This is a genomic window from Thalassotalea mangrovi (assembly GCF_005116735.1).
Taxonomy (GTDB): domain Bacteria; phylum Pseudomonadota; class Gammaproteobacteria; order Enterobacterales; family Alteromonadaceae; genus Thalassotalea_A; species Thalassotalea_A mangrovi.
The window spans coordinates 1-57,671 of sequence record NZ_SWDB01000010.1 but is presented as its reverse complement, the minus strand read 5'-3'; the positions used below and the strand labels follow the sequence as shown (position 1 = coordinate 57,671).

The 57,671-nt window shown below is 46.7% G+C and carries 53 protein-coding genes (1 of these 53 running past the window's edge); 19 read left to right on the top strand and 34 right to left on the bottom strand.

Features of this window, described 5'->3' with window-relative positions; translation table 11 throughout:
• From E8M12_RS05405 to E8M12_RS05390, 4 genes are all read left to right on the top strand, one after another.
• Positions 1-443, top strand: the 3' portion of a protein-coding gene (locus E8M12_RS05405; RefSeq protein ID WP_136735075.1) for a maleate cis-trans isomerase family protein. The gene continues 346 nt to the left of window position 1, outside the view; 443 of the gene's 789 nt are visible here — the last part of the coding sequence; its start codon lies off the left edge, out of view; the stop codon is at positions 441-443.
• Between the two features lie 53 nt (positions 444-496).
• The gene (locus E8M12_RS05400) at positions 497-1,501 is read left to right on the top strand and encodes a hypothetical protein (protein WP_136735074.1); all 1,005 of its coding nucleotides are present in this window, start codon (positions 497-499) and stop codon (positions 1,499-1,501) included.
• Between the two features lie 604 nt (positions 1,502-2,105).
• Positions 2,106-3,305 (top strand): CaiB/BaiF CoA transferase family protein, encoded by a 1,200-nt coding sequence (locus E8M12_RS05395; RefSeq protein ID WP_136735073.1) that lies wholly within the window; start codon positions 2,106-2,108, stop codon positions 3,303-3,305.
• The gene (locus E8M12_RS05390; RefSeq protein WP_136735072.1) at positions 3,305-4,243 is read left to right on the top strand and encodes a hydroxymethylglutaryl-CoA lyase; all 939 of its coding nucleotides are present in this window, start codon (positions 3,305-3,307) and stop codon (positions 4,241-4,243) included. The genes E8M12_RS05395 and E8M12_RS05390 overlap by 1 nt, the downstream gene beginning before the upstream one ends.
• On the opposite strand, the gene E8M12_RS05385 is transcribed toward E8M12_RS05390, so the two are convergent.
• The 3 genes from E8M12_RS05385 to E8M12_RS05375 all read right to left on the bottom strand — a co-directional run bounded on the left by E8M12_RS05385 (position 4,240) and on the right by E8M12_RS05375 (position 6,725).
• The gene (locus E8M12_RS05385) at positions 4,240-4,944 is read right to left on the bottom strand and encodes a hypothetical protein (RefSeq protein WP_136735071.1); all 705 of its coding nucleotides are present in this window, start codon (positions 4,942-4,944) and stop codon (positions 4,240-4,242) included. The two genes, E8M12_RS05390 and E8M12_RS05385, sit on opposite strands and share 4 nt — an antisense overlap.
• Positions 4,945-4,987: 43 nt before the next feature.
• Positions 4,988-5,842, bottom strand: coding sequence for an isocitrate lyase/PEP mutase family protein (locus E8M12_RS05380; protein WP_136735070.1), 855 nt, complete (start codon positions 5,840-5,842; stop codon positions 4,988-4,990).
• Between the two features lie 106 nt (positions 5,843-5,948).
• Positions 5,949-6,725 (bottom strand): maleate cis-trans isomerase family protein, encoded by a 777-nt coding sequence (locus tag E8M12_RS05375; protein WP_136735069.1) that lies wholly within the window; start codon positions 6,723-6,725, stop codon positions 5,949-5,951.
• A 112-nt stretch (positions 6,726-6,837) separates the two neighbouring features.
• Here E8M12_RS05375 and E8M12_RS05370 point away from each other — a divergent pair, with 112 nt between their 5' ends.
• Together E8M12_RS05370 and cspE are read left to right on the top strand one after the other, a co-directional pair.
• Complete coding sequence (locus E8M12_RS05370; RefSeq protein WP_136735068.1) at positions 6,838-7,548, top strand: SDR family oxidoreductase; 711 nt, start codon at positions 6,838-6,840, stop codon at positions 7,546-7,548.
• Positions 7,549-7,912: 364 nt separating this feature from the next.
• Positions 7,913-8,122 (top strand): transcription antiterminator/RNA stability regulator CspE, encoded by a 210-nt coding sequence (gene cspE, locus E8M12_RS05365; protein ID WP_136735067.1) that lies wholly within the window; start codon positions 7,913-7,915, stop codon positions 8,120-8,122.
• A gap of 836 nt (positions 8,123-8,958) precedes the next feature.
• On the opposite strand, the gene E8M12_RS05360 is transcribed toward cspE, so the two are convergent.
• Genes E8M12_RS05360 through E8M12_RS05350 form a run of 3 tightly spaced genes read right to left on the bottom strand, consistent with a single transcriptional unit; the run spans position 8,959 to position 11,405 of the window.
• Positions 8,959-10,158, bottom strand: coding sequence for an MFS transporter (locus E8M12_RS05360; RefSeq protein WP_136735066.1), 1,200 nt, complete (start codon positions 10,156-10,158; stop codon positions 8,959-8,961).
• Positions 10,159-10,171: 13 nt separating this feature from the next.
• Positions 10,172-10,882, bottom strand: coding sequence for a hypothetical protein (locus E8M12_RS05355; protein ID WP_136735065.1), 711 nt, complete (start codon positions 10,880-10,882; stop codon positions 10,172-10,174).
• Positions 10,875-11,405 (bottom strand): VOC family protein, encoded by a 531-nt coding sequence (locus E8M12_RS05350; protein ID WP_136735064.1) that lies wholly within the window; start codon positions 11,403-11,405, stop codon positions 10,875-10,877. The genes E8M12_RS05355 and E8M12_RS05350 overlap by 8 nt, the downstream gene beginning before the upstream one ends.
• 110 nt (positions 11,406-11,515) lie before the next feature.
• Here E8M12_RS05350 and E8M12_RS05345 point away from each other — a divergent pair, with 110 nt between their 5' ends.
• Genes E8M12_RS05345 through E8M12_RS05315 form a run of 7 tightly spaced genes read left to right on the top strand, consistent with a single transcriptional unit; the run spans position 11,516 to position 17,923 of the window.
• On the top strand, positions 11,516-12,367 hold the full coding sequence (locus tag E8M12_RS05345) for an NAD-dependent epimerase/dehydratase family protein (protein ID WP_136735063.1): 852 nt from the start codon (positions 11,516-11,518) through the stop codon (positions 12,365-12,367).
• Positions 12,368-12,398: 31 nt separating this feature from the next.
• Positions 12,399-13,190 carry an SDR family oxidoreductase gene (locus E8M12_RS05340; protein WP_136735062.1) on the top strand — a complete coding sequence of 264 codons (792 nt, stop codon included), beginning with the start codon at positions 12,399-12,401 and terminating at the stop codon, positions 13,188-13,190.
• Positions 13,191-13,203: 13 nt separating this feature from the next.
• Entirely contained in the window at positions 13,204-14,031 is an 828-nt protein-coding gene (locus E8M12_RS05335; protein WP_136735061.1) for a hypothetical protein, read from the top strand.
• A 3-nt stretch (positions 14,032-14,034) separates the two neighbouring features.
• The gene (locus E8M12_RS05330) at positions 14,035-15,336 is read left to right on the top strand and encodes an MFS transporter (protein ID WP_136735060.1); all 1,302 of its coding nucleotides are present in this window, start codon (positions 14,035-14,037) and stop codon (positions 15,334-15,336) included.
• 1 nt (position 15,337) lies between these two features.
• Positions 15,338-16,168, top strand: coding sequence for a hypothetical protein (locus E8M12_RS05325; protein WP_136735059.1), 831 nt, complete (start codon positions 15,338-15,340; stop codon positions 16,166-16,168).
• Positions 16,169-16,222: 54 nt separating this feature from the next.
• Complete coding sequence (locus tag E8M12_RS05320; protein WP_136735058.1) at positions 16,223-16,954, top strand: alpha/beta hydrolase; 732 nt, start codon at positions 16,223-16,225, stop codon at positions 16,952-16,954.
• Positions 16,955-17,923 (top strand): NAD(P)H-quinone oxidoreductase, encoded by a 969-nt coding sequence (locus E8M12_RS05315; RefSeq protein WP_136735057.1) that lies wholly within the window; start codon positions 16,955-16,957, stop codon positions 17,921-17,923. It abuts the gene before it with no gap.
• Between the two features lie 17 nt (positions 17,924-17,940).
• Here E8M12_RS05315 and E8M12_RS05310 read toward each other — a convergent pair whose 3' ends face one another.
• The gene (locus tag E8M12_RS05310) at positions 17,941-18,744 is read right to left on the bottom strand and encodes an SDR family NAD(P)-dependent oxidoreductase (RefSeq protein ID WP_136735056.1); all 804 of its coding nucleotides are present in this window, start codon (positions 18,742-18,744) and stop codon (positions 17,941-17,943) included.
• An 86-nt stretch (positions 18,745-18,830) separates the two neighbouring features.
• Here E8M12_RS05310 and E8M12_RS05305 point away from each other — a divergent pair, with 86 nt between their 5' ends.
• Positions 18,831-19,427, top strand: coding sequence for a hypothetical protein (locus E8M12_RS05305; RefSeq protein ID WP_136735055.1), 597 nt, complete (start codon positions 18,831-18,833; stop codon positions 19,425-19,427).
• A 390-nt stretch (positions 19,428-19,817) separates the two neighbouring features.
• Here E8M12_RS05305 and E8M12_RS05300 read toward each other — a convergent pair whose 3' ends face one another.
• Complete coding sequence (locus E8M12_RS05300; protein WP_136735054.1) at positions 19,818-21,038, bottom strand: aromatic ring-hydroxylating dioxygenase subunit alpha; 1,221 nt, start codon at positions 21,036-21,038, stop codon at positions 19,818-19,820.
• Positions 21,039-21,307: 269 nt separating this feature from the next.
• On the opposite strand from E8M12_RS05300, the gene E8M12_RS16365 reads away from it, so the two are divergent.
• A complete protein-coding gene (locus tag E8M12_RS16365; RefSeq protein WP_136735053.1) occupies positions 21,308-23,017 on the top strand; it encodes an FAD-dependent oxidoreductase in 1,710 nt (569 codons plus the stop codon).
• Positions 23,018-23,382: 365 nt separating this feature from the next.
• Positions 23,383-24,228, top strand: a complete 846-nt coding sequence (locus E8M12_RS05290) for an REP-associated tyrosine transposase (RefSeq protein WP_136735052.1) — start codon at positions 23,383-23,385, stop codon at positions 24,226-24,228.
• Positions 24,229-24,265: 37 nt separating this feature from the next.
• Here E8M12_RS05290 and E8M12_RS05285 read toward each other — a convergent pair whose 3' ends face one another.
• From E8M12_RS05285 to E8M12_RS05220, 14 genes are all read right to left on the bottom strand, one after another.
• Complete coding sequence (locus E8M12_RS05285) at positions 24,266-25,288, bottom strand: alpha/beta hydrolase family protein (protein ID WP_136735051.1); 1,023 nt, start codon at positions 25,286-25,288, stop codon at positions 24,266-24,268.
• The gene (locus E8M12_RS05280; RefSeq protein WP_136735050.1) at positions 25,285-26,262 is read right to left on the bottom strand and encodes an alpha/beta fold hydrolase; all 978 of its coding nucleotides are present in this window, start codon (positions 26,260-26,262) and stop codon (positions 25,285-25,287) included. The genes E8M12_RS05285 and E8M12_RS05280 overlap by 4 nt, the downstream gene beginning before the upstream one ends.
• A 193-nt stretch (positions 26,263-26,455) precedes the next feature.
• Positions 26,456-26,743: a DUF3718 domain-containing protein gene (locus tag E8M12_RS05275; RefSeq protein WP_136735049.1), complete on the bottom strand. Its 288-nt coding sequence runs from the start codon at positions 26,741-26,743 to the stop codon at positions 26,456-26,458.
• A 252-nt stretch (positions 26,744-26,995) separates the two neighbouring features.
• Complete coding sequence (locus tag E8M12_RS05270) at positions 26,996-27,916, bottom strand: hypothetical protein (RefSeq protein WP_136735048.1); 921 nt, start codon at positions 27,914-27,916, stop codon at positions 26,996-26,998.
• Between the two features lie 139 nt (positions 27,917-28,055).
• The gene (locus tag E8M12_RS05265; protein WP_136735047.1) at positions 28,056-30,731 is read right to left on the bottom strand and encodes a TonB-dependent receptor; all 2,676 of its coding nucleotides are present in this window, start codon (positions 30,729-30,731) and stop codon (positions 28,056-28,058) included.
• A gap of 306 nt (positions 30,732-31,037) precedes the next feature.
• Positions 31,038-31,697, bottom strand: coding sequence for a glutathione S-transferase family protein (locus E8M12_RS05260; protein ID WP_136735046.1), 660 nt, complete (start codon positions 31,695-31,697; stop codon positions 31,038-31,040).
• Positions 31,698-31,734: 37 nt separating this feature from the next.
• A complete protein-coding gene (locus E8M12_RS05255; protein ID WP_136735045.1) occupies positions 31,735-32,403 on the bottom strand; it encodes a hypothetical protein in 669 nt (222 codons plus the stop codon).
• A gap of 19 nt (positions 32,404-32,422) precedes the next feature.
• On the bottom strand, positions 32,423-32,959 hold the full coding sequence (locus tag E8M12_RS05250; protein ID WP_211244986.1) for a flavin reductase family protein: 537 nt from the start codon (positions 32,957-32,959) through the stop codon (positions 32,423-32,425).
• Positions 32,949-33,920, bottom strand: coding sequence for a hypothetical protein (locus E8M12_RS05245; protein ID WP_136735044.1), 972 nt, complete (start codon positions 33,918-33,920; stop codon positions 32,949-32,951). The genes E8M12_RS05250 and E8M12_RS05245 overlap by 11 nt, the downstream gene beginning before the upstream one ends.
• Before the next feature lie 309 nt (positions 33,921-34,229).
• Positions 34,230-34,988 carry an SDR family NAD(P)-dependent oxidoreductase gene (locus tag E8M12_RS05240; RefSeq protein WP_246034023.1) on the bottom strand — a complete coding sequence of 253 codons (759 nt, stop codon included), beginning with the start codon at positions 34,986-34,988 and terminating at the stop codon, positions 34,230-34,232.
• A 27-nt stretch (positions 34,989-35,015) separates the two neighbouring features.
• The gene (locus tag E8M12_RS05235) at positions 35,016-35,417 is read right to left on the bottom strand and encodes a thiol-disulfide oxidoreductase DCC family protein (protein ID WP_136735043.1); all 402 of its coding nucleotides are present in this window, start codon (positions 35,415-35,417) and stop codon (positions 35,016-35,018) included.
• Between the two features lies 1 nt (position 35,418).
• Entirely contained in the window at positions 35,419-35,931 is a 513-nt protein-coding gene (locus E8M12_RS05230) for a DUF3429 domain-containing protein (protein WP_136735042.1), read from the bottom strand.
• Between the two features lie 536 nt (positions 35,932-36,467).
• Positions 36,468-37,817, bottom strand: a complete 1,350-nt coding sequence (locus E8M12_RS05225; protein WP_136735041.1) for a glycosyltransferase family 2 protein — start codon at positions 37,815-37,817, stop codon at positions 36,468-36,470.
• A gap of 417 nt (positions 37,818-38,234) precedes the next feature.
• Positions 38,235-38,690, bottom strand: a complete 456-nt coding sequence (locus tag E8M12_RS05220) for an Hsp20 family protein (RefSeq protein WP_136735040.1) — start codon at positions 38,688-38,690, stop codon at positions 38,235-38,237.
• Between the two features lie 351 nt (positions 38,691-39,041).
• On the opposite strand from E8M12_RS05220, the gene E8M12_RS05215 reads away from it, so the two are divergent.
• Positions 39,042-39,647, top strand: coding sequence for a DUF924 family protein (locus E8M12_RS05215; protein ID WP_136735039.1), 606 nt, complete (start codon positions 39,042-39,044; stop codon positions 39,645-39,647).
• A gap of 466 nt (positions 39,648-40,113) precedes the next feature.
• Here the strand turns inward: E8M12_RS05215 and tpx are convergent, their stop codons facing one another.
• From tpx to E8M12_RS05185, 6 genes are all read right to left on the bottom strand, one after another.
• A complete protein-coding gene (tpx, locus tag E8M12_RS05210; RefSeq protein WP_136735038.1) occupies positions 40,114-40,686 on the bottom strand; it encodes a thiol peroxidase in 573 nt (190 codons plus the stop codon).
• Positions 40,687-40,754: 68 nt separating this feature from the next.
• Positions 40,755-42,413, bottom strand: a complete 1,659-nt coding sequence (locus tag E8M12_RS05205; protein WP_136735037.1) for an amidohydrolase — start codon at positions 42,411-42,413, stop codon at positions 40,755-40,757.
• 130 nt (positions 42,414-42,543) lie between these two features.
• Positions 42,544-43,758: an ABC transporter permease gene (locus tag E8M12_RS05200; RefSeq protein ID WP_136735036.1), complete on the bottom strand. Its 1,215-nt coding sequence runs from the start codon at positions 43,756-43,758 to the stop codon at positions 42,544-42,546.
• A gap of 11 nt (positions 43,759-43,769) precedes the next feature.
• A complete protein-coding gene (locus tag E8M12_RS05195) occupies positions 43,770-45,080 on the bottom strand; it encodes an ABC transporter permease (protein WP_136735035.1) in 1,311 nt (436 codons plus the stop codon).
• Positions 45,081-45,099: 19 nt separating this feature from the next.
• Positions 45,100-45,813 carry an ABC transporter ATP-binding protein gene (locus tag E8M12_RS05190; protein ID WP_136735034.1) on the bottom strand — a complete coding sequence of 238 codons (714 nt, stop codon included), beginning with the start codon at positions 45,811-45,813 and terminating at the stop codon, positions 45,100-45,102.
• Between the two features lie 50 nt (positions 45,814-45,863).
• Positions 45,864-47,141, bottom strand: coding sequence for an efflux RND transporter periplasmic adaptor subunit (locus E8M12_RS05185; protein WP_136735033.1), 1,278 nt, complete (start codon positions 47,139-47,141; stop codon positions 45,864-45,866).
• A gap of 583 nt (positions 47,142-47,724) precedes the next feature.
• On the opposite strand from E8M12_RS05185, the gene E8M12_RS05180 reads away from it, so the two are divergent.
• Positions 47,725-49,242 carry an N-acyl-D-amino-acid deacylase family protein gene (locus tag E8M12_RS05180; RefSeq protein WP_136735032.1) on the top strand — a complete coding sequence of 506 codons (1,518 nt, stop codon included), beginning with the start codon at positions 47,725-47,727 and terminating at the stop codon, positions 49,240-49,242.
• Positions 49,243-49,308: 66 nt separating this feature from the next.
• Here E8M12_RS05180 and lnt read toward each other — a convergent pair whose 3' ends face one another.
• From lnt to E8M12_RS05150, 6 genes are all read right to left on the bottom strand, one after another.
• Complete coding sequence (gene lnt, locus E8M12_RS05175; RefSeq protein WP_246034021.1) at positions 49,309-50,874, bottom strand: apolipoprotein N-acyltransferase; 1,566 nt, start codon at positions 50,872-50,874, stop codon at positions 49,309-49,311.
• A gap of 72 nt (positions 50,875-50,946) precedes the next feature.
• The gene (locus E8M12_RS05170; protein ID WP_136735031.1) at positions 50,947-51,828 is read right to left on the bottom strand and encodes a CorC family transporter; all 882 of its coding nucleotides are present in this window, start codon (positions 51,826-51,828) and stop codon (positions 50,947-50,949) included.
• A 53-nt stretch (positions 51,829-51,881) separates the two neighbouring features.
• Complete coding sequence (ybeY, locus tag E8M12_RS05165; RefSeq protein WP_136735030.1) at positions 51,882-52,349, bottom strand: rRNA maturation RNase YbeY; 468 nt, start codon at positions 52,347-52,349, stop codon at positions 51,882-51,884.
• Positions 52,350-52,507: 158 nt separating this feature from the next.
• Positions 52,508-53,533 (bottom strand): PhoH family protein, encoded by a 1,026-nt coding sequence (locus E8M12_RS05160; protein WP_136735029.1) that lies wholly within the window; start codon positions 53,531-53,533, stop codon positions 52,508-52,510.
• A gap of 86 nt (positions 53,534-53,619) precedes the next feature.
• Positions 53,620-55,071 carry a tRNA (N6-isopentenyl adenosine(37)-C2)-methylthiotransferase MiaB gene (miaB, locus tag E8M12_RS05155; protein ID WP_136735028.1) on the bottom strand — a complete coding sequence of 484 codons (1,452 nt, stop codon included), beginning with the start codon at positions 55,069-55,071 and terminating at the stop codon, positions 53,620-53,622.
• Between the two features lie 323 nt (positions 55,072-55,394).
• Positions 55,395-55,709 carry a hypothetical protein gene (locus E8M12_RS05150; protein ID WP_136735027.1) on the bottom strand — a complete coding sequence of 105 codons (315 nt, stop codon included), beginning with the start codon at positions 55,707-55,709 and terminating at the stop codon, positions 55,395-55,397.
• A gap of 615 nt (positions 55,710-56,324) precedes the next feature.
• Between E8M12_RS05150 and E8M12_RS05145 the strand changes: the two genes are divergently transcribed.
• Positions 56,325-57,515 (top strand): FAD-dependent monooxygenase, encoded by a 1,191-nt coding sequence (locus E8M12_RS05145; protein WP_136735026.1) that lies wholly within the window; start codon positions 56,325-56,327, stop codon positions 57,513-57,515.
• Positions 57,516-57,671: the final 156 nt, after the last annotated feature.

Genomic DNA, 57,671 nt, shown 5'->3' with positions numbered 1-57,671 from the left:
AAATTGCCCAGTTTAATCCTGATGTTGGCCTTACCACAGGGGCTGGCGCAACCAAGGACGCGTTAAATTGTTTTGGTGCAAAGCGCATATCCGTGATCACCCCGTATCCGCAGGTTGGCGATGATAATGTGATTCGCTTTTTTGAAGATATTGGTTTTTCGGTGCACAAAGTCAAAGGCCTGAATCGTCCATCAGCGACGGCGATTGCCGAAACCCTGATCGAGGATGTGATTGAAGCGATTTATGACGTTGATGATGACAGTGTTGATGCCATTGTCCAGTGCGGAACCAACTTATCGACCCTGGATATTTTTCCGGTGTTTGAACATATTCTCAAAAAACCGTTAATTCCGATCAATGTCGCGACCGTCTGGCATGCGCTGCGGGCAATGGGTATTGACGATAAGGTCACCGGTTATGGTCGTCTGATGGAAGAGTTTTAACTAAACCGGCAGCAAAAAACAAACTTACAGATCTGCTTTAAGGAAGTGAACGTATGGCAAAAGAAAACCCAGGGTATCCGATGTTTAAACTTTCTTATGCGGTCGTTATCTGTTGCCTGATCATGCTGCTAATCTGGCTGATTGGTCCATACAGTGCACACCTTACCTTTGCCGAAGATCAGGGGCCAGCCTGGTACTACTGGAAACTTACCGAGCCAACGGTGTGGACACGATTGTCTGCCTGGTCTTTATATATCGGTCATCAGGTTGCCATCTGGTATCTCATTTATATCAGCCAGAAACGCAAGCTTTCCTACCAGGGCAGTTTTCGCTGGGGCTTGCACAAAGAAAATATACAGGCGCTGGCCGTTAATTTCTTCTTCGTCATGGCTCATATTGTGCAGACCAAGGTCTATTACGATGGCCTGGCGCAGGATACCAGTAATATGGCGGCAATGATGTCGGTGGTGCTGGTACTGGCGTTTACTTTGGTGCTGGAACAAAAGCGTCGCGGATTTATCTTTGGTAAATCGCTGGGGTGGTTAGAGCAGGTCAGGGCAACCTTCGTCCGTTACCATGGTTATTATTTTTCCTGGGCAATGATTTACACCTTCTGGTTTCACCCGATAGAGGTGACCCTGGGACATATGCTTGGCACCGCCTATATCCTGTTTTTTCTGGTCCAGGGTAGCTTGTTTTTCACCCGTTTTCATACTAATCGGGTTTGGAAGACGTTTTTGGAAAGTTTCGTAATATTCCACGCCGTAGTGGTCGCTTACTTTTCCATTCATAATGAATCGGTAAGCATGTTTGGTTTTGGCTTCGCGGCGATGTTTTTTGCGACCTACATCTACGGACTAGGCTTTTCAAAGAAAGTAATTGGTTTATTAAGCCTTGGTTTTATCCTGGTGTGTTTCCTTTTCTATTTCGACGATTTAAGTCAAATGAGTGAAGTCGTCCGCATCCCGATTATCCTATACTTGGTAGCATTGCTGTTTGCTGGCCTGGTTTATCTGGGCGTCATGGTTCGTAATCGACTTGCTCAGAGGCAAGCCTGATTACTTTCTCAGATGTGAGCCTGAGAAAGTCGGATTCAGGTTTCAGGTCTCAGGTTTCGGATGGCGAAGGGCCTAACTACTAGCTACTAGCACGCTGGCAAGCCAGCTCCTGGCACACGACTATAAATCGTTCCTAGCATGCAATCGTAGATTGCGCCGAGAATAAAGCAGGAGTTATGGTGGAAGTGGAAGGTGGAAGAGATAAGCTTTAACAAAGTCTGTTTCTTGCTGGTTTCACGGCTGCCAGCTGGGCGAGTTAACCAAGCTAAGGCTTACGTGACACCTTTAGTCACCCTTAGACACCTCATGCTCCAAACTTTCTTCGACACCCAATGAACCAAACCTTAGACCAGATAACTTCGTCATTTCCTGCTACGACAGGAAATCTGAGTCATTCAGCTAAGTTTGAGATCTCCATTTACATGGAGATGACGGGGAGGGGGTGAGGTTGCAGGCTTCCACTCCACCAGCGCAGCTTACCTCTTAAACAATGAATCGGGTGTATAGCCCGGTTCATTAAACATTCTCCTTTACTTAAATGTTATATAGATATAACATTGTGGCAAATAGTCCCCAGATTTGCGTATCTTATGGCAGGTATCCGATGAACAAACCGTTAAAAGGCCTTACCATTTTAGATCTGACCCATATGCTTTCGGGTCCGTATGGTGCGATGATTTTATCGGATCTTGGCGCCAATACCATAAAAGTTGAACCGCTGGCCGGAGAAGGAACCCGTAAGCTGCTTGCTAATGATCCGGAAAATTCGGTTGATGGGTTTGGGGCGTATTTCATTACCCTGAACCGCAATAAGCGCTCGGTTGCCATTGACTTAAAAAGCGAGGAAGGTAAGCAGGTTTTTTATCAACTGGTACAACAGGCGGATGTGGTGATCAGCAATTTTGGTCCTGGTGTCCCAGAGCGCCTGGGCATCGACTACCAGACCTTATCCCAATTCAACGAGCGAATTATTACCTGCACGGTGACGGGCTTTGGTTCTGAAGGGCCAGGATCTAAACGTCCGGCTTTCGATCAGGTAGCCCAGGCATTCGGTGGCGGTATGTCAATTACCGGTCATGATATCAATGATCCAATGCGCGCTGGTATTCCCATCGGCGATTTGGGCGGCGGAATGTTTGCGGTGATGGGCATCCTGTCTGCTGTTGTCGAGCGTGCTCAAAGTGGCAAAGGCCAGCATGTGGATATATCGATGCTGGATTGCCAGGTGTCGATGTTAAATTACATGGCGACCATGCATTTACTATCAGGTAAAGACCCATATCCGATTGGCAACTCGCATTTCGTCCACGTTCCGTATAACAGCTATCAGACCCAGGACGGTCATATTATTCTTGCCGTTATTACCGATAACTTCTGGCAAAACCTGAAAACCGTGGTCAAGATAAAAGAGTTTGAAGACAGTAAATATGACACCCAGCCCGGTCGTTTTGCCGATAAAGCGTTAATTGATGGCAAGCTTAATGAGCTGTTTGCCACCAATACCAATCATCACTGGATTGGCTTGCTGGAAGCGGCACGAATTCCCTGTGCGCCAGTAAATAAATTCAGCGATGCCCTGAACGACCCGCAAATCCTGCACCGCAACATGGTGGTAGATATGTTGCACCCTAATGGCAAAACCGCGAAAGGTCCGGGGAATCCAATCAAGTTATCCCGCACCAATGAAGACAGCTTTTCCGCGGCTCCATTTATCGGTCAACATACCGATGAAGTGTTAACGGATTTATTAAAGATGCAGGCTTCGGATATCGCAGCATTAAAAGACAAAGGAGTCATTGGCTAATGGCCAGGGGCAAAGAATGGGTGCATATCACCGATGTTGGCCCGCGCGATGGATTGCAGAACCAGGCGCAAATTTTAACCATTGAGCAACGCTTGCAGCTTATTCATGGCTTGACAAAGGCTGGCGTTAAATCGATTGAAGTTGGCAGTTTTGTTTCACCAAAAGCGGTTCCTGCGATGGCTGGTACTGACCAGGTTATACAGCAACTTAGTCATTTTGATGATGGCGTGCAATACCAGGCGCTGATCCCTAACCTGAAAGGTTATCAGCTGGCACAACAGGCGGGCGCTAAATCTTTGCTACTTGTCGTTTGTGCATCGCAAACCATGAACCAGAAAAATATCCGTATGTCAGTCGAGGAAAGTATCGTTCAGGCCCAGGATATTATCGCTTTGGCAAAAAAAGATGGCATTGAGGTACTGGTCTGTATTGCCGTTGCCTGGGAATGCCCATTTGAGGGCAAAACGGATATCGATACGGTATTAACGCTTGCCCATCAACTGCGTATGGCAGGTGCTGATAAACTGGTATTCGCCGATACCATAGGTGCCGCAAACCCCTTACAGGTAAAGGCATTGATGCAACCGGTCATTGAAGAATATGGTAGCGATATCATTGGTTGTCATTTTCATGATACCCGGGCCATGGGAATGGCAAATGTATATGCGGCAATAGAGGCTGGGGTGCGACAGTTTGATGCATCGGTCGGCGGCCTTGGCGGCTGTCCATTCGCGCCCGGGACGACGGGGAATGTTGCTACCGAAGATGTGGTGATGATGTTAGCGCAAATGGGCTTTGAAACCGGTATTGATTTACTCAGGTTGATGGAAGTCGGGCAACTTGCCGGCGACCTGTGCCAGGTATCTTCCGGTGGCCGAGCCAGCGCCTGGCGACACCTTCAGCTTAAACGCAACTTTAATTTTTCCTCTGAATTTTAGACAACTTCAGCAACATCTCCAGCGGCTGCAATTCCAACGTTCTGCACAAATCGCTCAGTGGCAATTAAACTGGCGATAAATAGCACTTCCATAATGTTACCCAACATAAAACCATAATCGCTACCTGCTGCGGCCCCATTAACCAGGAAAATACTGATTGCTCCTAAGGAGAACCAAGGCCATTTGCCTTTAATCCATACATATATTGAACATAGGATGGCGACAACATTCATTCCTATCGTCGCCCAGGGCGGTGACGAATATTCGGCTACGAATCGTTCAAATGGCGCAATCATTTGATTTGGGTCGCTAAAGGTCGCAGGCACCAGTTGTTGATGAATATACTCACCCCAGAGACCGTAGCCAATGCCAGCAAGTACCAGGCCGCTAAACATAAAGTAAAAACCATTGCGCCATTTTAGATTGGGGTTGACCTGGGTGATTATGGATAGGGAGAAAAGCCCTAATACCGGTAGGATCATGGCGTGAAATAACCAGCGAAGTTCGCTGTAAAACTCAAGCCCTGGCGTAGCACCTGTAAGACTGGAGCAAAGCAAAATGGCGTTATCATATATGACACCAAATAGTAAGATTCGAAGCCACCACAATCGCCACGTAGCGTCTTCAATTTTGAACGTAGTTGCCAACAGAAATAACTGGCATAGTAAAATGGCAAAAAAGAAATAACTTAGTGAAATCATATTCCTATCCAATCCTGATGTGTGGCCGGTTGTTATTCTGTGTTTAGGTGATATTTAGGTATTGTTCTACCTTAACCAATTTATTCATTGTGTTTAAATCAATAAGCTCATTTGTATATGAGGTGGTTTCTCCTTTGGTCGCAATATGGCGAAGCAACTGTTGTGCCTGAGGTACAAAAGCGTGGAGTAGAGCCACAGGGTACAGGGCTATCTTGTAACCCAATTGCTGCAATTGCTGGCTGCTATCGACCGGGCTGTTACCACCTTCTACCAGGTTGTGCACCAGTGGAACTTTGTCTTTGAATTCATCGGCAATGATCTGCATTTGCTTTAAGTTTGTTGGCGCTTCGATAAACAATAAATCGGCGCCCGCTTCAAGATACTGCCGTGCCCGCTGCATTGCATCGTCAAAGCCATTGATCGCAAGGGCATCGGTGCGGGCAATCAGTAAAGTATCACTGCTGTTTCTGGCATCGGTAAATGCCTTGATTTTACCGACCATTTCACCGCTGCTAATCACTTGTTTACCAAGCATATGACCACAGCGCTTTGGCATTACTTGATCTTCCATTTGCATGGCGCTGGCGCCACTTTGCTCGAACAGCTTTACGGTGCGCTGAACATTGATGGCATTACCAAAGCCAGTATCCATATCGACAATAAGGGGGAGGGCAGAGATTTCTCTTAAGGTTCTTATTTGTTGCGCCATTTCGGTCATGGAGATTAAACCAACATCAGGCACGCCATATTGACAAAAGGCGATTCCGGCACCGGATACAAAGCCGACTTCAAATCCGGCTTGTTCAATAAGGCGAAGAGAAAGGCCGTTGGCCACCCCAGGCGCTTTTAGTACCGAATCTCTTGCTAACGCCTGTTTAAGCCGAGTGTTATGTTTCATATCTTAACCTTGCTGAGATTCCGTATCGGAGTACGGAATGACGGGTTTTGTGGCTGTTAGTTCCCGCCAGTTGAGATCGTCATACCGGCGTATGCCGGTATCTAATCTACGCGGGCAATTCGATATGCTCTTCAAGCAATGAACCAAAGCCACGAATTTTGTCATGGATGCCATTCGCTCTCAGTGCATGCCAAAAGGTAATGGCATTGATCGCCAGCACCGGTTTACCCAGCTCTTTCTCCAGTTGTGCTGCCAGCTCCACGAAGTACATATTGGTGCCTGCCTGGAGAATTAAATCCACATCATCACCATCTACCTCTTTTACCAGTTGCCGGGTAGCGCCTGATGTCTCATAGGCAATGTCCACCGGACCTGGTGAGCAGTGTCCTTTAACCCGCACCACTTCATAGCCGATATCTGCCATAAACTTAACCACTTGCGCGTCGCCCACCGGCATATAAGGTGATACCACGCCAATGCGCTTAACGCCTGCGTAGCATTTTAATGCGTCCATAATGGCCTGGGCACCAAAGGTGATCTCACAATTGGCCTCGGATTTGGCGATATCGTTGTATTTCTGAAACTCCCGATCGGAGCGGCCTTTACCATCCCAAAAGGTTTCTGCGGAATAGCCGAAAATGACGTGATCAGGAAGGCAGGTGAAACAATCTCTCAGGCCTTGCTCGGTGGCATCACCAATAGCTTTCACCATAGCGACAAATTCATCCTCATTGGTGACTTTAAAAGGCGGGATTAAGCATCCCCGGGTCGCCAGTGCGACACCTTCTGGGCACATGCGATGGTATTCCTGCTCAACGGCGGTATTGGTAGACGGAACTAATACCGCAAATTTTTTACGATAACCATAATAATCGACTGACATAAAGGCTCCATGCGAAGGCTTGGTAAACTTGATTGATGTAAATGTTATAACATTAATACAAATAATGTTAAAGTCGATGATAGTAAACAAAAAAGCAAGCTAGTAAAATACTATGGCCAATAAAAAAATCGCATTAGTCACTGGTGGTAATCGAGGTATCGGACGGGCGATTGCCCGCCAGTTATCTGACCAGGGAATTCATGTAATAATCACCGCAAGGAAGATCAGTGATGGCCAGTCGGTGGTTGATGAGATTATCGAAGCCGGCGGTTCTTCTGAGGTTATGTTATTGGAGATGACGGACTCGCAGCAACGAGAGCGGTTGGTACGGGACATCGATGCTCAATATCAGCGCCTTGATATTCTCGTCAATAATGCCGGGGTTGCCCTGGATAAGTGGGTGCCAGGCGCGGACCTTGATATTCAGGTGATGCGAGACACCATGGAGGTTAATGTCTATGCGTCACTGCAATTAATTCAGCTGGCGCTGCCATTAATGAAGCGTAACCAATATGGTCGAATCGTTAACTTATCCAGTGAACTTGCCTCGTTAAATGATATGCACCTGGGGATGACCCTGGCGTATCGAACCTCTAAAGCGGCGCTTAATGCCATTACCCGAATCCTTGCTTTGGAACTGGAGGAATACCCAGATATTAAAATCAATGCCGCCGCCCCCGGTTGGGTGAAAACAGAGCTTGGCGGTGACGATGCACCGTTAACGCCAGAGCAGGGAGCGATAACACCGGTCTGGTTGGCAACCTTGCCTGAAGATGGTCCGAGTGGCGGTTTTTATCGGGAAAAGCAGGCATACCCATGGTAAATTTTTACCATTGGTAGGTTTCAGGTTTCAGGTTTCAGGTTTCAGGTCTCGGAAGGCGAACTGCTGACAATGCACTTTGAAAAGGTAGATTCTGCATTGGTTATTTGACGAAACGTGTAGCACTGATTCTTTCAATGTAAAATAAATGTACGATAAATGGTAAATCAGTGAATCGGATGTTAGAATTCCAACCGTTAAATTGTTCTACCCCATAATCGAACATCGCTTCTACGTATTCGTTTAAAGTTAGTCACTATTGTTTCTCTCCTTATTCATTGTATAAAGCTATTCGCTTCAGTTAGTTCTTTTTTAGCAATGTACGTTGCTTGTGCAACATTGATTATTTATCTATTAGGAGAGTTTTATGTCTAAAACTACAGGTACTGTAAAATGGTTCAACGAAACTAAAGGTTTTGGTTTTATTACCCCGGCAGATGGCAGCAAAGATGTATTCGTACACTTCCGCTCAATCGTTTCCGATGGTTTCAAAAGCCTTGCGGAAGGCCAGCAAGTTGAATTTGATGTAGAGCAAGGTCAAAAAGGCCCTCAAGCGGCTAATGTGTCTGCTATCTAACAAACAAATTTAATGACAAGCTCAGTTAGTATTGAGCTTGTCATCTATTAGCAATAATCGCTTCTTATACTTACATTCGAGGTACACTATTTACTTATATAAAAAGGAAATGAATGCGCTTTTTAATCGGCAATTCAAATTGTTATTATCGAAACCCGCCAATATCAGAAGTTGCGGTAAATAAAAATACGGTCACTTTTAGCGATACTAACGGCAAACAAAAACTGAAATTCAATTCTTCAGAACAAAGAACACTCTTTATAAAGTGGCTTTTATCTTAAGCTTTTAGATCCCTGTTTCTGTGCGATCTTATACCTATCAATCTATAGGTCATATCCAATTCAATACCAATTCCACTACGTGTTTTCCCACTCAGAGAGAATTTAAATGCTTTTAGGCAAAGCCATGATTGCTGAGAATGGTCGTTCCATTATCACAATCAGCCAAAATCAGTAACGCCCTTTAAAAGCCTTTAAAACTCACCCGCTGGGAGTTTATCAGATGCCCATTTACGATCCTCAGCCCTAACTTGGAGATGCGCAAAAACTTAATGGAATTGGTATAAGGGAGATCCCGGCTCGGAGGCCGGGATGACGGAGTAAATATTCAATGACAACGGATGGCTCAGTTTTGGATGCTTTAACTCTGAGCGACGAAGTTTGTTGCGTGCCCGGAACAATCTTCGATTGTGTACTCGAAGTGACGTTTTTCGTCACGTGCTCGGAACAATCTTCGATTGTGTGCTCGGAGTGACGCTTTGTGTCACGTACTCGAAGTATCGTTAACGATACGTACTAAAGAAATATCGTAAAGGATACGTAATAAAGAATTATCATTCATTGTGCATACGTCACACCTGTCCAACGGCGCTGGACTGTCACAGCCGCAACGGCGAGGCCAGCGGTGCACATTGCGGCAAGCAACAACGGGCTTTGGCTGCCAAAGCCGATATAAATAGATCCGGTTGCTAAAGTAGCGACACTTCTTGCCAGGGTGCCAAGAGAAGAATATACCCCCATCACCAAACCTTTTTCATGGTCACCGGCCCGCAATGAAACCAGGCTCTGGCACGAGGTTGTCATTAACCCTGTGGTGCCTGCCTGAATCATCATTGTCAGCAATATGCCCCAATAAGAATGGTTCAAGGCAAAGAAAATCATCAAAATCATAGCAATGGCGTAACCCAGGGCGCCGTATCGTAGTAGCTTATGTTCGCCAAAGTGATTGGCCAGCTTACCAACCAGTCCCCCCTGGACGATGACCAGAGTTAGTCCACCGGTAAGTAAAAACGCAACCAAATCGTTTGGACCGTCGATCAATGCTAAATCCTTTATCCAGATTGGGAATATGGATTCAAACAGACCGGCGGCGAGGTTAAGCAATATGCCACATAACACAATTAGTGCGACTACAGGCCTGGCCAGCACTTTTTTGATGGCACTTAGCTGTTCATCCCTCGGTTGTTGCCTGAGTTTGAGTTGTGTCGACTTGCTAAGGCTTTCCTTGAGGAAAAACATAATGGTACACAGAGATACCAGTGACAACGCCGCACTGGTTAGTGCCGGATATAAGAAGTTTGCCGTCTCGAAATTTCCCCCAGCCATCACGCTGCCTACCGCTGCACCGATAACGAAACCTAATCCCAGTGCGGCACCTATTAATCCCATTCCCTTGGCACGATTATTTTTATCGGTAATATCGACAATGTAGGCTTGCGCCGTGGCAATATTACCCGCCATAAAGCCGCTCAGTAAGCGCGATATGGCGATAAGCCATAAACTTTCCGCGAAGGCGAGGATAAGGTAGCCGATACAAGCTCCGGCCATACTGACAATCAATATGGGTTTACGGCCGTAATAATCGCTCAACCGTCCGAGCCAGGGCGATGAAATAAACATCGCCAGCGGGTACAGCGCCATTAATATGGTAGCCTGTTCTGGACCGCCGCCAAGTTGCAACACATAGTAAGCAAAAATTGGGATCATGATGCCAAAGCCAATCAAATCGACCAGCACCACAAAAAATATATAGCGCATGAAAAATCCTTACTCAGTCGAATACCTGATTGTCGACACGCCAATTCCGCTCCGGCGATTGTTGCCAGGTATAGCGACGTAACAGCCCATCGTTATCGATAAAACAACGTGCCGGCGCATTAGCTTGATAGATATCGGACTGGTATTGAAAAACCTCAACAGTCAGGGATTGGTTTGCTAATTCGAGGATTGCCTCATTCTCGATTAGGGATGCGGAACGTTGGCTGTTGTAGGGACGTAACACCGTATCGCTGTCATCAAGCGTGCGAATATCAGGTACGATAAGTTCATTGCAAAGGCCATTGGCTAACGCATGTACCGCGCTGCCCATAAAAACCCGCATCAGGGGGAAGAAGCATTGCCTGTCATTGATTGGCTGTTGACCATGATGACGGTTTACCTGCCAGTGCAGTTTGTTATCGCGAATATAATAACGAGCAAGGAATTGGCTGTGCTGGCAATATTGCCAATCGATAATGATTTGCAGGTGACCATTATCCTGACGTTGTCTGCAATCACTGTATATGATCAGCTCTGCGTCTTCGATAATGCGTGCGGACAGAGTGCCGGTATGCGTGGATGTCGTATATTGCAGCCAGGGTTCGCTAATGCTGGCCTTTGTGTCGTTCAGGTGGTAATCAAACTGCCCCTGCTTTTCAATGACAGCGTCTTCAGGGAACAGGCCGCTGTCCCGCAATATCAACCTGTGATCAATATCAGCCATCTTCGCCTCCCTGTCGAGGCAAGTGTCCAGCGTTTGCATTTTCATCATTCAGTTCAATCAGCTCGATCAGGTGCTGATGGCAATCATCCGGGTTTAAATACACCATCTTTCTCGAACCTAAATCGATAACGCCATCTGGAGTAACGTAACCGGGATAAATGCCTCGAGTTTTCAGGGCATTTAGCGCTGCCTCGATGTCACTGACATACCAGGCAAGGTGATTGAGGCCACCACCGGCACAGGGTTGAGTCGTTAACAGCTTTAAATAAGGCTCCTGAAGCGGTTCGATAAGCTCCATGGTAGTGCCATTGATATTAATAAAGGCGAACCGGGTTAAAGGCATATCGTCACTGTCGAACGGAGGAAAAACCTCAATACTGTCATTGCTTATGCCATAAATGAGCTGATATTCACGAATACTGGCTTTGAGATCCGGAACCACATATCCCACATGGGCCAGTCCACAAATATAGTGATTCAGAACATCAGATAGGTTGTCAGTAACGGACTCAGGGTTTGACATAGCAAAAGCTTTTCGTTGACTAAATGTTATATTGTTAATACATTAAGTCATAATAAGCTCGAGTACAACTATTGTGCACAAGCACTAACAGACAATTATCAGGGGCCTTTATGAACGTTTTTATTCTTGGATTGGGTAATGTTGGCAAGGCGTTAGCAGATACGTTAAGAGCTCAAGGACATCATGTTGAAGGAAGTACCACCACCCCGGCAAAGGTAGAATCATTAGCTCAGCACGTGGATAAGGTTCATGTGTTGCGCGGTGATGAGTCAGAAAAGCTTGCCGAGGCAAGCCAAAGCGCGGATGTCCTGGTAGTCTGCGTCGCGCCGGATGTAAAGAAGACCCGTACCAAAGAAGAGCGAGAACAGCATTACCAGCAGGTACTGGAAGAAAGCTGTAAAAGTGCCGCCAATGCCTGCCAGCGGGTGATATTCCTGTCTTCATTTTCGGTGTACGGTGACGGCGGCGAGGGGCAAGAGCCCATCAGTGAGTCAACTCCGACCGCAAATCATGATGAGCCTTCATCAAAATACTATCAGCGGGCAGAGAATCATGTTCTTGCCTCATCGCACGGTTGTGTGTTGCGTTTCCCGGATATGTACGGTGCGCCCGGCGATTTAAGTTTTTCCGAACGGGTAAAAATGGCTATCGATTACTTCGGCGGTAATGCCATTTTTGGTGCCGATGCGCCGTTATATGCGATTCACTTTGAAGACGTCGTTGCCTCAGTGGTACATGCCATTAATGAAGAGCTTAGTGGCATTTTCAATGTTTGTGATGATGATAATCTGCCGGCATCGAATCAACAGGTATTTGATGCGATTTGTGCTGAGCACGGCTGGCCGGCGCTGACGTTTTTAAATCAGATCAAAGCGCCCAATCGCAAAATATCGGCGGCGAAAATTTATCAAAGTGGTTATCGGGTTAAACATCCGGATCCGAATCTTCAATACTTATCTTAGTTTGACGACTGAAATGGGATAGGGATCGAACATGGTTAATATCGTAATCACTGGTTCAACCAAGGGCATTGGCAAAGGGCTGGCGGATGAGTTTATTGCTCAGGGACACCAGGTGGTTATTTCCGGCCGTAATCAACAGGAAATCGATCGGTTAATCGAACAATCAGGCAGTGCCAATCTCTATGGACTTGCCTGTAATACCCAGGATAAAGATGCCGTTGTCGCCCTGTGGCAATTTGCCGTTGATAAATTGGGCGGGGTTGATATCTGGGTCAATAACGCCGGTCTTGCCCGCACCGTCTGGCCCATTCTTGAAACCCCTGATGAAGAAATTTATACGATGGTGAAAACCAATGTACTGGGTACCATCAATGGCTGCAAAGTTGCCGCGGCGGCAATGAAAGAGCAGGGCTCGGGTAAAATATTTAATATGCTCGGCGGTGGTAGTGATGGTGAGTACTTCCCGGGAATGGGGATTTACGGCACCACCAAGCGTGGTCTCGATTATTTTACCAATGCACTGGCAAAAGAGCTAAAAGATGATGGCGTATTGGTTGGCAAGATTCGCCCGGGAATGATCATTACCGAAGGGGTTATCCGCGAGTCTAACGCTGATAAGAAAAACTTCGAACGTCGCCGTAAAATGGCCAATGCATTATGCGATACGGTCGAAACTGTAGCACCATTTCTGGTCAGGGAAATGCTGGCCTTTAATCAAACCGGTAAGAAAATTCGTTGGTTAACGCCGATGAAAATGACCGCTCGAATGCTTAAAGCCATGGTGATCACACCAGAAGATAAATTCAAACAATTCGATCTCTAAATAGGGGCTAATTATGACAACAATGAATAAAGAAACCAAAACGTTAGATGAATTTCTCGCTGAAAACCCAAACGTGGATGTATCCCGTTATTGGGAACGTTGCTGGGGGATCCTGACCGAGTTAAAAAATAAAATTACTGCCCGCTTTCCTGATCTTGAGCAGCACCCATCGACATTTGATCGCGCCTATTACACCTCTCCCAATGGCGAGTTTGAAGGCTCCTATAAAGCCTGGAGTGGGGAAGGGGTCGAATGGCTGGTAAATTCCTGGATTGGCAATCGCAAAGCCAGTATCCTCGATATGAACACCACCGCATTTTTGTCCCAGGAAACCGATGTACCGCATCTGGTTATTGTCTTTGGTACCGTGCCCCATTTGTTTTGCTATTGCGATTATACCCCCCGAAAAAATTTGCTTACCGATGTCGATTACCTGGATAAATACTATAACGACGAGGTAAACAGCTGGTATATGAAGCTACGTAGCCATGAAAACTTTCACTGGTCAGTAAGTCATGGCACTTATATGCGAGCGCTTGTTAACCCAGCGACGCAAAGCTTAATGGGCGAGTTGAACGATGACAATATCGATATCCTTGAAAAATACCTGCATGAAATGGTTGATCGCTGGTTAGGTTGGTTGGAAAACGCAAGTCCGGTACCTGAGTCTGAACGAGCCGAATTACAACGCCATGATCACATTATCCGGGAAATGGGCTACCGTCGCGATCCGATGAATAAGCTCGCAGCGAATGTCTTCGGTGAAGATGAGGTTGAGCGGATGATTGAACTGCGCATGGGCAAAGAGCAAATTGATAGCAAGAAAACCTATGAGGGTTAAGTTTTGACGACCCACGTGCTTGGAATTTCCTTGGTTGAGGGCGTAAAGCGTCATAACCTGTTTGCTTATCTGTTTGCGGTATTGATCTCATCCGGTTACGCCGGTGCCATGTCAATTTTGCAACCTGGGCTTTTACAGGTTATCGGCATACCTTATCAACAACAGGCGGAACTTACCGGTTTACTCGGCGCCCTGCAGGAAGTCATCTTTATCGTCATCCTGGCACTATACGGGGTCATTGCCGATCGCATTGGGCGACGATATGTGTATACCTTTGGCCTGGCGTTAACCGCGCTCGGGTTTGGTCTGTATGGCACCGCCACGTCGGTTAGCGAACTGGTAATTTATCGGGTCATTGTTGCCTTTGGCTCGGCAGCCATGGTTGGCATGATGGTAACGGTAATTGCCGATTACAGTCGCAATGAAACTCGCGGCAAAGCCAATGGCCTGCAAGGCATCGTCGCCACATTTGGTGCCTTTATACCACCAATACTGGCTACCTTACCAAAGCAGTTCGTTGATTCCGGCATGTCTGATGTGATGGCGCAGCAGGCAACATTTGCGATTGCCGGAGCCATGGGCGTTGTTGCTGCTATCGTCGCCTTTATTGGCCTTGCTAAGGTGTCTGGAAAAATTGCAGCAGAGCTTAGAGAACCGTTTTTTACCATGTTAAAACATGGCGCCAGAGCCAGCAAAAACCCGGGCATCGCCCTATCCTATGGCGCGGCTTTTATATCCCGCGGCGATTTAGCGGTAACCGGTGCGTTTATGGGGCTTTGGCTGGTACAACACGGCACCGGGCAGATGGGGTTGTCAGCCAGTGATGCGATGGCAGAGCTGGCAGTGCCAGCGATAATGATGGTGGTATTAGGGGCATTGATTGGTTCAGCACTGATGGGCTATATCAGCGATAAAGTAAATCGTATCACTGCGGTTTCATTAGCGTCAGGCTTAGCAGCCATGGTCTATGGCAGTATCTATTTTGTCATCGATCCGACCGTATCCTGGTTATTACCCTTGTTATTTATCATGGGGATCGCAGAAATCAGTGCCTTTGTTTCCAGTCAGGCCCTGGTCGGCGAACGGGCTCCGAAACACCGGCGTGGAGCCGTGATCGGGTTTTTCGGTGTTGCCGGCGCCATCGGTATTTTAGTGGCCACCGCCGGTGGTGGCTATCTGTTCGCCAACATTTCACCATCCACACCTTTTGTTCTGTTTGGTGTGTTAAATCTGATTGTATGTTTATGGAGTCTGGCGCTAAATCGTCGCCAGGCGATGAATCCAACCCTTGCGGGAGAGAATTAATATGTCTAATGCCAATGTAACCGCTGAATTTGCCCGTCATTTAGACGAAGGACAGCAAATCGATACGTCGGAAACTTACCTGGCGGTGTTATCACTGCGAGACCGGATTTGGGATTATATTCAGTCTGAACTGGAATTTGACGAAGATTTAGGATGTGCTGATATTCATCAATTTGATGATTTGAATGGTAATCATCTTGGTCGAATGAGAAATTTTACCGGCAAGAACAATCCGGTGGATTGGGTAATTCATTCCAATATTGGCCAGCCTGAGAACACTTTTACCAATATTCACCTGACCTTCTGGATGAAAGATAACACCGATGTGCCACACCTGGGGATGGCTTTTGGTACCTTGCCGGAAGCATTTTATTACATTGACCTGATGCCGCGCTGCGAACTGGTGTTACACCCGGATTATGTGCAGAAGTATTACCAGCCAGTAAATGGTTTAGCGATGAAGCATCTCAATGATTTGTATTTTAATAATGTGAAACCATTTCATGCGGCTATGCCGTTTATACGCGCCAGCCTGAGTCCCTGTGCCGTCGCTGGCGTTGGGCCATTATCGTTTTTCAAAGACCATGCTGAAGATGCGATTTTTGAACTAGTTCGCTACTGGGTGGCATTGGTTAAGCAGGCGAAAATTGATACCGATACACAAGCGTGTGCATTTCGCCGACAACGAGATTATATGCAACGCCGCAATATCGTCTATCTGGATCCGGCGAATCCAATTGCAGAGCGCCTGGTGGGTAAAGAGGCTGCCGATCGTCTGGTTAGAATACTTGCCGGTGAAGAGCGTAACGGTAAACTCTATCAACAGGTTTAAGTAACGACAAAGACAAGCCGCAGGTAAGAAAACTTGGCTATAGGTACATAAACGATGATTAAAAAAATTGTGATTAGTCTGGCATTGTTGGTTGTAATTGCCTGTGTTGGTGTTGGTACCTGGATGTCGGTGCCATTCCCTTACCAGCAGGATGTCGCCGAAAAAGCGTTGGTTTCCGATGCTGATATGCATGTGTTAAGCGAGCCTTGGTTACAGTTTCAACCTAGCGAGGGAAACCCGACAACCGGGCTTATCTTCTACCCGGGAGGTAAAACACCGGCATCGGTGTTTGCACCGTTAATGCGGGAAATTGCCGCCAATGGTTATCTTACCGTTTCCGTGCCGATGCCGTTAAATACCGCTTTTTTGGGCATTGATAAGGCACAGGAGGTCATCAATGCCAACCCAGAAGTACAACGCTGGGTCATCGCCGGCCATTCATTAGGTGGTGTCGGGGCGTCAGAATACGTTAAACAGGCGGACGAGAAAGTCAAAGGCTTACTCTTGTATGCGTCCTATCCGGCCAGCGACATTAGCGGATTAACCATTGAGGTACTGTCGATATATGGCTCAGCCGATCAACAATCAACACCAGAGAAAATCAAATCGTATCAGGACCTGTTACCTTCAACCGCCCAATACCGCGAGATTCAGGGCGCAGACCATTGGCAGTTCGGTGCCTATCAACCAAGCCTGAGTGCCGGTGTTGCAACCATTAGCCATCAGGCACAACAATCCGCTATTATGAGAGCAACTTTGGAATTTCTTGCAAGCATAGAGGGATAAATGCGTTATTTGGCGGTCGATGAAACACAAAACCTCACTTTTTCAGAAACACAACAACCGGTGATTGCTAGCGACGAATGCCTGATAAAAGTACAGGCGATCGGTATCAATCGCGCCGATTTATTGCAAAAAGCAGGTAAGTATCCGGCGCCAAAAGGGGAGTCGGAGATCCTTGGCATCGAGGTATCTGGTACTCTGGAAACCGTCGGTGACGATGTTACGCTCTGGCAGCCGGGGCAGTCGGTTTACGCATTAGTACCCGGCGGTGGTTATGCCGAATACGTGAAAGTGAAAGCCACGCATCTTATGGCGTTAGCTGCTCAAAACACCGCCACCCAGGGCGCGGCAATTGCGGAAACTTTTCTGACCGCTTATCAGAGCCTGTTTACTATCGCTAAACTGCAACCAGGTGAAAAGGTATTAATCCATGCTGGGGCGTCCGGTGTAGGCTGTGCCGCCATTCAATTGGCTAAGGCTCGAGGATGTATGGTGGTAACAACGGTTGGCAGTGATGAAAAGGCAAAGGCGTGTAAAGCGCTGGGAGCAGATACTGCGATTAATTACAAACAAAAGGATTTTGCCGCCTGGGCCAAAGAGAATCACTGTCAGTTTGATGTTATCGTCGATGTGGTTGCCGGCGATTATGTCGCTAAAAACATTAATGTTGCAGCCCTGGATTGCCGCATTGTCACGTTAGCGATACTGGGTGGACGGTTTAGCCAGGATTTTGACATGGCGAAGATGCTGGCCAAACGTATCAGCTTGTTTGCCTCAACCCTGCGTAATCGAAGCGATGATTATAAAGCGACGCTGGTTGCTGACTTTGACCGGGACTTTGCTGCCTCCATTGCTGATGGCAGCCTTCAACCTGTTATCGACAGCGTCTATTCCTGGCAGGACGCCAATCTGGCGCATCAGAGAATGGCCAATAATGCCAATATCGGAAAACTGGTTCTGGAAGTCGATTAGCCCGTTAAAAGCTACTATCAAGCGCCTTCAATGTCGGTAAACAGGTCCCGCTTGTTAAAGCCTGCGGTCAAAAAGCGACTGAAAGCTTTGCCGCCGGTAAGCCAGATTACCTTACTACCGGACTTACTGGCGTTTAATATGCCATCAACCAGCCATGGCGTAACGGTCTCTACCTTATCACCAAGAATGTTGAATATCTTCTTGGCTTTTTTCCACTCTGGCGAGCTGGTATCGTAATCACCAATTAACAGGTCGGTGACGACGATGCCCGGGCTCAGGGTATTAACCTGTACCTGGGTGCCTTTTACTTCTTTTTGCAACGATTTAATCAAATAATTAACCGCACGTTTGGTCGCGCCATAGGCTGCCATGCCAGGTTGGACGGCGCCATTGCTGCCAAATCCTTCCATGTTCCAGATTTGTCCATGTCCCTGGCGCTTCATTCCGGCTAATGCAACCTTGCTGGCGAGAATAAGGCCAGTCAGGTTAGTATTGACGATAGTCATTAAATCATTGGCGCTTTGTTCTTCCAAAGGACAGCGCTTGATGCTCATACCGGCATTATTAATCCAGATATCGACCGAGTCATAACAACTGATGCCGTGTTGCCACAAGGCTTCGAGATCTTCTATTTTGGTAATATCACAGGTGATACCGGAAACTTTGTCTTCACCATACTGCCTGGCCAGTGTCGCCACCGTGTTGTCCACGTCTTGTTGTTTGCGGCTGGAAACGATAACCCGGCAATCACGCTTGAGAAAATTTTCTGCTAATCCTAAACCAATGCCACGGGTACTGCCGGTAATTATTACGGATTTCATTTACATCCACCTGTTTTTTATTTTACATTATTGTTATAACTATATATCAAATATAACGAAATTAGGATCAAAAGAGAAGTTAGTGAATGGATAGGGAATTTGCGATAGGCAGCGTTGCCCACACATTACTGCAGTTAAGGGGAACCTGGCATGACAGCGTTGAATTATTTGAGCTTGATGGTTCGCCGCTAAACGATGATACCGCAGCCGGGAGCGGAACTCCGGGGCTATCGCCCTTTGATAACCTGGTATATATCGACTTTGATGGCGAACATTTTGCGATAACCAATGTTCATTTCCGTGGCCGGCCAATGGCTGCAAAAACTTTTACCGGCAAATTGATTAATGGCATTTTGGTTTTCGATCCCATGGGGCCCGGCAGTTATAAAAATATTGGTATGTCCGGCGGTCCTGGAGTCCTGACCTTTTCCAGTGAATCTCTGGACCAGGCCGCAGGCGTATATATGGAGCCAGATTTTATTATGATTACCGCACCTGGACAACGCACCCGACATACGGTGTTGTACCGCAATGGCCAGGCAAAAAGAACCCTGACGGCGAAAGGGGTGCGTTTATCGCCAAGTTGTGACACACGCCATCCCCTAGATCCCAGGGGCTTAGAAGGACCGGTTCACGAAGAGAGGTTTCAGGCGAAGATCTGGGAGCACCTTGGGGAAGGGTGAGGACTGCGTCGGTTATGGACAGGGATGTTTTGTATACAGAAAATGCAGGAGCAATTTTCTGAGAGGAGGTTGTCGTAAATGAGGTACGCTTCGCTGGTTTTGGCCATGGATTGGCCAGTATGCCGAAATGCACAAGGACATGGATGTTCGCAGGTAGAATAACGCAGGAGAGCAATTTTCGGTGGGAGGTGAAAGAAAAAGCCTTCATCGAGGTATTCCTACCTCGACTCCACCTTTGAGATACCTTGTATCTCAACTCCACCATCGCAGTGATTTTTGCTGCGACTCCACCTTCGAGATGTTTTCTATCTCGACTCCACCATCGCAGTGCTTTTTTTACTGCGACTCCAGCTTAAGGACAAAGACGAATTCAAAAAATTCGTCTTGTTGCTATTCAATGATCACTTTTTTTGAGTTCGCCGATTCTGTCGTTAACACATCCACTTCCTGCTCAAACGCATTTTTAATGCGTGGCTGCTTAATCGCAGGGGTCATTGGCATCGCGTCAAATACCCAGCCATCGCCGGCTTCTAACGCTTCGCGGCGCGCAGGCGAAGGAATCGTTAATACCTTCTTGCCCTTGTATTGATCCCGGGCCAGGGTGTCGACTTGCCATCCTTGCTCCTCAATTAGCTTGCGCCGTGCCATTCTGAAGGTACTCATAAACTTATCGGACTTAACCGAAACCTCATTCGACAGGGTTTCTGGCAGGTAATAAGGTTGCGATGCTTCGACAATTTCCGCATCTTCTTCCAGGATGGTGGTTAACCGCTTCATTGAGCCTTTATCGAACAATGATGACTTCATAAAGCTTCTGAATTGCCAGGCAAAGGTTCGGGTGGTGTGCTCATCAATCGGGGTGTTGGCATCGAACATAACGATGTGCCAGCCTTCGCGGATATCAATCTGAATACGAACCACCATGCCTGGTAGGTGCCATTCCGGATGGACCCGGGTTTCCTGCTTATCTTTGCGAAGTAGACGACGCCAACCCAGGAAGCCACCTTTAAGTTGCGGTGGATACATTACGTTGGTGGATTTTGCCCACCACTCGTGCTTTTCTACCTCGTCAATATAATTATCCTCGGCGGTGCTTGGGTAGCCAAATACTGGGTGAACAAAGGACGCATGAGCAATATCAATACCATTTTCGACGACACGTGATGCTTCTGCTTGCCAGGTAAATTCGGTTTTCAGGCCACGCCAGTCTGGATTATCAAATTCTGGTAACGGTGGAATTGGATAACGCTTATCTTCTGGCAGGTCACCCATGAATACCCAGATCATCCCGTACTTTTCTTCAACCGGATAAGAGTCGACTTTAAACCGTTTGGGTACTTCGAAAGAGTCGCCTTCTGAGGGAATCTTCTGACACTTGCCGTTGCCATTGTATTGCCAGCCGTGGTAAGGACAAACGACACAGTCACGTTTCTCATTAACCCAGCCGCCCGCAAGCGAGCCACCGCGGTGTAAACAGGTATTGGCCAGACACTTTACCTTGCCTTCTAAATCACGAAACAGCACCAGATCCTGGCTTAATAATTTCGCTTTAACCGGCTTATCTTTGACATTGTCTGACCATTCGGCCACATACCACAAGTTCATTAACATGGAAGAGTTCCCTTTGTCTTAATGATGTAACAATACTATTTTTGACATTCTTACGGCATTCTTGTCAACTAAGATCAACGGATATAAAAAAATACCGAATTTAATCAGCAACTAACTATTGACAGAATGGCTGCAAATCTGAGTATTTAGTATTGGTTGCCTTGATATTATACTGAGTTTATTGTTATATCAATATAACAAATATGGCGGTATGTGCCGGTATTGGGAATAAATTGCAGTTTTTGCGTAGAAGGATGGCGTAGGTGGTTATGCAGAATTACAAAATATGGGAATGTCAGGTTTGTGCCTGGATTTATGACGAAGCCAAAGGTTGCCCGGAGGAGGGGATTGCTCCGGGAACTCGCTGGCAAGATATTCCCGAGGACTGGACGTGCCCGGAGTGTGGTGTCGGTAAACACGACTTTGAGATGGTGGCGATCAGCGAATCGGTGACAGAGCCGGCCGGTAAAGCGCCAAAGGGTCAGGATTCTCAGGATTGTATTGAATATCGAGTCTGGGAGTGTCAGGTATGTGCCTGGGTTTATGATGAATCGAAAGGCTGGCCGGAAGAGGGTATTGCCCCGGGAACCCGCTGGCAAGATATTCCGTCTGACTGGGCGTGTCCGGAATGTGGCGTGGATAAAAGTGATTTTGAAATGCTGGAAATTAAAAAAGTGGTGATTCCGGCTAACAAGGATGTAAGTCGCAGCGAGCCACAAATTGCGGCGCAACCTATCACCGCGGTAGGTGCCGGGATTGAAGTCGTGTCATCCGTCGATTCAACGCGTCTGCCCATCATCGTCATCGGTTCCGGGCTTGCCGGTTATAACCTGATTAAGGAAATCCGACAGCTGGATACCGTTACCCCAATCTATTTGTATACCGCCGATGATGGCGCATTCTACTCCAAGCCGCAATTGTCCACTGGCTTTGCCAAGTCGATGACGGCAGCGCAACTGGTCAATAAAACGGCTGAAGAAATGGCTTTGCAATATGATATTGAGACTCATATCTTCACTCAAATTACAGCCATTCACAGCGATGACAATTGTATTGAACTAGCATCAGGTGGTCGGCAATGTTACAGCAATCTAGTCCTTGCCACCGGAGCCAGCGCCATACCCGCACCGATAAAAGGTAGCGGGCTATCCCATGTTTATTCCGTCAATGATCTACAGGACTACAATCGATTCCGTACTGTCGCCCTGAGTAAAAAGCCAATAGCTGAAATAGTTTCAGGTAAGCCTAAGGTGCTGATTATCGGTGCCGGACTCATTGGTTGTGAGTATGCTAATGACTTATTGTCAGCAGGTTTTGAGGTGGATATCGTCGATACCATGGGGCATTTACTTGCCAGTTTAATCCCTGATGTTGCTGCCAAGGCGGTTGAGGTGGCACTTGGCAAGGCCGGTGCCAGATTTCACTTTAATAACCGTATTGAAACGCTGGAACCATCGGGTAATGGTGTCATTGCCACCTTAACTAATGGTCATACCGTGTATGCAGATATGGTGTTGAGCGCCATCGGAGTTCGCCCTAATCTTACATTAGCCGAAACTGCTGGGTTAGAAACGGACAGGGGAATCGTCACTAACCGTCAATTGCAGACATCCGTTGCTAATATCTATGCCATCGGCGATTGCGCACAGGTCGAATCGCATCTGTTGTTTTATATCCAACCGTTAATGATTCAGGCCAAAGCACTGGCCAAAACCCTGACCGGTACAGCCACCGAGGTTCAGTACCCGGTAATGCCCGTGATAATTAAAACTACCTTGCACCCAGTTGTTGTTAGCCCGGTAGCAAGGGATGGTAATGGCCAATTGCTACCCGGACAGTGGCAGATTGATTTGGCAAGCGATACTGGCGTTCGGGCGGTATATCGCCATGGCAATAGAGTCCTTGGATATGCCCTAACTGGCGATCAGGTGACAGCCAAAGCGGATTTATCCCCCCTGTGCCCCGATGTACTGGAGTGAGAACCAGGTAAAGTCTAATGGGGTCAGGTCTTGAACCGTGCACGCTTACATTGAAAGTCATTGATAAAGGCTATGATTCAATAAGTTAACTTCTATTTTTGTAATTCCTGATTGGTTGATGGCAGGTGCATACTAAATTAAAAGGCTAATGTAGGTCTTATGGGGTCATCTATTGGGGTCAGGTCTTGATCCGTGCATGCTCGCATTGAAACTTATTGATAAAGGTTATTATTCAATAAGTTAATTTCCGCTTTTGTAATTCCTGATTGGTTGATGGCCGATGAATGCGAAATTCAAGACCTGCCCCCATTTTACTTCTTATTTTTGTCCTATAGTCAGAATTATTGGCATTCAGGGATGAGAGTATGAGTCGACCATTGAGAATTGAATATGAAGGTGCGTTGTATCATGTGACCTCCAGAGGAAACGAGCGGAGAAATATTTATAGAGATACAGTCGATTATCAAATGTTTTTGACTGTTCTAACGCATGTATGTAATCGATTTAACTGGATTATTCATGCGTATTGTTTGATGCCAAATCACTATCATTTGCTGCTAGAGACTCCGGAGCCCAATTTATCGACAGGTATGCGGCAATTAAATGGTGTCTTTACACAAAAGTTTAATTGGCGTTATAAACGTCAAGGTCACCTGTTTCAGGGGCGATATAAAGCTATTTTGGTGCAAAGAGAAAACTATTTTCTCGAGCTGTGTCGTTACATTGTTCTCAACCCGGTTAGGGCCAAAGGCTTGGTATCGAGACTTGATGAGTGGCGATGGAGTAGTTACCTATCTACGATTGGAAAAATTAGCTCTCCCAACTGGCTTGCAACGGACAAAACGTTATCGTTATTTGCTAGTAATAGAGCTGCCGCAACACTGCAGTATCAGCGCTTTGTGAGTCAGGGAGCAGATGTCGAGATTTGGCAGCATCTAAAAAACCAGGTGTTTTTAGGCGACCTGGACTTCGTTAATAACGCCCTTGACATGCTCAAAGATTCAAACCAGTCGTTATGTGAAATACCAATAAAACAAAAAAGACCCGCCGCCAGGCCACTTCAATATTACAAAGAAATTTTTGACACGGATAAATATCAAGGTATCAGTCAGGCTTACGCTACTGGTGCATATTCGATGAATGAAATTGCTCGATACTTTGAGGTTCACTATTCCACGGTCAGTCGCATAGTTGCGAAATTCAAGACCTGACCCCAATAGCGAAATTCAAGACCTGACCCCATTAGTTTTAGCGAGACTCGATATAGGCAAAACCTTGGGTCAGGGTGGTCAGTGTATCTGCTTCTAGTAGGGTTGCCGTATCTTCATCGGCCTTTAAATAACGATGCAAAAATGCGGTTGTGGCCGCGTTGACCATGGTTAATGCATCAGTTTGCGGCGCATGCTCGCGTTCCGGGCGACAAATCAGATTGCCAAGATAATGGTCGGCACCTTCGATAACAAGCGCATACTGGTTGGCATCGGATGCGGTGTCAAACGACATCTTGTGTACATCCCAGGTTTTAAAAAAGCGTCCGTCGACATCCCAGGTACCGGTGGTAATTAACATCGGCCCTTTGACGGAATGCCAGCTGTCTTTGGTGATAACATCAAACATGGGCCCAGGTGGTGACAGGGCGACGACTGCTTTGATATCAGGGTTCTGATAGTAATGATATTGTCCGTCGTCCGGATTATAGGTTCCGGCACCGGCGAATTGCTGAGCCGTAAAGCCACCAAACGAGTGGCCCGCCATAGCGATGTTATCTTCATCAAATTTATTGTGAAGCTCTGGGATCTGTTGCGCCAGGTTCGATAATTGGCTGAGGAGAAAGTTAATGTCGAGAATCCGTTGTTCTACCAAACCAAATTCACCGTACCAAAGGCTATTGAAGATACCGTTGACCATGCCACAACAATCTTCATGCTGCGGGGCGAGCACAACGTAGCCGTGACTTACCCAGTGGGCAAGTACGGCATCATAATAATCTTTATTCGAGAAGTTTCCAGGTGAGAAAATTACCAGCGGATAGTCTTCTCCTTGTGCAGGATACATCGCGGTTAAGGATAGGGGGCGGTTTAAATCTTGGTTGTACAGTTCGATATCCCGGTTTATTTTTATTTGCAGTTCACCCGCACTACGAAAAGGGATTTGTGCCAGTTGCTCTGCGCTTGCCTGCAACGGTTTTGCCTCTGGTAAAACAGGCGGCTCAGAACAAGCCAATACCATCAAGACGCTGAATAATACGATGGTTAGTTTATACTTGCTCATTCACTTTCCTCCCTGGCTAACTTATGTTCCGTTTCTAAAAACTCAGCGGTATCTTTGGCCGATCGTATTGGTAGTTCGAGGGGAATAACATGGCCAATATTTGGGTAGATAATTTGTTGTACCTGAGGCGCATTGGTTAATTTTTCCACGAACAGTTGCACATGATCGACTGGTAACTGCGGGTTATCTTCTCCCCACATTACCAGGGTCTGTGATGTAATTTTGTTCAGTAACGGACTGATATCCGATTTATCCCACTGTAGCAGGCGTTGGTATTCCGCCATCCGGTTGCCGTCGCGGCGATACATTTCATGAAACTCCTCAACGCTGCTGTCGGTAATTAATTTTTTATCGATCACCGGGGCTTGCAGGAATGGCTTAAACAACGACTCTGGTAATAGATACAGAAGAACGCCGCCCCAATCAGGCAGCTCACGTTGCATATATTTATTGCTCACTTTTGGCATGCCAGGGGCGTTAATGAGTACCAGTTTATTTATTTTGTCGGGATATTCGGCGGCGTAGTAATAGGCAATGCCGGCGCCAGTTGAACTACCAACAATACTGGCTTTGTCGATGTTAAGGTGGTTGATAAGACCATCTAAAAGCTCTGCTCCCCTGGCACGGGAATAATCATTTTTCGGATCTGGTCCAGTCAGTCCGTGACTGGTTAAATCGTAACGAACTAAGGTAAACCTGTCCTTTAATACATCGACCCAAGGTTGCCATTGGCGCATGGTGTAAAAATGCGAATGGATGAGAACGACGACGGGCCCTGAACCTTCGACTTTGTAGCGCAGGTTTACGCCATCAATGTTGACCTGTTGAAGATTGTTGCCACCGTATTTGCGTTCCAGATTTTCAACAGGGATGTCTCTGAAGGCAATTAACACCCAGGCGCAGTAGATCAAAATGATGCTGAGCAACAGGGTTAGGACAATTTTTATGGGTACCGTAATAAAGCGCCAGTCCATCGCAGTTCCTTCTTTTGAATTGGTAATCCATATCGGCAGACGCGCCGCAATAGCTTTAATTTATCATATTGTTATATTAATAGTACAACTTTGTTGATAGAAGGTGGAAGATCAGGTGTGATTTGTGTTCGATAAAAAAAGAGGCCAATGGCCTCTTTCTCATTATTGTTACGCAATAATCACTGCGCGATAGTTACATAGTGCGTTTTAAACGCTTGGAAGCTTTCTTATTCAGATATTCCAAAGTTTCAGTGGCATTCATTTTGTTGGCATAGGCAAAGATGTCCATGCCTTCGCACTCGGTGAACTTGTATACGCTGTCAACGCTCAAACGTTTGCTCTTCAGGGTTTTGTTTAACTGCGATTTGTTATCTTCTTTAATGTAATTACAAACCTCTTGGTCGATTCCGACATTCGCCTGTGCAACGGTTGCAAGCGAAAGTCCGGAGGCCAGTAATACCGATTTCATTAAAGTGTTCATTGTCTTATCCTACATTAGCGAATTTATAAACCATATTACGAAGCATTTTTCCGTTCAGATCTCTTCAGGTTTATTTTTTAAGGCCCCAGATCCAATATTCCTGGGTTAAATACAAACGTCTTATACTAACATTTTCGTAATCACCAGGCTAATCCTATGGGAATGCCAGGAATATCTGTGGTATTGACGCTTCAGGCTAAATCGGGGGGAGATGAAATGAAGAGGTGATGCTGTCGCACCACCTCGAATAAATTATTTTGCAGATTTACCGGTATCTGGATTAATTGGTGTGGTCCAGAGAAAACGAGCAATGGCAACGAATACTATGATTACCACAGCGCAGGAAATGGGGTTGAGGTCGGGGCGAATCCAAAATTCTGTATACCAGCCCCAGTACGTAGTGATTTCAAAGTTATACCAACAAACTCCCGCTGCACCAATGGCGTAGCGGATCATCAATCCTACTTCGGTTTGTTTGGTATGGCGGTAAAGCAGATATAGCGACCAAACAAAGATTGCAGCCGATAATAGATAGGTGGCAGGGTGCCAGGTACCAGCAACGCGGGGATCGAGGATGGTAATCATCAACACATACATAAACCAGTTGACGAAGACGTATTCGGTAGCGGCAATTCTAGATACCTGAGGCTTGATGCCTGGTGTCGGCTTGCCCAAACCGTCGCGAATACCAATGGACTTTCGAATCCAAAGTAACATGCGGCAACGCATATCTTTGTTGAACATGGTCAATAATAGAATTGGTAACAGGAACAAACCGGATATTTCGAGGATGTTGTGGGAACCAAGTAAAACCGGTGTGCCGGCTGCATCTTTTACCATCGGAATGTGGTTGTTGTGCTCAAAAAAATCCAGTCCGAGTTCGAACCACCCATCCCAGATAAGCATGGCTCCGAGGAAACCCATGATTGAGCCTTTGACTTCATCCATCTTTAAGCCTTTATAGACCAGGACAACACCGATACAGCCATAAACGAAGCTAACCAGGTATTTCCAGGTGAAATCTGCTGGCATGGCATAAATCAGACTTACCACCACCATATGACTGATGGGTTTTTGCAGGGTGATAAAACAATAGACAAGCAGGCTGACTATCAGCGTATTTTTGCGAATGTCGTGTAAAGTTTCAGAGGGTGCTATGGTTTGTTCGCTCATATGGCGGTCCTTACAACTTGGGGTTATTTTTGTTTTAAATCGATTTTATTCAGTATCGGTTAGTCATCAGGCACAGAATCATTAGTTATCGTGCCATAAAAAAGGAGTGCAACGCACTCCTTTTTTCGGTTCACTTTGCTTAGAAAGTGAACATGACTCTGGCTCCTGCAGTGCGCGGCTGTGGCAGCGTTGCGTGTACCGAGAATGGCAGGGCTCTGCCATCTGGGAAGAAACCATAGCCAACGTTACCAACGGATGACTTAATGGTGTCATCATCGAACAGATTCTCAACATATAGGGTCAGTTTCCAACTGTCCGCTTCAAGACCTGCAGTTAAGTCCCATTCATCATACGCTGGTAATTGCGCATAACCACCACGGTCAACATTACGCTCTGACTTGTATTGGCCAAACATTTCAATAAATGCTCCATATTTACCAAATTCGGTACTATATCGGGCACTAAAGGTGGCTGAATGCTTGGGCGACATGGTTAAACGCTTGCCAGTAAAGTCTGCATCAGCGTTACCCGCTATCATTTTATCGACATCGTTGACGCTGGCACTGGGTATATCTGTGCTGGCGATAATCTCAGCGACATTAAAGCTGGTATATTCTGCATCCGAATAAAGGTAGGCAAAGGACATCCTGAAACTTGGTGTGATCTGCCAAATACTGTCAAGCTCAACACCCTGAGACACGGTTTCACCGGCATTAATGACCGATACGGTCGCCAGACCAATATCATTAAAGAACGTATAAGGAACCTGCTGATCTGTATATTCCCAATAGAATGCAGCGAGATTCACCAGTACATTATTTTTCTCGTTAAATGCCTTGGCACCAATTTCGTATGCCCATAGCGTTTCTGGCTTATATTCACCGGTACTGACGTCACCATTGGCATCCGTCGTGGTGATACCGCCTGGCTTGAAACCTTTCGCGGCGGATGCGTAAGTGAACACTGTGTCATTCACCTGATAATCGAAAGTGATACGCGGTAAAAACTCATCGCTGCTAACACTGTTCGAGGTAAAATAATTTGGATTTGGTGAAGTAAATGTTGGTGGGTTGTTGGGATCGAATATCACTGAGTTGTCGATATTGAACGCATCAAAGGTACGATCATCGGCATTACCTGTGTATTCAATCGTCTCATCCATATAACGACCTTCAAAAGTAAGGTTCATATCATCGGTGAGAGCGAAATTAATCAGTGCCGCAACCGACCAGTGTTCGGTATCGCGGGTAATTGGCGTAATCCGGTTTTCCCCTTTAGGTAAGGGTTCGTTTTTAATGTCGGTAATAAAGCTGGTAAACGGTGACTGGGCAAATTGCGCAAGTAAAACTTCTTCGCTGGCGCCTTCACGTAACCAGAACTGGCTACCAAAACCGGTATCCATTTCTTCATACCAATACAACCCTGAGACGACCCAGTTATAACTTTCACCTTCGCCGGTGAGGCGAAATTCCTGATTAAATTGTTCGACATCATAGCTGGTATCCACATCACTTTGCATACCAAATTGTGACCACGGTGGTATATTAGCGAAGGGTACGCCAACGGGATCAGAGTATATGCGGAAGTCAGTTTTATCAAAATCTTCCTGAATGTAGGCATCGCTTTTGGTGTATGCTGTTATCGATACAAAGCTCATGCTATCGAAATCCCACTCAAGCTCCAGTGACGCACGAGTGTTTTCAATTGACGTCCCCGGGTAATCCTTACCGGTTAATGGGTCTGGAGACAGATCTATCATATCTTCGCCAACCCTGATATCGCCGGTCACCATTGCCCGACAGGCTGGTTGTGGTGGAAAGCCCATCATCGCCAGGACATTATTGAATGAGTCCCAGTAGGGGTACTGATAAGCCATACTACAATCAACACCAACACCGTTCTCATCGAACTCATAAGGAAACATTCCCCCGCCCTGTGCCGTGTTGACACTACCGGTGGCGAAGAAATTGGTTTGCGGATCAAATTCCGGCAACATGGAGTTTATTGCTACAACAGGCCGAGGACCATGTTGCTCATCCGAGTATTCAGCGCGAAAGTAGGCACTGAAACTATCGGAGGGAATAAAGAAGAAAGACAGGGCACCGCCACTGACATCAGACTCACCGAGAGCCCCTCCTGTATTGGGATTTTCATAATATCCGTCACTCGCCGAATCGATTAATTTAATTTTTGCGGCGAAGCTGTCGGTTATGGCTCCTTCATAGGACGCGGAAATATCATAGATACCATGCTCCGCGACATTGAGCATAAAGTTACCTTCGTTATCGAAACTTGGACGCTTGGTTACATAGTTAATAGCACCGGAAAAGGCACTACGTCCGTAGTTTACGCTTTGCGGTCCTTTGACTACCTCTACCTGTTGGAGATCAAGCAACTTCATATTGGCGGTAATACCACCACCGGCAAGAGTAACCGACTCGGACGAAACATCAACACCATCGACCAAAACCGCGACATTTGGGCGACCCCGGTCAATGGTTAAGCCGCGCAGGCTAGGGCGGGTATCGTTGGCTGCTGCACCAATATCGAATGCCAGGCCATTAACGTATTTGGCAACATCATCAGCGGACTGAATACCTTTTTCGGCAATCTGTGCTTCCGGGATTGCTGATATAGCTAATGGAATGGTTTCAATCGTTTCCGTTATTCGACGCGTTCTGACTTCGATGCGTTCAATGCTGGATTCTTCGGCAAATTCGCCAGATGCTTCAGCGGCTGTGGCGATACTTACCGTACTCAATTGAGCAATTAACGCGGTGGTAATTGCCAGCGAGAGTTTATCTCTTTTGTGCATATTGACCTCGATAACCCTAAAGTTAGGTAGTAATTCGGCTTGATATTATTGATTTGTTGTTCAACAGGTAGCCGAAACCTGGTTAATTTCTAATCTACACACTTTGCTATAATGATGCAACATTAAAACATTATAATGTTATATTAATATAACAAATGGGTATATCCCTATGAAATAAAGGGGTTTATTCTGGGTTTTTAGGGTGGGTATGAATCTATAATTAAGAGGGGAAATTGATGCTATGAGCAGTAATTTTTCAGGTTATGACTGAAAAAAGTTCAGGCAGTCGCAGACTGATTGTAGCAATTATTGCTGGTTGACAAATTGCATCAATGCGCAATCCATTTCTTTAACGCCTGAAGCGATGACTTCATTTGACTGCACCCATTGCCACCAGGTCTGTAATTCAGAGTATGGGGCAAGGATATCGTTCACGCCTAATTGCTTTGGCGTTGCCAATGCGAAGTAAAAGCTGCATGCCAGTGCAATATCACCAATATGCAGGGTGCGCATGTCCGATTCCGATTGTTGCTTCATCTGCACAAACATCCTCTCACCCTGAGCCAGAGCATGGCTAAGGTGGGATACCTTATCACTAAGAGATTCTGCTTCAATCTCAGTTTTGCTAAGCAGCAAAGAGAATAGCGGGAACAGGGCAGGACCTAAATGTAAATCGGCATAACGGCACATCATGCTTGCATGTGCTTTGCCTAAAGGAGTGTCAGGAGTGAGTGGATGAGTCGGAAATGCAGCTTCCAGATATTCCATAATTGACCAGGATTCAGCGAGATGAGTACCATCATCGAGAATCAGGACCGGAATTTTAGCAAGTGGAAACTGCTTTCGAAACGCTTCAGTTCGCAATGGCGGTTCCGGGTTAACAATATCGATATCCAGGCCTTTGATTGCAATTAGCATTCTCACTCGGGTAGAAAAAGGTGAAAAATTAGAGCTGAGTAATTTCATTGCTTGATCCTGATATATAAATGATTTTATTTCGTTTTTACGGATTAATTAAGTGAATTCCTAAAGCCGCATTGGCTATCAGTCCAATCCAAATTAAATAAACATAAGGACGTACCCTGGCGAGGCTTTGATTCAGCGTTGCATCAATCTCATTTGATGGGCCAGTTTGCATCATTTTCATAAAGGCCGGAATGAAGGGTTTTAGCTTGACTCGAATGCCGAGGCCACAAGCTACCAGCGCCGCAAAGATGATAAGCTTCCAGGACAGGTAATCGGCTTTAATCAGGCCTTCGCCCAATAAGGATTGCCCGGCCACTGATAAGCTCAGCAGAATAATTACTACCCGAAAGCTAAAGTCAATTTTCGTTAACGGTTCGACAAACGCTTTCCCGTGGCCAAAATGGATGCAAAGAACCATTGCTAACCAGGCGATGCAGAGCACCCATATAGCCAACATGGCCGAAAATGGAATCGTCAGGAGTCCGAGGTTGTATGCCATCTGCATACCCGGTGCCAAAATCAATGCCATGCAAATTCTTGGTCCCTGGTCGACACCCATCATGATGGTTAAGGCTGTAGAACGTTGCTCTTTCGACAATCCCTGCCTGGCGACAAACCTTGACGCATAGAAGGTACCGAGGTCACCCCCGAGCCAATAGACGAAAAACAGAATGTGCAGTAATTTAAAAAACAGATAGTCGGTCATTATCGTATTAACATTATTGTTATTTTAATGGGCTACAATAAGTAACCCTGGCGTAATTGCCACTGTGAAATACCAGGGGTTTATGGTTATCACAGGTCTCATAGTTGAGTACCCGACCCACCATAATAATGTGGTCGCCGCCATCGTACTGATGTTCACATTTGCATTGGAATCGGCCACAAACCCCTGCCAACAGCGGCACCCCGGCAATACCTTCAGTAACCTCCAGGCCGGAAAATTTATCGGCGCCTTGTCGGGCAAAGGTATTTGACAGCTCCTGTTGTTGCTCATTTAAAACATGTACGGCGTAATGACCGTCGTTTGGAAAAGAGGACAGGGAGCGGGCATTCTTATCGATACTCCAGAGAATTAAAGGCGGGTTTAGCGACACACTGTTAAAGCTACTGGCGGTAATGCCGATATATTCATCATTATCATTTTTGGTGGTGATAATGGTAACGCCGGTAGGAAACTTTCCCAGGGCACTGCGAAATTCGCGCGGGTCGATTTCAGGCTGAATCATCATTCCCGTGTCCATAACCGGTTTATCTAACATACTGCGCACCTAATACCGTGTCGGTTGGTGTCCATTCCATCAGCCCAAATACCGTATATTGTTCTTTGTTTGACTGGTAAAACTGCCATACAGAACACAAACTGTGGTTGTCATCGATGAGAGTGTCGCGGCTTTTTAACTTAAATGCCTCGCCATAGAAATGTTGGATGCTCCATAGGTAACGTCCATAAGCGCGGCCGTTACCGTAAACATCGGGCCCCTCAAACGTATGAACATTATCAACGCGAGAACGACGATAGGTAAAACGGCGTTCAATAGCGCCCTTCATGGTTACGGTCATTTCGGCACTGCGCAAGGTTAACGGGCGGTAATCGATAATGACTTCGGTTTCGCCAATATGTTGTTGCTTGTCATCGTGTACCTGTAAGGTGCCTCGCCATTGACCAGATTCCTTCACTGGCAGGATAAATGGTTTTTTGGCGGCTTTTTGCTCGTTTTCGAGAAACTCGCGAACCATGTTTTGTTCGTCAACATTGTTGTCATGATCCTGGGTAACCACATACAAGCCATTGAAAACCGCAACTAAGGTATCAGCCTCAAATAATTGTGAAGAATAAACCTGAATACCGCGTTCCGGAATAATCAGGTTAACGGTTCGTAAATCCGTATTCCAGCCAGGTGAGTAGTAATTGGAGTCGACCAGCAATCCATAGGGGCGGCCAGCCCCCATAAAGTCCGGGCCACAATAAACCCGGTCCTGATCACTATCGATTACGCCAAATTCAAAGCGGGCACCGGCGGTATCGAAGCGATTGCGCAGGGGACCTGAATTTTGAAAATCCGTTTCCATCCAATAGGTAACTTTATCGCCTTCAAAGACACTGGCGCGATTAACTTTATTAAAGCCAGTATGGGAACCATCCACATCGAACACGGACGGCAGACCATGCCACTCGCCGGTTATTGCCTGTTGAAAATTACTGGGTTTTTGTTCAGCCATACGCTTCTCTTATTCTCTTCTGGTTTCTGAATGGCTCTGGAGATTGCGCCATATCAGGGGTATTCGCCTGTTGTCAGTAAGTGATTGGTTGCAAGCCGATTCGGAACTGACATCAAATTTAGAACCCGGTTATTGACTACCTGATTTCATCTTATTGTCACGATAATGATATATCAATAAAACAATTGGTATTAATTGACAGTTAGCAATTTGTTACATGAGAGGCCGCGTTTGCTAAATGAAACAATAAGTTGTTAGCTCCCAGAGGTGGTCACTCGCGGGCAGTGGACGGCTGGTTTTCCACTGCAGTTAAAAATCGATGCTTTGGTTGTCCCAATCCAGATAACTTAATTGTTGATCGAAGGTTGCGGTTTTGACGATGTTAAACAATTGTTGTGCGACAAAATCAGGCGAAAATAATTTCCCTTCTGGGACATTGGCCTGAAAGGGTTTTGACAGGTCACTATCGGTTGTTCCCGGATGAAAAGCGATAAGCTTGACCTGTTTAAAGCGCCGTGCAAACTCAATGCTGGTGGTTTTCAACAACATATTAAGCATGGCTTTTGATGCCCGATAGCTGTACCAGCCGCCGAGCCTGTTATCCTGGATGCTGCCGACCCTAGCGCTGAAACACACGACCTTGCACGGATGGTTGCGGGCAAACAGTGGCAGCAGGTGCTGAAGCCACAGCAGTGGTATGACGGCATTGCTACGGATAACGTGTTCGAGATTATCGATGCTCACATCTTCGAGTTTTTTTTCCGGAGCGAATTCGTGCAATTTGCCATGACGTTGATAGTGGCCATGCAACACGCCATTACAGATAAATATGTAATCAAGGTGTTGCACAGAAGCGAGAATCTCTTCACAACAAGAAGCGATTGCGTTTTCACCATAGTCACATTGCCTGTCTATCAATTGTAACGAAGAGGGAGTTGCAGATGAGAGTTTTGGCAATGCTGAGCGAGATATTCGGATCAGAGTCTGGCTGCAATCCTGGTCGGCAACATGGTTTGCGATCGCGTTTGCGATTGCACTGCTGGCACCAATGATTAACGTGCTACTCACAGTGATAGCCAATGGTTGCGAAGGGCATTACTCTCGGCTGTTTAGCTCGGTACATTGACGACAGTCGAGGCGTTCCTGTCCGGTTAACCAGCGAGAAATGGTGTAACGGTTTCTGGCGAACAACAGATACGCTTTATCGGCTGCCTTTGCCACCAATGGCCACCGAAGAGGGGCGACGCGCCATTTTTCGCCAACCAATGACCAGGCACGATAGGTTACGTCCAGCCCCAACAAAATATTCCCGCTATCATCTTCGCCATGCAATATGGCTTTCGCTTTTTCGACATTAATCTGAGGGTAAAGCTCCTGAAAGTCCAGCCGGTTAATGTCAACAAAATAAAGCAGGTTTTCAGCATTTTTGCGTTGCAATGCTCGCATTTCCTGCAGGCACAGTGGGCACTTACCATCGAAATAAATGGTTAGTTTCATATTAGGCCCCTTGTTGCAGAAGGTGTGGTACAAGTATTAACGCTGCCAGCAGAACATGCAACAGACTGACAATCCAGGTTAAGTTACGTCGCATCGAAAAATAATCGGGGTAGATTTCCGCATAATTCTCAAGCCTGGCTTCATGGCGAAAAATTAACAGGTAGGAAATCAATAATAATGTGATTGCGATTAGCGGGGATTGCAATAACAGGCTTAGAAAGGCAATGAGGGAAAGTACGTTCGAAACAATCAGTTCGCGATCGTAAAAGGCTTCACCGTTATTTTTCAGGCTGTTAGCCCAGAGGGTTCCGGATAAGAAACTCAAAATCACGGCGCTGTAGCCAATAAACAGAGTATCTCCGGACAAGTCAAACAAGCGCACATCAAGCGCGTATAAGGAAACTCCGGCGAGAAAGGGAAGCAATCCTGCGTAACCAAGTCGTTTGTAGGTGGGCATCGCGGCCTCCGAAACCTGAATCAGTTTATCAAAGTCTTCAAGATATGGGTTTGACACAACTAATGTTACGGAGAAAACCGGGAATTCGATCAAAAAGTAAATCGAAACAACACGATTTAGGTTTCCGGTCTCAGGTTTCAGGTTTCGGAGGGCGAATGGTCTAAACCTAGAGCAACGAGCACGCTGGCAAGCCAGCTTCGAGCACACGATTAAAAATCGTTCCTAGCATGTAATCAAAGATTACGCCTAGCAATCAGGTTTCGGAGGGCGAATGGCCTCATACCTAGCTCTGGGAGCACTGCGTTTCGGGTGCATAAACCTGCAGGGTTTATTCCGGGTACGCCAAAAAAAACATTGGCTACGGGTACGTAACTCAATGAGTTACTCCGGGTTAAACCAGCTTCGGGCACCCGATTGCATTTACGACGGAGTCGTCACCGACGTTAGTCTGTCACAGAAAATAGCTCCCTGCATTTTCTGCATACAAACCATCCCTGGCCATAACCGATAACCTGACAAAGAACAGGTTATCTCCCTCGACGCAGTCTCCCTCTGCAGCAGTGGTAATGCGCTCAGCATTACCACTTAGCAACTTAGTTGTTTATCCCTTCGCGAACCCAGCGTTGCCACTGCAACGAATGGCCCAATGCCAGACGCTTCAGGCTGCGGACTAATGCCTGAAATTCGATAACATCAACGATATAAAACAGGATCCAGGCCATTGGTGCAAACAACCAGAGGTTAAGGTGGTGTTTGGGATTATGATCGCTAAGTAACTGGATGTATGTCATGGTGGTCATCAAGCCGATAAGCAACATCAGTGGCGCATAATTGCCGCTAAAGACACTGTAACCGAAGAAGGCGACGATCAGAAATGCTTCCAGTAATAAAATCAGCTCTCCGTATACGGCGATCGGCAGGGTGACAAAGGTCAGGTACTTATGATGCTTTTTATGGCGACTGAAAAACATATCCTTGTATCTTAATAACGTCTGGAAGCGACCAAATTTCCAACGCAGGCGTTGATTGCACCAACCTTTGTAATCCGATGGAGCTTCCGTGTATGTGATGGCATCGGCCGCATAGCGTGTCTTGTAACCGAGAGACAGAATACGTAACGATATTTCAATATCTTCAGTAATAATATCAGTGTCGAATCCACCCAGTTTGGTTAATACGTCGCGGCGATAACTTGCCGCCGCACCACCGATAATAAATACCGAGTTAAATACCGAATCGGCTCGGCGCAGGAAAAATCCACATAGGTATTCCAGTTGTTGCACGATACCAATAATTTTACGTTTGTTACCGATAACCACGTTACCGGCAACGGCACCGACCTTATCACATTGAAATTGCTTGACCGTATTTTTTATCGTATCCGCGGCCATCAGGCAGTCACCGTCTATCGTCATCACGATATCTTTGCTGGCCAATGCCAGGCCTTTATTTAAGGCCCTGGCTTTGCCGCCATTTTGCAACGGCAAATACTTAATGGTTGGTTTGTGTTGGCCGCGGACAAAATAGCGACTGGAAAATTTATTCAGATAGGCGCGAATCAGCGCATCGGTTTGATCGGTTGAGCCATCATTAATAACAATAATCTCTAAATCCGGATAATTATTATTAACCACGGACTCGATAGTACCTATGATGCCGGTTGCTTCGTTGTAGGCGGGTACTAACACCGAAACGCCTTTGACCGGAGCGGTACGAGCCTGTTTATTGATTCGGCTTTGTCGAAATGAGTACAGCGGTAATGCAAATAACTGGATCAGGTATTTGCTTAAAATTGGCAGTAAAAGCAAAAAAACGACGATACGAGCGGATTCCAGATCTGCATAAAATTGCGGATTTGAGTGAACGTGGAGCCAGACTAAGCCACCGGTAATCAGGTAGCCAAAGCAGAGTAGAGCCAGTTTGCCCCAAATAGATGAAGCCATAATGAATTCGCTTTTTGTTGTTAATAAAATTAATTAAATGAACCTGTTAGGACTCATTCTCGAACATGTATCAGGGGCTTAATTGAAACTCAGTATGCAGTGTTTAGTGATCAGGTACAAATATAACTTTGTAATTTAACGTAATGAAAAGTAATGAAGGTGGAAGAGGGTGTGGGAGATGGAAGAGGAAGGTGGGAGGTGGAAGTCGGTTCAGAACCCTGAAACCTGAGGCCTGAAACCTGGATGTTTACATCCCTGGCACCCATGCATCATATCATCCATGTGATTCTATCGTCAGTATGTTCCCGACACTGCCGATATACCTATATCCTTATAGGCAACTTACATCCCTGTAAACAAAAGGCCCCGAGAGGGGCCTTTATCGACAGATTTTAAGGGAGATAGATTATCTGGCGATTAGTTGGTTTTACCTTCAAGCAAGCTTTTGCCGTTAATGGCTATCTTGCGAGGTTTCAGGGCTTCAGGAATTTCACGCTCCAAATCGATATGCAACAAGCCGTTTTCCATATGTGCGGAAACAACTTTCACATGGTCCGCCAGTTGGAACTTGCGCTCGAAGTTGCGCTCGGCAATGCCCTGGTATAAAAATTTTCGATTCGCATCCGCTTCTTCAGTTTGCTTGGTTCCGGTGATGATTAATGAACCGTCTTTTGATTCAATATCCAGCTCCGATTCGACAAACCCGGCGACAGCCATAGAAATGCGATATTTATCATCGGCGATTGATTCAATGTTGTAAGGAGGATAAGCCGGTTGTTTCTCTGCTCGAGAGGCTTTATCCATTAAAGAAGCTAAGTGCTCTGCACCGATGAATGAACGATAAAGTGGAGAAAAATCAGTAATAGTACGCATAGTCATATCCTATTTATAGCAATATGTTAAAAATTAAGTGCCTTTCTTAAAGAAACGGCGGTTATGTCGTTTGTAGACCCATTATGGCGACTACAGTTATTGATATGGGGCAGGGAAAAATCGTTTCAAGGGATGAAATAAAAAAATTTTTAATTTTTTAAGGGACACAATCGAAGATTGTTGCGGGTACGCGGCAAAAAAAGCCGCTCCGGGTAACGAGCACTTTCACTCGGAGCAACTCTGTGAGTTGCGTGCCCGGAGTAAAATTTTTAATTTTACGTGCTCGGAGGGCGTTGTTCGCCCGTACTCGGAGCGAAACAATGTTTCGCGTACTTTAATTAGGAGAACCTCATCCGTCATCTCATCGAACAAGTCCTGCAGTTTTGGTTTGGCGATATTTCACAAGAGCTCGCAGATAAAGCCAAACAAAACCTTTGGTACGCGGCCAGTGTCGAGCAAGACCTACAAATCGCTGCTCAATTTGGCTCCTTGGTTGAGTCGGCGGCAACAGGTCAATTTAAAGACTGGCAACATAGTCCACGAGGCTCTCTGGCGTTGATTATCCTGCTTGACCAGATGCCGCGCAATATTTATCGGGAAACCGCAGCCGCGTTTGCCAACGATGCGCTCGCCTTGCAATATTGTCTCGATGGTATTGACCGGGGGCATGATCAGAGACTTTGCCTGATTGAGAGGTGCTTTTACTATCATCCACTTGAGCACAGCGAATCTTTGTCGATGCAAGACCTGTGTCTGAGCAAATTTAATGAACTGGAGGATGAGTACTTTCTGGAACCACATATCCAGTTTATTCAAAACGCCCAGGGTTTCGCCCGTGAGCATGCGGATATTATTGAGCGATTTGGCCGTTTTCCACACCGTAATCGGGTATTAAATCGAAAGTCTTCGCAACAGGAACTCGCCTATTTGAAAACGGCAAAACGGTTTGGCCAGTAGAGTGAAGGGTACGCGGAAAAAAAAACGCCGCTCCGGGTACACAATCGACGATTGTTTCGAGTACGTGGCAAAATACGCGACTCCGGGTAACGAGTGCTTTTACTCGAAGTAACTCATTGAGTTACGTACCCGGAGTGAAATTTTCAATTTCACGTGCTCGGAGGACGCTTTTCGTCCGTGCTCGAAGCGAAACTATGTTTCGCGTACTTGATTAATTTCACGTGCTCGGAGCGAAACTATGTTTCGCGTACTTGATTAATTTCACGTGCTCGGAGCGAAACTATGTTTCGCGTGCTTAAAATTGGAGATTGTTTCGGGTAAAGAGCACTTTCACTCGGAGTAACTCGTTGAGTTACGTACCCGGAGTGAAATTTTCAATTTTACGTGCTCGGAGGGCGTTGTTTGCCCGTACTCGGAGCGAAACTATGTTTCGCGTGCTTAAGGTAATATGTTGCCAGACAACATATTACCTAACCATCATCAACGCAGTATCGTAGTCTGGCTCGTTGGAAATATCTTTAACCAGTTCTTTGTAGACTACTTTGCCATCTTTATCGATGATAATGATAGCGCGGGTAAGCAGTCCCATGTCTTTGATTAACAGACCATATTTGTTTCCAAAATCACGCCAGACTGAGTCCGACAGCACCTTGATCTTGTCAACCTTTTCAGTGCTGCAAAACCGTTTTTGTGCGAACGGTAAATCGTTAGAGATGGTTAACAGCACAACATCACTTGGCAGGCTGCTGACTTCATTATTAAAACGTTTGGTCTGGGTGGAACAAACCCCGGTATCCAGGCTCGGTACGACAGAAATCATCACCGTCTTTTCGGCAAAGTCGCTTAAAGAGACTTTCTCGAATCGTTCGTTGACGACAGTAAATTGTGGCGCATCGTCACCCACATTAACCGGTTCACCGAGTAGCGTAATGGGCTTTCCGCCGGCGGTAACCACCTGGCCAGTATCGGTTGAGAAGTCAGAGTTAGCATTAACCGCGAACGAGGCTACTAAGCCTAAGGCTAAAAATACGTATTTCATATATCGGGGCAATTCCTTATTTGACCTTTGTTTTATCCATGTTAACGTTTTTCAGGTATCGCTAGAAGTTAAAATTCGACTTTTTTACCTGCCACCCAGGTCTGGTTCACTTTAGTTTTCCAGATGTTTTTCTTTGCAATCGCAAAAATATCCTGATCGACGAGAATAAAATCTGCCTGTTTTTCAGGTTCTAACGAGCCCAGATAGGTTTCCTGGTGCCCGGCATAGGCAGCGTCAAGCGTAAAGCTTTTAAATGCCTGGGACATGGTCATTGACTGCTCCGGATACCAACCACCTTTCGGTAGATTTTTCTGATCCTGGCGAGTCAGGGAAGCATGTAAACCAAAAAACGGATTGGGTGACTCTACTGGAAAGTCGGAGCCTGCGGCGATGACTACACCTTTGTCCAACAGCGATTTCCAGGCATATGCGCCTTTGATTCGCTCTGAACCTAAGCGGTCTTCGGCCATATTTTTATCGGATGTCGCATGAGTTGCCTGCATCGAGGCGATCACCTTGAGCTCGGCGAAGCGATCAATATCACTTATTTGTAACACCTGGGCGTGTTCTACCCGGTGACGCAATGCAACGCTATTGGTTTGTTTTATCGCCGCCTGGTAATGATCCAGGACGATTTTATTGGCATTATCGCCAATGGCGTGGGTATTTACCTGAAACCCGGCTTGCATGGCATGGTTAATGATTTGTCCCAGGACCTTATCATCGTGTAATAACAAGCCTCTATGGTGCGGCATATCCGAATAGCCCTCGATTAGCGCAGCACCGCGACTACCGAGTGCGCCATCTGCAGAAATCTTAACACTATTGATTTGCAACATTTTATCATCGTTTAACAGCACCCCGCTCGCCAGGGTCTGCTGCCAGTTTGGATCCATGACATCGACCATGGCGTTGATACGAATTGGCATTGCCTGTTTTTTAGCGAGGTTTTGATAGGCTTCAATATTTTGACTGGAAATGCCGGCATCATGGACAGAGGTTAAGCCCAGTGACGCCAGCGAGCGCATGCTTTTGTCTAAAGCGCGTTCCATTTCATCCAGGGTCAACGCTGGAATATGATCAAAGATTAACGCCATGGCATTATCGACAAAGACACCAGTTGGTTGATTGTTGTTGTCGCGAATAATCTGTCCGCCATCCACTTCTTTGGTTGAAGCCTTGATGCCGGCAAGTTCCATTGCTTTGCTGTTTACCCAAAGTGCATGGCCATCTACCCGGGAGAGCACTACGGGGGTATCAGGAAAGGCTTGGTCGAGGCTGGCCGCCGTCGGAAATTCATTGCTTGGCCATTGCACCTGATTCCAGCCACGACCTTGAATCCAGGCCGTATTGGGATTTTTCTTGGCAAATTTGATCACCCGTTGCACGCTGTCCTGTTCTGACTCTGATCCCATTAAATCTACTCGCATCAGGCTCAGGCCATAATTGAGTACATGGCCGTGGGCATCAATCAGGCCAGGTAACATTACCTGACCTTTACCGTCGATAATTTTAGTATCGTCAGCGGCTTCAATGTTTTCGGTTAGCTTATAAATGCGATCAATTTTATCGTCGGTAAACTGCAACGCTTTGAAGGTCATTAGCTCACCATCGGTAAAGGTATAACCCTTCACGTTATTGATGATAGTGGTGTCCGCCAGGGCAGGAACGGAGAACATGCTGGCAACGGTTGCAACAATCAGTGCTGGTCGAAATGAGAAAGTCATAATAATTATTATCTTTGTTAACGTGATGTTATCTTAGCAATGAAAATTGCGCTGGGCTAGGGGGCTGTTGGGGCAAAATTATCACGGGGCCAGAGTTGTTGAAAAGCAACGACTCTGACCCCTAAGGGTATCAGGCGGTTCGGGTGGCGATCGCCGGAGAGATATTTGCGGCTTTTCGAGCCGGGTAAAGGACAGCGAGTAAACCAACCAGATAGATACAGGCAATGCCAATCACCACCAGCACCGGATTAATGGGTGACAGGGTAAAGGTATTGACTAACCAGATATTCAGGCCAATGGCGCCGGCGCTGCCAATGACTACGCCTAAGGTCGTTATCATCAGGTTTTCTATCAGAAAATACCCCATGATCTGTGAACGCGATGCTCCCAGGGCACGACGGGTACCGATTTGTTTGGTGCGCCGGTTGATACTGAACATGGCCAGGCCGACAATCCCAAACCCGGTGATAAGCGTTAAGGTAAAGACCACAGTGGTCAGGATCTTATTTACCGCATTGTGGCCACGATAACTGCGCTCACGGGTTTCTTCCATGGTCCGCAGGCCGCGGATGATTCGACCTTTATTGCTTTGTGCCAAGGCTTTTTCAATGATTGGCATAAGTTCATCACGGCGCCCGGGTTCGGTACGAATCATATAACGGCTATTGCTGGTTTCCATTTGGTATGGCACTAGCATCGAGCGCTCCACACCATTCCAACCATTCCATGGTGCCTGCAGCGCTCTGACGATGCCGATAATCTGAATCGGCTGGGTCTGTGAAATATACACGGTTTTGCCCAGCGCCGATTGCCAGTCATCAGGATACAGTTCTTTTGCCATTGCCTGGGTAACGATGGTTTTAGCCGGCCAGCGGGTGGTCCCGGATTCCCGCCATTGAATATCGGTCTCGGCAAAATTTTCACCGCTCAATAACTCCAGGCCTAAGGTATGTATCGCATGATCATCAACCATATAAACGGCGACACCCGCCGAAGATTGGTTTTCACCGGGTTCAGTTTGCAGGCCCATTGACCAGCCGCCACCGCTTAATGGGATCGCATTAATCTGAATGGCATCGACAACGCCTGGGGTGTTGCGCAGCAATTCCAGATCATCGCGCAGCGCTACTTCCTGGTTATAATCGGTAGCGAAGATAGTGTTACTTAAATAAAACAGGTTAGCTTCATCAAGACCGCTGGGGCGCTGCATTTGCGCATGTCGTTCCTGCATCATGAATACGGCATTCACCATAATGGTTAAGGTAAGGGCAATCTGCAGGCTTATTAGAATTGCACCAACCTTGTTGCGCAGTAAGGCTCGAAAAATCAAAGCTATTTCGTTCATTATCAGGCTCCTTACTGAGATTTTAATTGTTGTGACGGCTGCACTTTCGATGCCTGCCAGGTCGGGTACAAGCCCGCGGCGAGACTCGAAAGGATGGCAAGAGCAATCGCGGATAGCACCAGGGTGGCATCCAGTTCGGTTAAGCCCCGGGTCATTTCTCCGTACAAGCTGTCAATGCCCTGTAGGCCAAGGTACGCAAACAGTAAACCGAGCAGCCCACCGGCTACGCCGATACATCCGGATTCAACCAGGTATTGATAGAATAGGTCGCGGCGGCTGGCACCAAGCGCCTGGCGAATGCCGATTTCCCCGGATTTTCCGAGAAATTTAGCCAGCAATAAGCCAACCGTATTGAGCAAGCAGACGAGCAAAAACATCAATGACATCGCCATCATCATAACCGCGTCGTCCTCGACCACTTCCATCGATTCAAGCCATTGCATCACGTTTAGCAGGCGATTGTTCAGAGGTCGTTCAAACCGGCCAATGGCTTTTTGTTGTTGCACGTACGCAGTAAGAAAATCGTTATATTCCTGCCAGGCCTGGTTGTCGGGCAATTCGACCCAAAACTGGGTCCATACACATTCAGAATTGAGAAACGCCTCAAAGCCATCACCGCTCGGTTTCCAGCAATTGGTATTGCCACTTCGGTTAATCTTTTCTTCGGCAATCATGCTAAATGGAACGAAAATTTCTTCCGTTTCGTTAAATGCGCCGGTGCTGATATCGTAAAAGCGTGGTAATGGATTCCAGTAATCAATAACACCGACGACTTTGTAATAAAAACCGGCGATTTTAAGGGTTTGGCCGACGGAATTTTCACCGCCAAATACCCGTTGGTTGATTTCACTGTTGATCACGACCACCTGCTCTTTGCTTTCATCCGCCTGGCGAGTCCATGGGCCACCGTAAATAAATGGTACGTCAAACATGGTAAAAAAGTCGGCGCTATTGGCGCGGGCACTGACCTGAAATGGGATGCTGTCATCACCCTCAGGTTCAATCACCGCATTGGCCTGGGACTGCACGGTTTGGCGCATCGCTTTTCGGGCATCCATTAACGCCATCGCGTCCCGATAGGTCAGCTGCGCTGGTGGACGACCATCATCAAAATACGGCTCATTGACATCCCAGCTGTCTAGTTGCACATTAAACAGCTGATTGCTTTTGTGGGGAATGGGATTGGCTGACATCATGTAGTTGACGGTAATCGTCGTCATGGCGGCACCGATGCCAAGGCCGATGGCAAGGATCATCAACAGGCTCAGCCCCCAGTGCTTGACCATACTGATTTTTGCCATTCTTAAATAATAGAAAAACATACGACTTATCCTTTATCGCTTAAGCAATGGCTTGTGGGCTGACATCGATATCATGATCAATGACTTTATCCAGTTCACTGACCCGGCCGTCCTTGATTTGGATTTTGCGACTGGCCCGTTTCGCCAGTTCATTATCATGGGTTACCATAATGATGGTGGTGCCCTTGGTATTGATATCTTCTAACAATGACATGACGGATTGCGCCATATGGGTGTCGAGGTTACCGGTCGGTTCGTCCGCCAGGAGAAAACGAGGATGGGTCGCCAGGGCCCGGGCAATCGCTACCCGTTGTTGCTGACCACCGGAGAGTTGGCTAGGCAGGTGCTTCATTCGCGATGCCAGGCCAACCATATCTAAATGATGTTCAATGCGTTCTTTACGCTCTTTTCCTTTTAAGCCCAGGTATCGCAACGGCACATCGACGTTGTCAAACAGGTTAAGGTCCGGTATTAGATTGAAACTCTGGAAAATAAAGCCAATCTTTTCATTGCGAAACCTTGACCGTTGCTTGTCGTTTAATCCGCTAACGTTGATGTCATCCAGCAAAAAACTGCCACTGGTAAAAGTTTCTAACAACCCGGCAATATTTAAGAAGGTGGTTTTTCCTGAACCCGACGGGCCAGTAACGCTGACAAAGTCACCTTCATTGACTTGTAAGCTAAAGTCCCGCAATGCATGGGTTTGAATCTCATCGGTCTGGAACACCTTGGAGATATTGGTCATGGATAACATAGAAGGTTCCTTTCAGTAATGTTTAACTATTAGGGTTAGTGTCATCGGCGCTACTGGGTAAGTAACACTTTGTTGGCGTTTTTAAATCGGTCGGTACCGGAAATAATGATGCGGTCACCGGCTTGCAAGCCATCGAGAATTTCTACCGAACCGAGGCTGCGTGCGCCGGTTAATATGGCTTTCTTTTCGGCAATATCACCATTGAGTACATAGGCAAATTTACCATTGGAACTGTCCAGGAACTGGCCGCGTGGAACTTGCAGGACCTGAGTGCGTTGTTCAAGCAGAATCCGGGAATTGAGACGTTGGTTCTGCCGCAGGCCCGCAGGACTTTTTTCTTTAAAGCGCACCCGACCGGTTACCTGGTTCTCAATAATTTCCGGAGAAATGGTGATCAGCTGGGCCGCATACTGGTTACGGTTAAACTTGATATCGACGTCCATGCCTATGGCCAAATCATCGGCGTAGGATTCGGGAATGGCTACTTCCACTTCAAATTGGGTGAGGTCGACGACCATCAGAATGGGCTGATTTTTTGCCAGGTAGGTTTTGTTTTCGACATTCAGGTTACCAACAATGCCGTTAACCGGAGACCGTACCTGCAGGGCATCAACCTGACGTTGAAGTTCGTTAACCAGGCTGGTCTGGCGTTTAATCTGTAATTCTAACGATTTAATTTCAAATTCGGCACTTTCCTTGGCCAGCCTGGCATCATCTACCGCATGTTCATACTGTAATTTTGCATTGGCGAGATCATCCTGCGCTTTTTCAAAGTCAATCTGGCTGATAGCACTTTTCTCGTAACCAAGATCCGCCCGGCGCTTTTCCCGTTCCGCTGTCGTTAACGCAACTTTAGCCAGATCCACGGCTTTTTTATCAATCAGAAATTGTTTCTTAGCAAGAATGCGCTGGCGCTCAAGGCCGGTTTGCAGGTCCAGCAGGCCGGCAGCTTCCTGTTCAAAGCGAGCGGTGAGTTCGGGACTATCGATACTGGCAAGCAGTTGTTGTTTACTGACTTTGGTTCCAGCATCAACACTGAAAGTAATGGTTCCTTCGGCGGGCGCGTAAATCGTCGGACTCACCGCGGCAACTACCCGGCCTTGTACGGACACATCTCGGGTAAAATCGCCGACGGTGATCTCACCGATGCGGACCCGTTTCTGGGGAATGGAAATATCTGCCTGGCTCCAGTTACTGGCAGCGGGAACGATTTGCCAGGCCGCGAGAGAGAGTGTGATTAGACAGATGCCAGCGATGACCGCCCATTGATTAAATTTCGACTTTTTTTTGATTACCACATCCTGATTGCTGGTATCTGCAATTTTCATTATTCCCCCGAACAACTTCCAGTTATTGCTATTAAGATGAGGCAAGTGGAAAAAAGGTTGTAAAAAAATTGAAAAAACTTAAAAAAATGAAAATGCCGATTATGCCCGAGAGTCCGGTTGTGTTGGATGAGTGCAGTAGCCCGGGCTCGCGCGCACTGTTATCGCTTGGTGCTGGTGTTCACATATACCAATCACATTAAGTTTGTGCACAACTCAGAGTTAGGGCAGAGGTTCATTTACAACATAGATTTCATTGATATAGTCATTCTATATTAATGAAATATAGGGCAGTAAATGGGCCTCTGATAAACTCCCTACGGGTGAGTTTTATAGGCGTTTATCCTGCGTTACTGATTTTGACAATGGAGTAACCATTCTCTGCAATCAAAGCCTTGTTTAAACGCCTTTAAATTCTCACTGAGTGAGCAATAATTTAACGTGATTGGTATTATTAATCGTGTTACACCTTTTGCTAATTAAAATTTAAGAGCAGTCCGGCGCAATAACCAACCATTGGCGTTAGTGGACGTTAGAGGGAGTTATGGTTTTAAATTCGTTTAAAAAAGGGTTTCAGGTAAAATTAATGTCACTGTTTGTGGTTGTTTTCCTAGCAGCGATCAGTAGTGACGCGCTGGCAACTGCAGCGCCAGAAGAACCAGCGGATCTGGTGATTAATCATGCGCGAATCATTGATGGCACTGGCACACCCGCCTATCGCGGCAATGTTTACATAGCTGGTGATAGAATCGTTGAAATTGATAGGGACAACGCGAGTAAACGCAGTGCGACTCGCCATATCGATGCGATGGGCAAAGTATTGAGTCCCGGGTTTATTGATTTGCATTCCCATGGCTCGCCATTGCGTCATGGCGATTTTAATAACTTTACCGCCATGGGGGTAACGACCATTTCCCTGGGGCAGGATGGTTCCAGTCCTGATAGTCGCAACCTGGCCAAATGGATTGCCAAGGTTCACAAAAACGGGGTTACCCCAAACATCGCCATGTTTATTGGCCATGGCACCTTGCGCCGCCTGGCTGGCGTAAATGGCGAGGTCATTAGCGCAAAACAACAACAAGAAATGGAAAATCTGCTGTCAGATAACCTTCCCTATGTATTCGGTATGACTACCGGCCTCGAATATAGCCCGGCGCTCTATGCCAAGCCGCAGGAAATCCAGGCATTAGCAAAAATTGTCGGTAGAGAGGATAAGCTGATCATGAGTCATCTGAGAAATGAGGATGATAGTGCCCTGCAGACATCCATTCGCGAGCTTGCTGAGCAAGGACAGTATGCCCGGGTGCATGTTTCGCACCTGAAATCTGTGTATGGCAAAGGGCAGCAACGGGGCGCACAGATATTGTCGTGGCTGCAATCAGCGCGAGACGATGGTATTGAAATCAGTGCTGATGTTTACCCTTACACGGCAAGTTATACCAATATCGGTATTGTTTTCCCGGAATGGGCTAAAACGGATGCGCAACTGGCAATCGCGGTTAACAACCGTAGGGCAGAGCTGGAAACGTTTATTCGCAATAAGGTCATGGCTCGCAATGGTCCTCAGGCAACCCTGTTTGGCACGCCGCCCTATACCGGGAAAACGCTTGCACAAGTTGCAGTCGAAGCGGGAAAACCATTCGAGCAGGTTTTAATCGATGATATTGGTCCACGGGGGGCATCTGCCGCCTATTTTGTTATGGACGATGATTTGCAAAGTCGCCTTGTTGTTGATAACAACATTGCCATCGCCTCAGATGGCAGTCCTACCGGTTTTCATCCTCGCGGCCATGGCACCTTTGCCAAAGTACTGCAACATTACGTGCGCTCGCGTGAGCTGCTCACGTTGGAACAGGCGATCCATAAAATGACTGGATTACCTGCGCAGATTTTAACGCTCAAACAGCGAGGCGTTATCAAAGAGGGAAATTTTGCCGATCTGGTGATCTTCGAACCACAGCAGGTAAAGGCAAATGCGAGCTATAGTGAACCGCATCAGTTAGCCAGCGGCTTTGAATATGTTCTGGTAAATGGGCAGTTAGTGTTGGCAAACGGAACGTTCTCAACAGTCAGGCCGGGCAGGGTATTGCAACCGGATAAATAAGTCGTCAAAGAAAAATCAAGGGGTCAGAGTTGTTGATCTAAGACCAACAACTCTGACCTCTTGATTCTATTGATTAGGTTTGCGGCGCCACCTCGCGAGAATGGCGGTAATGGCCAAGAAAATGGCGATCAGGCTAACCAGGATGCGCTCGATTAAATATCCCCATTGGCTGTAGGGCGTTTCTCCTGAGGTCAGGCGCACTTCGGTGCTTAATGTAGCCTGCTCAAACTGCGGCACCGATGCGGCAATTTCGCCTTGGTGGTTAATTACCGCGGTAATGCCATTATTGGTGGCACGCAACATCGGACGACCAAATTCAATAGCGCGCATGCGGGCAATATCCAGGTGCTGATGCGGGCCATGCGAGTCACCAAACCAGGCATCATTGCTCACCGTCAGTAACAGGTCGGTGTCCGTTGATACATTCGCCGCCGTTTGTTGGGAAAATGCCACTTCGAAACAGATCAGCGGAGCAAGGTTTAAGCCACCCGCGCGCAGGTTATCCTGCACATAATCACCACGGCTAAAGGATGACATAGGTAAATCAAACAAGGGCGCGATTTTACGCATCAGCGACTGAAACGGCACAAACTCGCCGATAGGCAGTAAATGATGCTTGTTGTAGCGGTTATTGTTGCCGTAATAATAATCCCGGCTTTTATCCTCGGGTTTTGGACTGATGCCGGATTTACTGCCAAGGACAATCAAGGTATTAAAAAAGCTTCGGCTGGTCATTTCATAATTAATGATGCCGGTAATTAATGCACTTTGGTGCTCGCGCGCCAGGGCATCAATGTTCTTTAAATAAGGTTGTGATAATGGCTCGAGTCTTGGAATGGCTGCTTCCGGCCAGATGATTAAGTCATGGTTTTGATATAAAGTAGCCGTATCGTCAACGTATTGTTGAATGATCACATCTTCGCGGTTTTTATCCCATCGCAACGATTGTTTAATATTGCCCTGAACCATGGCGATCTGCACGGGTTTACCTGTATCCGTGACCCAGGTTGGCAGGTGGCTCAACACCGTGCCAATAATCAATGTGCTGAGAATAATCCCGGGTAACAGACGTTTTTGACTGAACAGTAGGTAGTAAAGAGCAACGCAGGCAAGCAGTAATAATGACGACAATAGGGTTTCGCCGACGATAGGCACCCATGCCACCAAGGGCGAGTCTATCTGGCTATAACCGAGTGATAGCCAGGGGAATCCGGTAAGCAAACGTGCCCTGAGGTATTCGCTGAGAAACCAAAACAGCGGTAATAACAACAGGTAGCTGGATGCAAGTCGCCATTGAAAACAGGCGGTAAGCCAGGCCGCCAGCGCCGGAAACAGTGCCAGGTAGGCACACAGCAATAACATTAAAAACAATGAGGCGATTAACGGCATACCACCAAAGGTAGCGATGCTGACATGTACCCAGGAAATCCCGGCGGCAAACCAGCCAAGGCCGAAGCTAAAGCCACGCCACCATGCCTGCTTTTTATCGGCATCATCTAGTTGTCGGATAAAAACAATAAGGCCTAACCAGGCAACTGGCCATAAGGAAAATGGTGCATAAGAGAGCACCATAAGCAGTCCGGCGATAAAACTGGTAAGTAATTTAAACGTTGGAGATTGGCTCAGGCTCAAGGTATTGTTCCATCAATTTACAGCGCGGCTCGGATTCTCTTTGTTCTGAAGATAAGAGCGCTGCCAGCGCCCTTATCGTTCATCCACCAAACGACCATTGATTTCATGGTCTTTAGGTACAGTCACCTGTAGTTGTTGTATGCGACGTTTGTCGGCGGAAACGACTTTAAATTCAAATCCTTCAATTTTAATACTTTCACCGCGCAGCGGCATATGCCCAAAGCGGTGCATGACGGTGCCACCAATGGTATCGGCAGCTTCTTCATCAAAGTTACAGTTAAAGTATTCGTTAAAATCATCTAAATCAGTCAGCGCTTTAACGTGGAAAACATTGCCAGCGAGGCGACGAATTTCCCGTTCCAGTAAATCATCATGCTCATCTTCGATTTCGCCGACGATCAGCTCAAGAATGTCTTCGATTGTGACCAGGCCTGACACGCCACCGTATTCATCAACAACCACAGCCATATGATAACGCTGCTGGCGAAACTCTTTTAATAGCGGCTCAACCCGTTTGCTTTCCGGGATGATGATGGCAGGGCGAATAATGTCTTTTAATGAGAAGTTGCTCGCGTCTTTGGTAAATCCATAGGCCAGCAAATCTTTGGCCAGTAATACACCTTCGATATGGTCAATGTCATCATTGATAACCGGAAACCGAGAGTGCGCTGATTCCAGCACGATAGGCAGAAATTCTTCCACCGACTGCTCAATATCAACGGTTACCATATGGGAGCGGGGGATCATGATGTCTCGAACGCGCATATCGGCAACTTCCAATACACCTTCGAGCATTTGCTTGGTAGCGGGTTTGATCAACTCACGGTCTTGAGCATCTTGCAATACTTCGACCAATTCTTCTTTATTTTGCGGCTCTCCGGTAAACGCTTGTACGATTTTTTCCATTATGGACTTCGAAGAGCCGTTGCTAGAGTGCGGGTTGTCGTCGCTCATAGAGCAAATTTTTACCTTAGTTATTTAAAATAATGACTGGCCGATTTGATCGTCTAGTCGGTTATGTAGGGGTTAGCAATATTTAATGATGCCAGCAGCTTAACCTCTAAAGCTTCCATTTCTTCAGCATCATCTTCTCTTATATGATCATAACCCAGTAAATGCAAGCATCCGTGGATTATCATATGGGCCCAATGGTCCATTAATGCTTTATTCTGTGTCAACGCTTCCTGACGAACGACTTCGGCACAGACCACTAAATCACCAAGCAGGTTAATGTCGACCCCCTCTGGCACCTCAAATGGAAATGACAGCACATTGGTGGGTTTGTCTTTGCCTCGGTATTCGCGATTTAATTGCCGGGACTCTTCATCAGTGGCAATGCGAACCGTTAGTTCAGCATCTTTTGAGTACTGGCTTAGCGCGGTATCAATCCACAGTTGTAGCTGGGCTAAGGAAGGCAATTCCTGGTTGTCATCACAGGCAATTTGTAAATCGAGAGTATTGGTTGTTGTCGTCACTATAATCGTCAGTCGGTAGGGAACAGGGTGCGCATCCAGGGTTCGTGCCTAGGGTAGCGAGGCCTTCAGATACAGCCAGGCTTCGCACCCAGGACAAACAAGTAGAGTCTTGTTTGCGCAAAAAGTTCCGGTTATTTAATAAAAACTTTGGCTAATGGTTACTCAGCTTCGCTGTTGCCGCTTTTTTTCTGCGCGACATTTCTTTGTTGATTGGAATCATGGCGCTCATAGGCTTCGACAATCCTTGCTACTACCGCATGGCGGACGACGTCTTTAGACTGGAAAAAATTAAAGCTGACACCCTTAATGTTGTCTAATACTTCGATCGCATGACGCAGTCCAGAACGTTGCCCCCGTGGTAAATCTACCTGGGTAATATCGCCGGTTATGACCGCTTTGGAATTAAAGCCAATCCGGGTCAGAAACATTTTCATCTGTTCAACCGTGGTGTTCTGGCTTTCATCGAGGATAATAAAGGCATCATTCAACGTACGGCCACGCATGTAAGCGAGAGGTGCGACTTCAATGACATTACGTTCAATGAGCTTTTCAACTTTTTCAAAGCCAAGCATTTCAAATAAGGCATCATAAAGCGGACGCAGGTATGGGTCGACTTTTTGCGACAGGTCGCCCGGTAAAAAGCCTAGCTTTTCGCCCGCTTCTACCGCTGGGCGGGTGAGCAGAATACGACGCACTTCCTGGCGCTCCAGGGCATCGACAGCACAGGCCACCGCCAGGTAGGTTTTACCAGTACCGGCAACACCGACACCGAAACTGATGTCATTAGTCAGTACATTCTGAACGTAAGTTTTCTGGTTTTCGTTACGTGGTTTTATCAAGCCCCGTTTGGTCTTGATGGTTACCATCTTATCGTAATCCGCCTGGTGATCGCTGCCTTGCTCCAGCACATTGGCTTCATGAATTGCAAGGTGCAACATTTCCGGGGTGATATTACCCGCTTTACCCTTAACTTCTGCGGTTTCGATATACAGATCTTTGAGTAGCTTAGCGACGGCATTGCTGTGAGTTTCATTGCCATGAATCTTGAACGCATTGCCACGGTAGCCAATCTCAACGCCTAGCAGACGCTCAATTTTACGCAGGTTTTCATCTAGTGGACCGCACAGGTTTGCAATCCGATGGTTGTCCATGGGTTCCAGTGTTACATCTAAGCTGGTTTTCATTGTAATTAAACCATTTTCCTTTATCAGTTCGGGGGCAGGTTTTGAATGGTGCAATCACCGCACCTTCAAAAACTGACCTCTAATTATCAGGGCGTAAAGGTTTCAACACCTAAACGGTCTGTGTCAGTATCCGTCGACATAGTTTGACCATGATGCTGGTTGGCAAGTATATCTGCCGGTGAATGGGCAATTCGCAGACCCATTTCACCCTCTGTGCGAATCAGCTTGCCGCGTAATGAATTACTGTAAACATCGGTGATTTCCACATCCACAAACTGGCCGATAACCGTGTGTGGTGCTTCAAAGTTAACGATGCGGTTGTTCTCGGTACGACCACGCAATTCCATCGGGTTTTTCTTCGATGGACCTTCAACCAGAATGCGTTGCTCGGTACCTAACATTTTACGGGCAATCGATAACGCCTGGGTATTGATTCTGTCCTGTAAGATTTGTAAACGCTGTTTCTTGGTTGCTTCACTAACATCATCTACAGCATCGGCCGCAGGAGTTCCCGGACGGGCGCTATAGATAAAGCTGAAACTGATATCAAAATTAACGGCTTTGATCAGGTCCATGGTCGCTTCGAAATCATCATCGGTCTCGCCTGGGTAGCCAATGATAAAGTCAGATGACATACAGATATCCGGACGAACCTTGCGCAGGCGACGAATTTTACTCTTATACTCAATCGCCGTATGGCCACGTTTCATCATATTCAGAATACGATCACTGCCGCTTTGTACCGGCAGGTGCAAGTGACTGACCAGTTCCGGAACATCGGCATAAACATCGATAATGTCGTCGGTAAACTCTACCGGATGCGAGGTCGTGTAGCGAATACGGTCAATGCCATCAATGGTCGCGACTAAACGCAGTAAATCGGAAAAGCGACAGATACTGCCGTCGTGGGTTTCACCACGATATGCATTTACGTTCTGACCGAGTAAGTTTACTTCCCGTACACCCTGTTCTGCTAATTGGGCAATCTCATAAAGTACATCGTCAAGAGGACGGGATACTTCTTCGCCGCGGGTGTATGGCACCACGCAGAAGGTACAGTACTTACTACAGCCTTCCATAATCGATACGAATGCCGTCGGGCCTTCAGCCTTTGGTTCAGGCAAACGGTCAAATTTTTCTATTTCCGGAAAACTAACGTCAACAACCGGGTTGTGTTCACCGGTAACCTGCTGAATCATTTCCGGTAAGCGGTGCAAGGTTTGCGGGCCGAATACGATATCGACAAACGGCGCTCGCTGACGAATCGCGTCACCTTCCTGGGAAGCAACACAGCCACCAACACCGATGATTAAATCGGGATTGTCAGCCTTGAGATTCTTCCAACGGCCAAGTTGATGGAACACTTTTTCCTGAGCTTTTTCACGAATGGAGCAGGTGTTTAACAGCAATACATCCGCTTCTTCCGCTTCTTTGGCTTCAACAAAACCGTGAGTGGAATCTAACAGGTCAGCCATTTTTTGCGAGTCGTACTCGTTCATCTGGCAGCCCCAGGTTTTAATAAACAGCTTTTTGGTCATGCACGTTCGCCTAAATTCGGTACCACCCAAAGTATAAAGCCTTGCAGGGAATAATTCGCCTCAAGGGTCGCAACTGACTTTGTCAGGCAACGGCCCGAGTTACCTGATGCTAAGCAGCGAAAAGTTGTCGGACTTGGGTGGTTGGTAAATAAAAGGAGCATATTTTACTCTTTCTTGTTTCACCATGCCACCGTCTGGCTGTTATTAATTTGTAAAGTTGTGGGGCGAGGGGGCTTTGTTTTTACATGAAACAGGCAGGAACCCAAAGGTAATTGTTAAAAGTTCCTGCCCCATTAGTTGCCAGGCAAATTTGCACAGAGATTTTATTCTGCCGCATTATCGGTCGCCGGCCAGCTCTGGTTTTGAGCCAACTGGTTATTAAAGTGACGGGTTTGCTCGCCAATGTTTTGAATCGTATAGTGAGCCTGCTGATAAATATCCAGTTGTGCCTGATAATCCAGGTGCTGCAGTGCATGCATGGTTTTTTGTGCCAGGGTATCGACGTTTCCCTGATAGGTCACGGTATAGGTTTGCATAGGCATGGTAACCTGTTCGGTGACAGACAGAGCCTGTTCCGCCTTTGCAGTCTGAGCCAATACAAGAGACGTGGATAGCAGGGCGATAGCTAAGGTTTTCATAATGGTTTCCTTCATAAATTTTGCATCATCACGATTTAAGATAGGAAATGTTAAAAAAAGGTTGCGAGGCGGTTGTAAGCAATTATGTCAGATCCCGCATTTTTATAGGTTTTGTTACATTCCTAGTGGTATTTTCCGTTTAACGTGAAATTCTGGCACTTTATCGAACATGCTTATTAACGCTTTGTTTTTAGGACATAAAAAACATCATTTTCATTTTGCTCTGGCATCTCCGGGGCGTTGTCCATTAGAATGAAAGCTCGGGTCAGGTCTGCAATGTTGCCACTGCTGCACAATGCAATCACCGAACCCGCTAATACCAATCACATTAAGTTTGTGCACAACTCAGAGTTAGGGCAGAGGTTCATTTACAACATAGATTTCATTGATATAGTCATTCTATATTAATGAAATATAGGGCCGTAAATGGGCCTCTGATAAACTCCCTACGGGTGAGTTTTAAAGGCGTTTATCCTGCGTTATTGATTTTGACAATGGAGTAACCATTCTCTGCAATCAAAGCCTTGCCTAAACGCCTTTAAATTCTCACTGAGTGAGCAATAATTTAATGGGATTGGTATATTCATGAGTACAGCAAAGGGCTAATGCAGGGAAATGGAAAAGTTTGATTGTCTGATAGTTGGTGGCGGCATGGTAGGTGCTACCGCGGCCTTGGCATTGGCCGATTTAGGATTAAAAATAGCGGTCGTTGATGCTCATCGGCCAAACCCTGAGTTACTCGAACATCCTCAGTCATTCGATCCGGAACAACCGTATAACCTCAGAATATCGGCAATTTCTCTGGGTTCCGAACAGCTATTGCAACGCCTGCAAATCTGGCAGCAGGTATTGGATTGGCGGGCTTGTCCCTATCGACGCCTGGGGGTATGGGAGTTGGGATTAAGTTACGCAGAATTTAATTGCCGGCAGATAGACCAGACCCATCTGGGATATATGGTGGAAAACCACTTACTGCAGGCTTCTGCCTGGATACAAATGCAGGCGCGAAAGAATATTTCAATGATTGCCCCGGCGCGGCTAAAGGCAATCGAGACGTTTTCTGATCGGGTATTGGTGACTCTCGACACTGGTCAAATTCAATGTGAGTTGCTCATTGGTGCCGATGGCGGCAATTCAAAAGTACGGGAACTTGCGCAAATCGGTGTTACCGGTTGGGATTATCAACAATCGGCGATGTTAGTCAATGTCATCACTGAACAAGGGCAACAGGATATTACCTGGCAACATTTTATTAATGGTGCCCCTGCTGCTTTCCTGCCATTACAGGGGAATCATGCGTCCCTGGTCTGGTACGATAAACCCGGCGTGATTAATGAATTGGTGAAGTTGCCAAATGAACAGTTACAACAACGCATCATCAAGCACTTCCCCAAACGCCTGGGTGGGATTGAGGTTCTGGATAAAGCTTCTTTTCCATTGGCGCGTCGCCATGCCAATCAATACGTAAAAGGAAGGGTATTGCTGATTGGTGATGCTGCTCATTCGATCAATCCGTTAGCAGGGCAGGGGGTGAACCTTGGATTTAAGGATGTCAAAGCCCTGCAGGAAACGTTCGCGATGGCGATTGGCTCGGGCAAGCATTACGCCAGCCCCGAGGTATTGACTCAGTATGAGAAGCAGCGCCGCAATGATAATTTGTTGATGATGACGACCATGGATTTGATTTACCGCGGTTTTAAACAACCAACGGGGCCGGTCAAGTTGTTGCGTAATTTAGGGCTCTTTGGCGCCCAGCGCTTAGGTGTGGTTAAGGACAAAGTGCTGGCTTACGCCTGCGGGTTATAACATTAAAAATCAAGGGGTCAGAGTTGTTGATCCAAGATCAACAACTCTGACCCTGTAGGATCCCCACAAATTTATAACACTTCATAGCCGAGTCCTTCGCTCTGGTTTTGAAGCGTTTTTATTGCATTCATTGTATCTTTTACCGTTATCCTAAAC

Coding starts and splice junctions, on each gene's coding strand:
- E8M12_RS05320 (WP_136735058.1), top strand. CDS start 16,223: ATGATTAAAAAAATTGTGATTAGTCTGGCATTGTTGGTTGTAATTGCC.
- tpx (WP_136735038.1), bottom strand. CDS start 40,686: ATGAAATACGTATTTTTAGCCTTAGGCTTAGTAGCCTCGTTCGCGGTT.
- E8M12_RS05195 (WP_136735035.1), bottom strand. CDS start 45,080: ATGTTTTTCTATTATTTAAGAATGGCAAAAATCAGTATGGTCAAGCAC.
- E8M12_RS05285 (WP_136735051.1), bottom strand. CDS start 25,288: ATGAGCAAGTATAAACTAACCATCGTATTATTCAGCGTCTTGATGGTA.
- E8M12_RS05360 (WP_136735066.1), bottom strand. CDS start 10,158: ATGCGCTATATATTTTTTGTGGTGCTGGTCGATTTGATTGGCTTTGGC.
- E8M12_RS05380 (WP_136735070.1), bottom strand. CDS start 5,842: ATGAAACATAACACTCGGCTTAAACAGGCGTTAGCAAGAGATTCGGTA.
- E8M12_RS05300 (WP_136735054.1), bottom strand. CDS start 21,038: ATGTTAATGAACTTGTGGTATGTGGCCGAATGGTCAGACAATGTCAAA.
- E8M12_RS05375 (WP_136735069.1), bottom strand. CDS start 6,725: ATGTCAGTCGATTATTATGGTTATCGTAAAAAATTTGCGGTATTAGTT.
- E8M12_RS05185 (WP_136735033.1), bottom strand. CDS start 47,141: ATGAAAATTGCAGATACCAGCAATCAGGATGTGGTAATCAAAAAAAAG.
- E8M12_RS05370 (WP_136735068.1), top strand. CDS start 6,838: ATGGCCAATAAAAAAATCGCATTAGTCACTGGTGGTAATCGAGGTATC.
- E8M12_RS05250 (WP_211244986.1), bottom strand. CDS start 32,959: ATGTTAGATAAACCGGTTATGGACACGGGAATGATGATTCAGCCTGAA.
- E8M12_RS05235 (WP_136735043.1), bottom strand. CDS start 35,417: ATGAAACTAACCATTTATTTCGATGGTAAGTGCCCACTGTGCCTGCAG.
- E8M12_RS05260 (WP_136735046.1), bottom strand. CDS start 31,697: ATGAAATTACTCAGCTCTAATTTTTCACCTTTTTCTACCCGAGTGAGA.
- E8M12_RS05310 (WP_136735056.1), bottom strand. CDS start 18,744: ATGAAATCCGTAATAATTACCGGCAGTACCCGTGGCATTGGTTTAGGA.
- E8M12_RS05170 (WP_136735031.1), bottom strand. CDS start 51,828: ATGAGCGACGACAACCCGCACTCTAGCAACGGCTCTTCGAAGTCCATA.
- E8M12_RS05335 (WP_136735061.1), top strand. CDS start 13,204: ATGACAACAATGAATAAAGAAACCAAAACGTTAGATGAATTTCTCGCT.
- E8M12_RS05220 (WP_136735040.1), bottom strand. CDS start 38,690: ATGCGTACTATTACTGATTTTTCTCCACTTTATCGTTCATTCATCGGT.
- E8M12_RS05245 (WP_136735044.1), bottom strand. CDS start 33,920: ATGGCTGAACAAAAACCCAGTAATTTTCAACAGGCAATAACCGGCGAG.
- E8M12_RS05290 (WP_136735052.1), top strand. CDS start 23,383: ATGAGTCGACCATTGAGAATTGAATATGAAGGTGCGTTGTATCATGTG.
- E8M12_RS05180 (WP_136735032.1), top strand. CDS start 47,725: ATGTCACTGTTTGTGGTTGTTTTCCTAGCAGCGATCAGTAGTGACGCG.
- E8M12_RS05390 (WP_136735072.1), top strand. CDS start 3,305: ATGGCCAGGGGCAAAGAATGGGTGCATATCACCGATGTTGGCCCGCGC.
- E8M12_RS05350 (WP_136735064.1), bottom strand. CDS start 11,405: ATGTCAAACCCTGAGTCCGTTACTGACAACCTATCTGATGTTCTGAAT.
- E8M12_RS05145 (WP_136735026.1), top strand. CDS start 56,325: ATGGAAAAGTTTGATTGTCTGATAGTTGGTGGCGGCATGGTAGGTGCT.
- E8M12_RS05395 (WP_136735073.1), top strand. CDS start 2,106: ATGAACAAACCGTTAAAAGGCCTTACCATTTTAGATCTGACCCATATG.
- E8M12_RS05150 (WP_136735027.1), bottom strand. CDS start 55,709: ATGAAAACCTTAGCTATCGCCCTGCTATCCACGTCTCTTGTATTGGCT.
- E8M12_RS05190 (WP_136735034.1), bottom strand. CDS start 45,813: ATGTTATCCATGACCAATATCTCCAAGGTGTTCCAGACCGATGAGATT.
- cspE (WP_136735067.1), top strand. CDS start 7,913: ATGTCTAAAACTACAGGTACTGTAAAATGGTTCAACGAAACTAAAGGT.
- E8M12_RS16365 (WP_136735053.1), top strand. CDS start 21,308: ATGCAGAATTACAAAATATGGGAATGTCAGGTTTGTGCCTGGATTTAT.
- E8M12_RS05255 (WP_136735045.1), bottom strand. CDS start 32,403: ATGACCGACTATCTGTTTTTTAAATTACTGCACATTCTGTTTTTCGTC.
- E8M12_RS05385 (WP_136735071.1), bottom strand. CDS start 4,944: ATGATTTCACTAAGTTATTTCTTTTTTGCCATTTTACTATGCCAGTTA.
- E8M12_RS05225 (WP_136735041.1), bottom strand. CDS start 37,817: ATGGCTTCATCTATTTGGGGCAAACTGGCTCTACTCTGCTTTGGCTAC.
- E8M12_RS05305 (WP_136735055.1), top strand. CDS start 18,831: ATGGATAGGGAATTTGCGATAGGCAGCGTTGCCCACACATTACTGCAG.
- E8M12_RS05160 (WP_136735029.1), bottom strand. CDS start 53,533: ATGAAAACCAGCTTAGATGTAACACTGGAACCCATGGACAACCATCGG.
- E8M12_RS05200 (WP_136735036.1), bottom strand. CDS start 43,758: ATGAACGAAATAGCTTTGATTTTTCGAGCCTTACTGCGCAACAAGGTT.
- E8M12_RS05340 (WP_136735062.1), top strand. CDS start 12,399: ATGGTTAATATCGTAATCACTGGTTCAACCAAGGGCATTGGCAAAGGG.
- E8M12_RS05325 (WP_136735059.1), top strand. CDS start 15,338: ATGTCTAATGCCAATGTAACCGCTGAATTTGCCCGTCATTTAGACGAA.
- E8M12_RS05265 (WP_136735047.1), bottom strand. CDS start 30,731: ATGCACAAAAGAGATAAACTCTCGCTGGCAATTACCACCGCGTTAATT.
- E8M12_RS05315 (WP_136735057.1), top strand. CDS start 16,955: ATGCGTTATTTGGCGGTCGATGAAACACAAAACCTCACTTTTTCAGAA.
- miaB (WP_136735028.1), bottom strand. CDS start 55,071: ATGACCAAAAAGCTGTTTATTAAAACCTGGGGCTGCCAGATGAACGAG.
- E8M12_RS05270 (WP_136735048.1), bottom strand. CDS start 27,916: ATGAGCGAACAAACCATAGCACCCTCTGAAACTTTACACGACATTCGC.
- E8M12_RS05205 (WP_136735037.1), bottom strand. CDS start 42,413: ATGACTTTCTCATTTCGACCAGCACTGATTGTTGCAACCGTTGCCAGC.
- E8M12_RS05345 (WP_136735063.1), top strand. CDS start 11,516: ATGAACGTTTTTATTCTTGGATTGGGTAATGTTGGCAAGGCGTTAGCA.
- E8M12_RS05275 (WP_136735049.1), bottom strand. CDS start 26,743: ATGAACACTTTAATGAAATCGGTATTACTGGCCTCCGGACTTTCGCTT.
- E8M12_RS05280 (WP_136735050.1), bottom strand. CDS start 26,262: ATGGACTGGCGCTTTATTACGGTACCCATAAAAATTGTCCTAACCCTG.
- E8M12_RS05400 (WP_136735074.1), top strand. CDS start 497: ATGGCAAAAGAAAACCCAGGGTATCCGATGTTTAAACTTTCTTATGCG.
- E8M12_RS05355 (WP_136735065.1), bottom strand. CDS start 10,882: ATGGCTGATATTGATCACAGGTTGATATTGCGGGACAGCGGCCTGTTC.